We start from the raw sequence: 57,342 nt of genomic DNA on the forward strand, positions 1-57,342 counted from the left end.
TTGGCACAAAACGCCAAACCGAATAAAGCTCGACACACTGTTGAGTTCTCAAAAGACACCCGCACCGCACTCACCCAAACCCCACACAAGGAGCCAGGATCCCGAAGACGGATCATCTCGACCCACCAAGAAAAGCACACCGACAAAATCGGCGAACCACCCGGGGGTCACTACCAACGGGGCCTGTTGACCGGGCCTCTCAGGGCCCGTTCTGTCCGGCTCTCTCGCTGACAGGGAGAAAGTTACGGCACGGCGTCAGGGCGCGTCAAACCGGGGTCGGAAACACCCGCTGACCTGCGACGATCCGGATTCGAGCCGCACAGAGCCACGGACGAGCCCGACCCTGTCGCGCGACGAGCGGTCGCACTGACGGGCTCTCCTCGGATACTGGTTGACCAGGGGCGATCGCGCAAGAGGAAGCGGACGACGGGCTCCGGAACACGGGCTCCACCTGTCGTTCGTCCCGCCACCGCCTGCGCGCCAACTTTTTTCAAGATTTTTTCCGACCGTCCGTCGTGGCTCTCCCCCACGACGAGCGGTCGGTGCCCGCCGCGCGGGACGCCGGTCGGCACGACGTCGTCCGGTGATCACGATCGTCGTCCGTCAGGAGCCGCTCGTCGTGCCTCGCCGAGACCGGTCCTGCGACGCCGCACCGTGGTTGCGGGATCAGCTGCGCGAGACTCCCGGCGTGCCCTTCGACGGAGACGTCCTCCCCGCCGTGCTGCACCGCCTGCGCGCGGGGCCGGAGCTCACCGCGGCCGCCTGGTGCCGTGCCCCCGGGGCGACGGGGCGGGTGCGCGCCACGGTGGTCGCCGGGCGGGCCGTCGTCGAGGCGGGGGACAGCGGGCCGCTGCCGCTCGCGGCCTCGCCCGGCGCGTTGCCGTTGCGGGCGCGCTCGGTGGACCGTGTCGCCGTACCGCTGCTTCTCCCCCACCTGCACGACATGGACGGCCTGTTCGCCGAGCTGCGCCGCGTGCTGGCGTCGCACGGGCTGGTCTCGGTACTCGTGCCGGCGCCCGGCTCGTTCGGCTGGCGGGGTGGGGCACTGCGGCGGCAGGTGCGCGAGGCGTGGCGGCACCGGTCGGCCGTGGAGCATCCGGAATGGCTGGCGGCCGCGGCCGACTTCGCCGTCCTCGCCGACGACCGGCTCGACTTCGCCCTCGAGCAGGGGGGCACCGCGGCCGAGCGCGTCGCGGAGCTGTGCGCGGCCGGCGTCTACCCACCGGACCTGCCGGCGGAGGCCCGGGCCGGGCTCGCGGAGCACCGGACGGCGACGTCCACGGTGCGGCTGCGCCGCGTCGTCGCGCGGCGGTGAGACTCAGTCGGCGGTGGCGATCTCGGCGACCGCGCCGGCGATGCGCAGGTCCTCGGCGGGAGGCTGCGGGGCGTCGAGCTCGACGACGTCCGCGACGATCGCGGTGATGTTGTCCGGTCCGCCGCCCTCGTTCGCCAGCGCGATGAGGCGGGCGACGACCTCGTCCGGCCCGGTGCCGGAGGCGAGCTCGCGGTGCAGCGCGTCGTCGTCGAGCACGGCCGTGACGCCGTCGGAGCACAGCAGATAGCGGTCCCCCTGCGCGATGTCGACGCGGTCCAGGTCGGGATCCGGGGCGTGGTCGGTGCTCAGTGCCCGCATCAGGACGGAGCGGCGCGGGTGGTGCGCGGCCTCCTCCGCAGTGATCTGGCCCTGGTCCACGAGCTGCTGGACCATCGTGTGGTCGTGGGTCAGCCGGCTCAGGCCGCCGTCGCGCAGCAGGTAGATGCGCGAGTCGCCGATGTGGGCCAGCGCGAGCTGCTCGCCGGTCAGGAGCAGCGACACCACCGTCGTCCCCATCCCGCGCATCTCCGGCTCCTCGCCGGCGCGGCGGGCGAGGCGGTCCGTGGCGTCGTTGAGCGCCTCGGTCATCTCGGCGGCGAGGTCGATGTCGGAGAGGTCCGCCGGCAGGCGTGCCTCCATCTCGGTGAAGACCGACACGGTCGTTGCGCTCGCGATCTCGCCGTGGGCGTGACCGCCCATCCCGTCGGCGACGATCAGCAGTCGGCCGGTCGTCGCCCCGGAGTCCTGGTTCGACGTCCGGCGACGGCCCACATCCGACCCGATCGCGGATCGCAGTCCCAGCACCATGGGGACAGTATGGACGTCACCGTCCGTCAGCGTCGCAGGCGAGGCCCGTTCGGCGCGTGCTTCAACCGGTCGGATGGCACTCCGCCCAGCGCACGGGCCGGATCGGGTGGTGCGCGACGGCGGTGCCGCGGCGCAGATCGCTTGCCCGGGTCGCTACGGTGGGAGCGCATCGGCCTCCGTAGCTCAGACGGATAGAGCAAGAGCCTTCTAATCTCTAGGTCGCAGGTTCGAGTCCTGCCGGGGGCGCACCACCACCGACCGCGGCGCCGCGGACCCCATCGTCCGACGCATCCGCGGACGCACACCCCGCTCCGAGCCGGGTCCGATCCGGTACCCATCCCGCACCGCGAGGATGACGCGCGGCCGTTCTGCGACGATCACGCCGCGACACGTCCGTCCCCGCACACGCGCCCGAGGAGCAGGATGGGACAGCCCACCACCGCCACGTCCGTCGTACCGCCGGGGACGGGGCTGTCCGCCGCGGAGGTCGCCGAGCGGCGCCGGGCCGGCGCGGTCAACGCACCGGTGTCGGGGACCTCGCGCACCTACGCGACGATCCTGCGCACCAACGTCTTCTCCTTCTACAACACGATCCTGTTCGCCATCGGGGTCGTCCTGCTCGCGCTCGGCCGCTACAACGACGCCCTGACCAGCGTCGGGCTCGGGCTGATCAACGCCGTCGTCGGCGCGGTGCAGGAGATCCGGGCCAAGCGCAAGCTCGACCGGCTGCAGCTGCTCGACCGGGCCGACGTCACCGTCGTGCGCGACGGCGGACCGGTCCGGCTCCCGGCCGTCGACGTCGTGCGGGGCGACCTGGTGCACGTCCGGCCGGGCGGGCAGATCGTCGTCGACGGGCCGGTCGTGGCCGGGCGGGTGGAGGCCGACGAGTCCCTGCTGACCGGGGAGTCCGACCCGGTCGTCAAGGAGACCGGCGCGACGCTGCGCTCGGGCAGCCACTGCGTCGCCGGGGAGTGCTGGCAGCGCGCCGACGCCGTCGGGGCCGACGCCTACGCCGGACGGCTCACCCTCGAGGCGCGTCGCGTCACCACCGACACCACCCCGCTGCAGCGCCAGATCGACTTCGTGGTCCGGCTGACGATGGCGCTGGTCGTGCTGATGAGCGGGGCGATCCTGGCGCAGGCGCTGCTGGAGGGCTTCTCGCTGCTGCGGGTCGTCCAGATCACCGCCGTGCTGTCCGGGCTCGTGCCCTACGGCCTGTTCTTCCTCATCGCCGTCGCCTACACCCGCGGCGCGGCGCGCATCGCCCGCCGGGGCGCGCTCGTGCAGCAGGTCAACGCGGTGGAGTCGGTGACCCACGTCGACGTCGTCTGCACCGACAAGACCGGCACGCTCACCACCGGGCGGCTGACGCTGAAGGAGACGGAGACGCTGGCCGGTGGCGCGGGCGTCGACGTCGCGCAGGTCCTCGCCGGGTACGCGGCCTCAGTCACCGACCCCAACCTCACCTCCGCCGCACTCGCCGACGCCCTGCCCGGCGACGCCTGGGACGTGCGCGACGAGGTGCCCTTCACCTCCTCCCTGCGCTGGTCGGGGCTGGTCACCGGCCACGGCGCCTGGGTGCTCGGCGCGCCCGACGCGCTGGCGGGGGCGCTGCGGACCCCGCTGCCCGCCGACGCCGTCGCGGCCCGGGCCGCATCGGGCCTGCGGGTCCTGCTGCTCGCCCGCCCCGTGGACCCCGCCGACGGCCTGCGCGACACGGGCGGGCGTCCGTCGCTGCCTGCGCTCGAGCCGGTCGCGCTCGTCGTCCTGGCCGACGAGCTGCGCCCCGAGGTCACCGACGCCGTCGCCCGCTTCCGCGCCGCCGGCGTCACGATCAAGGTCCTGTCCGGGGACGACCCGCGCACCGTGGCCGCGCTCGCCACGCAGGCCGGGCTCGACGCCGGCGAACCGGTCGCGGGCCCCGACCTCGACGACCTCGACGACGACGCCCTGGACCGCCTGGTCGCGCGCACCACCGTCTTCGGGCGGGTCGCCCCCGAGCAGAAGGAACGGATCGTGGCCGCGCTGCGCCGCGCCGGCCGCCACGTCGCGATGCTGGGCGACGGCGTCAACGACGCCCGCGCGCTCAAAGGGGCGCACGTCGGCATCGCCATGCGCAGCGGCAGCGCGGTGACCCGCGACGTCGCCGACATCGTGCTCGTCGACGACTCCTTCGCCGCCCTGCTGCCCGCCCGCGACGAGGGCCGCCGCATCATCGACGGCCTCGCGACCTCGATGTACGTCTTCCTCGCCCGGGTCGCGACGCAGGGTCTGGTCATCCTGGCCGTCACCCTGCTCGGGCTCGGCTTCCCCTACTCCCCCACGCAGGTCGGGCTGACCCTGCTGACCGTCGGGATCCCGACCTTCTTCCTGACGATGTGGGCGCGCCCGCTGCCGCCGAACGCGAACCTGCTCGGCGACCTGGGGCGGTTCGTGGTGCCCGCCGCGGTCGTGACGGCCGGGGTCGGCACGGCCGTCTACACCCTGCTCTACGAGAACATCCTGCGCGGCTTCAGCAGCGGCCGGACGCCCGCCGAGATCGTCGACGAGTTCCAGTCCTACACCGGGCTCGTCTACGGCCGCGACGCCGACTTCGCCGACGCCGCCGCCACCATCGGGGCGCAGACCGGGCTGTCGACGTTCGTGTCGCTGTCCTCGTTCGTGCTGATCCTGCTGCTCATGCCGCCGCACCGGGTGTTCGCGTCGTGGACCCCGGTGATCGCCGACCGGCGCCCCGCGTGGCTGGTCCTCGCGCTGACCGCCGCGTTCGCCGCGGTCGTGTCCACCCCGGCGCTGTCGACCTACTTCGGGCTCACCGGCGCCGCGTGGCCGGTGTACGCGGTCGTGCTGCCCGCGGTCCTCGGCTGGTTCGCGCTGCTGTCGCTGGCGTACCGGTCGCGGGTGCTCGACCGGATCCTGCGGGTCGGGGACCTGCCGGTGCCGCGGGGCTGATCGCCGTCCGGGCCGCGGTCCCCACCGGGCGACGGCCGCGTGCGGGTCGTCGCACACCTCCGTCCCGGCCGGGCGGGTCGCCGCAGCGCCTGCGACGCTCGGTACGACCGTCCGTCCGCACGTCCGAAGGGGTTCCTCAGCGTCATGGCCGTCGACACCCCCGCCGGCACCGGCACCGCGGCGGCCCTGCTCGACGCGGGGACCGCCCCCGGCTCGGCGCTGCTGCTGCGGGCGCTGCTGGAGGCGGCGCGGCTGCGCTACGTGGGCCGGCCGACGACCCTGCGCTCGCGCGGGTCGCAGGTCAGCCTGGTGCCGACGGCGGTCACGTCGTCGGGGCTGGGCGCCCGGGCGCTGGTCACCGGGCGGTTCGACACCGTCACCGTGGCCGCGCGCGACGTCGAGCGGCCCGGGCTGCGGCTGCGCACCCTCACGGTGACCGCCACCGACGTGCGGCTGCGCCCCGCGCCGTTCCCGGAGCTGGTGTCCGGGCCCGTCCTGGTGGCGGCCGAGCTCGACCCGGCCTGGGTCGCCGACCGGCTGCACGAGCACCTCGCCCAGCTCGTCGTCGGCATCGACGACGACGGCGTCGCACGCGCCCGGCTGCGGCGCCGTCCGGGGCTGGGTGCCGCCGACCTCGCCGTGTCGGTCGACGGGCACACCCTGTCCTGGAAGGTCACCGGCCTGACCGTCGCGGGTCGCCGGATGGGCCCGCCGCGCTCGCCGGACGCCCGGCGCTCCGTGCGGTCGATGGTGGACCGCAGCCCGCTGGCCGCGGTCCGCTCCGGGCGGGTCGAGCTGCCCGGCCTGCCGCGGGCGTTCCGGCTCGAGGCGCTCGACCTCCACCCCGGCCGCGTCGTGGTGCGCGGACGGCTCGACAGCTGGCGCCGCGCGGTCCCGCCCGCCCGGATCGACGACGTGCTGCGCGGCGCGCTGTCGCTGCTGGACCTGGGCCGCTGAGGGGCCGACCGGTCAGGAGCGGCGGAGGCGTCGCGCGACCGACCGCAGCCGGGAGCCGGCCGGGCGTGCCGGGAGCCGCCCGGCGACGGCGTCGTCGAGCAGCGAGCCGACCGTCTCCGCGGCGCAGGTGCGGTTGGTGCCGATGCCGCCGGAGGGACCGCGCTTGATCCAGCCGACGACGTAGTGCCCCGGCCGGTCCTCGACACGGCCCGCGTCGTGCGGGACGACGCCGCGCTCGTCGTCGAAGGGCAGGCCCGGGACCGGGCGCCCGCGGTGCCCGACGGCCCGCACGACCAGCCCGGCGGCGATGTCGGTCCCCTCCGCGGTGCGCACGCCCTGCGCGCGGACCGAGCCCTCCACGCGCTCGGGCGTGGAGTGGAAGCGGAACACCACGCGCGGGCGCGGCGCCGGCACCGACCAGTCGACCTTCTCGCGGCGGGCGCCGGACAGCAGCGCGTGCGAGTCGGAGACGGGAGGGCCGTCGAGGGACTCGCCGATGCGCGGGTCGTGCTCGTCGACGACCACCTCGACGCCGTCGCGGCCCAGCAGCTCGCGCAGCTCGGGGGCGGTCGCGGCGACCGCCTCGGGACCGCGCCGGGCCAGCAGCACGACCTCGGTGACCGCGCCGTCGCGCAGGGCGGCGCGGGCGGCCGGGTCGATCGGGGTGCCGGCGAGGTCGGCGGCGGGCGCGGTGAGCACCCGGGCGACGTCGATCGCCACGTTCCCGGTGCCGATCACGACGACCCGGCCGACGGATGTGTCGACGGCGTCGCGCGCGACGTCGGGGTGGCCGTTGTACCAGCCCACGACGGTGTCGGCGGCGATGCTGCCGGGCAGCCCCTCCCCCGGCAGGCCGAGGTCGCGGGGCGCGGGCGCGCCGACCGCCCAGATCACGGCGTCGTGGCGGCGGGCGAGCTCCTCGGTGGAGACGTCGCGACCGATCTCGGTCCCGAGCCGCATCCGCACCCGCGGGTGGGTGTGGAAGCGCGCGAAGGACTCCCCGATCCGCTTCGTGGACGGGTGGTCCGGCGCGACGCCGAACCGCACGAGGCCGCCCGCGACGTCGAGCCGGTCGTAGAGCGTCACCGTCGAGGACGTGTGCAGCAGCAGGTCCTGGGCCGCGTACATGCCGGCCGGGCCGGTGCCGACGACGGCGACGTCGAGGCCCGCCATGTCCGCGGGCAGCGACCGCGTGAACTGCAGCGGGTACCACTCGTGGAACAGCGGCGAGTCGCCCTGCAGCGTGCCCGCGACGGGCTTGCCGTCGTAGTAGCGGGAGTTGACCTCGGCGTACCCGGCCAGCGACGCGCTCAGCTTCTCCACCGGGAAGATCGCGTCCACCGGGCACGCGTCCGCGCAGGCCCCGCAGTCGATGCACGCCCGCGGGTCGATGTAGAGCATGTCGGTCGTGGCGAAGTCCGCCTCGTCCGGCGTGGGGTGGATGCAGTTGACCGGGCAGGCCGCGACGCACGACGCGTCGGTGCAGCAGGTCTGGGTGATCGCGAAGGGCACGGCCGGCTCCGGGTCAGCTCAGGGGTCAGATCAGGTTCGCGCGACGGTAGAAGTACAGCGCGGGCTTCGTCAGCAGGCCGCACGAGGACAGGAACTCCATCAGCCCGGCGCACGAGCTGCGCAGCAGCGCCTTGTGGTGCTCGTTGCCCTTCGCCTCGCGCAGGGCGCGCTCGCGGTCGAGGCCGGCGTTGGCGTACAGGTCCTCGTTCCACATGGCGGTGACGATCTCGTACGCGGCCATGGCGACGAACAACGCCTGGACCTGGCGGCGGACCTTGCCGGCGCCCTGCAGCCGCTCGCGGGTCTCCTCGCGGGCGAACTTCATGTGCCGCGACTCCTCGACCACGTGGATGTTGTTGATCGTCCGCACGAACGGGACGACGCGCTCGTCGCGCATCCAGTCCCGCTGCATGACGTCGAGGACCTCCTCGGCGACCAGGATCGAGGCGTAGGCGGCCTCACCGGAGTAGACGGCCGCGCAGACCCGGCCGAGCGCGACGACGCGCTTCTTCGGGATGTAGGCCGGCGCGCCCAGCTTGGCCGAACCACGGGCGAACATGATCGAGTGCCGGCACTCGTCGGCGATCTCGGTCAGCGCCCACTGGAACGCCGGGTCGGTCGGGTCCTTGGCGTAGAAGTCACGCAGGACCAGCTGCTGCAGGATCATCTCGAACCAGATGCCGGTCGAGGCGACCGACGCCGACTCGTGGCGGGTCAGCTCCTTGCGCTGCTCCTCGGTCATCTCCTCCCAGTAGCGGGTGCCGTAGAGGCTGCTCCACTCCGGGCTCATGCCGTGGTAGTCGCGGTCCAGCGGCGTCTCCCAGTCGACCTGGGTGGTCGGGTCGAACGAGAGCTCCGCGGACGAGCGCAGCAGGCGCTCGGCGGTGTCGTGCCGGTCGTTTCCGGTCTCGGGAACGGTGGCGGTCATGTCGACTCCTCGAAGACAACGACGTCAGGTGCTGTAACCGCCGGTAACGTTACCACCGGTTACACGTGGCGCAAGTCCTGCCCGGCAGCCCGCCACCCGACCGGGTTATCGTTGCGATGCGCAACTACCTGGGAGGTCGGCACGTGACACCGGAACGGGACGGGCCCGCCGTCGTCGGCACCGTGCGGGGGCGCTCCGGCACCCCGCTCGCGGGCGCGACGGTCACGGTCACCGACCTCGACGGACGCCAGCACGGCCGCACGGTCAGCGGCGGGGACGGCACCTACGCCGTCGGCCTGCCCACCGGCGGCACGTACCTGGTGGTGACCCGCACCGAGGGCGCGGGCCCGGACGCGGGCCTGGTCGCGGTGGGCTCGGCGCCCGCCCGGCACGACGTGGCCGTCGCCGCCGGTGGCGTGGTCCGCGGGACCCTCGCCGACGCCGGCGGGCGCCCGGTCGCGGGCGCGGTCACGCTGATCGACACCGCGGGCGAGGTCGTCGCGCACGCGCCGACCGACGCGGCGGGCCGCTTCCTGGCCGAGACCCCCGGCACCGGCCCGCACACCCTGACCGCGACCGCCCCGGGCCACGGCCCGCTGGCCCGCACCGTCACCGCCGACCCCGCCGCCCCGCCGGTGGAGCTGCGCTTCCCCGCGCTGGCCGGGGTCACCGGTGTCGCCCGCAGCGGCGACGGCCTGCCGGTCGCCGGGGCGCGGATCGTGCTGGGCGACGGCGACGGCCGGACCGTCGCCGAGACCGTGACCGGCCCGGACGGGCGCTACGAGCTGCACGGGCTGCCGCCCGGGCGGCACGAGCTGACCGCGAGCGGGCACGCGCCGGTCGTCGTCGCGGTGCAGGTCGCCCGCGGCACCACCACCCCGGTCGAGGTGCGCTTCGGCGCCCCGGACCCGGCCGGCGCCCCGAGCAGGACGGAGCAGGGACGTGGCTGAGCTCCACGGGCGGTTGAGCACCCCCGACGGATGGCCGGTGATCGGTGCGACGGTCACCGTGATGGACGCCGCGGGCGTCCAGCGGGGCCGGGCGACCAGCCGGGCCGACGGCGGGTTCGCGGTGCCGGAGCTGGCGGCCGGGCCGCACACGGTCGTCGTCGCGGCGGCCGGCCACGAGCCCTCGGCGCGGGCGGTGGCCCTGGGCGCCGACGCCACCGACCTCGGCCGGGTCGAGCTCGCGCGGGCCGGCGGCGCGGTGCTGCCGACCCCGGGCGTGTGGCGGATCGACCCGCAGCACTCCAGCATCCGGGCGACCGCGCTGCACCTGGGCATGAGCCGCATCCACGGGCGGCTGCGCCGCTTCTCCGGCGAGCTGCACGTGGCGGACCCGTTCGAGGCGAGCTCGGTGAGCGTGTCGATCGATGCCGGGTCGGTGGACTCCGACGACACCGACCGCGACGCGCACCTGCGCACCGCGGACTTCCTCGATATCGACACCCACCCGGCGATCGGCTACGAGGGCCACGGCCTGACCCGGGTCGACGCCACCCGGTGGACCGTGCACGGGATGCTGTCGCTCAAGGGCGTCAAGGCCCCGGTCGACCTGCACGCCACCTACGGCGGCACCGGGCCCGACCTGTGGGGCGGCACCCGCGCCGCGTTCACCGCCACCACCGACGTCTCGCGCGACGAGTTCGCGATCGACTGGAACCAGTCGGTGCTGGCCGGGGTCCTCGCCGTGGGCCGGACGCTGCGGATCGACCTCGACGTCCAGGCCGTGCTGCAGGAGAGCTGAGCGGGCACGGCCGCCCCGCCCGGACACGGTCCGGACGGGGCGGCCGGCCCGTCCTGGGCCGCCCTGTGCGCAGCCACCCGGGACGGGACTCAGGTCAGACCGTCGAGCACCCCGAACGCGGGGGCGGTCAGGTCGACCGGCTTCAGCAGGTCCTCGGGCAGCGGCGCGGCCGGGGCGCCCGCCAGCAGCCACACCGGGGTGGCCCCGTCGCGGCCCGCGGCGACGGACCCGTCGGGGTCGGCCGAGTCGCTCCGCGTCGCCTCGCCGTCGTAGTGCCAGACGGTGCCGTCGTAGCGGGCGTCGCGGTGACTCTCGCGGTGGTGGTCCTCGTCGGCGTGCGCGAGCCCGCCGGTCAGCCCGGCCAGCGCGCCGGCGCCGGCCACGGCCACCGCCGTGCGCACGAAGGTGCGTGCGGTCATGTCGTACCTCTCTGTGGGGTGGGGAGCGTCCGGCCGGCTCAGCAGAGCGAGTCGGCAGGCTTGGGGTTGGTCAGGCCGAACAGCGGCCGCAGCCGCAGGCCCGCCCAGGTGCCGCCGAGCGCGACGACGGCCCAGATCCAGCCGTGCAGGCTGAACGAGGCGATGCCGGAGAAGTAGGCGCCGATGTTGCAGCCGCCCGCGAGGCGCGCGCCGTAGCCCATCGCGATCCCGCCCAGTACCGCGCCGAGCGCCAGCCGCCAGGGGATCCGCCGGTGCAGCACGAACGCGCCACCGACCGCGGAGGCGACGAGCGCGCCGATCATGATGCCGACGTCGAGGTTGGAGATCCGGTCCGCCAGCACGGGGGCGGCGAGCGCCTTCGCGTTCGCCGGGACCTGCCAGTACGCCAGGCCCGCCATGTCGAACCCGGCCGACTGCAGCACCTTCGAGCCCCACAGCGCGAACGCGCTCGTCACGCCCCACGGCGCGGCCGAGACGAACAGGACCGCGGCGTTCAGCACGGCGAGCACGATCGCCCCGACCCACATCGGCCACGAGCCGCGCAGGACCCGGGCGGCGCCGCGGGCCGACGGCGGCCGCTCCACCGGCGGCGGGGTACGGCGGCGGGCGACCACCCAGGTCAGCACGGTGATGCCCGCGGTCACCAGCAGCGTCACGGCGACCGCACCCGGGTAGCCGAGCACCTGCGCCAGGTTCACGCTCGGGCCCTGCGGGACGGTCTGCGTCCAGAAGGTGTGGGTGAACACCGCGAACATCGACCCGGCGACGAAGCCGAACAGCGTCAGCACGATCGCCGACTGCCCGCTGCCGACGGCGAACAGCGTCCCCGACGCGCACGAGCCGCCGACCTGCATGCCCAGCCCGAACAGGAACGCGCCGACGACGAGGCCGATGCCGATCGGGTTCGTGAAGCCCTTCGGCTCTCCCGCGAGCGCGAACCCGGAGGACAGGATCACCGCGAACAGCACCGACGCGGTCGCCAACATGACCATGTGGGCCCGGATCGCCGCGCCCTGCCCGACGGCGACGAGCTGGCGCCAGCCCGAGGTGAAGCCGAACCGGGAGTGGAACAGGGTGAAGCCGAGCGCGAGGCCCAGCGCCGCGGTGCCCACCATCGTCGCGGGCGCGACCGCACCCACCCCGGCCAGGAACAGCACCGCCAGCACCAGGCCGACGGCGACGACCCGCCACTGCGGCGGGGCCGCGGCCCGGTCCTGGGGCCCGAAGGCGGTGCGCCCGGAACCGGGCAGCTCGCGCAGCGCGCGGGCCAGGGTTCCCGGCGTCCGGCCGGGCGGGTCCGTCGTGATCGACACGGGGGTCTCCTCGTGGGTCAGGGGGTCGGGCCGGCGGGGTCGCCGGTGTCCAGTGCGGAGCCGATGCGCACGACCGCGCCGCCCGGGAACCAGGCGGCCCGGTTCGGCGCGCCGTGGTGGTCCCCGGGGTCCGCGGTCATGGGAACACTCACCGGTGCCGCCCCGTACAGCGACGGGGCCGGGTCGGCGTAGGTCTCTCCGGACGTCGCGGCCCAGGCGCGCAGCCCCGACAGCGACGGGGCGGAGCCCGGTGCGACGGCGGCGAGTGTCCGGACGTAGCGCTGCGGGACCTGTTCCTGCGGGCCGAAGTCCAGCGGGAGCAGGGTGCCCGGGCTCTGATCGAGCACGCCACCGGTCAGCAGCCACGGCGCGAGGTAGGTGCCGCCGAGCGCGGTCGGCGTGGTCTGCGCCGCGCGGGCGGTGTCACGGACCGTCGTCGCGGCGTGCTGCCAGCCGGACACGACGACCAGGGCGTCGTCCGGGCCGGCGGCCGGGCGCACCGGCAGGCCGGCGGCCCCGGCCGCGGCGCGGACCACGTCGGCGGCCGCGCGGGAGCGGGGCGACACGTCACCGGCGATCGCCAGCCCCGGTGCGCCCCGGGAGGCGAGCGCGCGGACGGTGCCGCGCAGCCCCCGGACGTCGGCCGGGTCGAGCGACTCCGACGGGCACGGTCCGAGCGCGGGGTCGCCCCCGGCCAGGATCCGCCCGACGGCGGCGGACAGGCACTCCGGCCCGTCGGCGCCGGTCGCACCGGCGGGGGCGCCCCGGTCGGTGCCGACGTCGACCGGCACCGCGCGGGCCAGTCCCCCGGCGGTGACGGTGATCGAGGTGGTGCCCTCGGGCAGGTCGACCAGCGCCCAGCCGCCGGGGGCGCCGGAGCGGGCCGTGAACGGCACGTCGCGGTCGGCGGTGCGCACGGCGTAGCCGGCGGGGGCACCGGGGTCACCGTGCCCGGCGGGCATCGTGGCGTCCGGCCCGGTGACGGTGACACCCGCGCCGGTGAGCTGCACGAGGTTGAGGCCGGGCCGCATCGGGGCGACGGCCAGGGTGAGCGGTCCGGTGCCGAGATCGACCGCGCGCAGCAGCGCCTGGCCGGGGACGGCCGCCGGGGCCGGGGCCGGGAGCGCGGCGAGCAGTGTGGCGGCGCCGACGGCGGTGATCGCGGCGAGCACGGCCGGGGTGCGGACCCGGTCGCGCACCTCGTCCGCACGGACCCGGTTGCCGGCGCGGCGACCCAGAACGCTCTCGGCGAGCAGCAGGGCCGCGACCGCGGCCGGGGCCACGACCGTCACCAGCGCGGCGCGGCCGAAGCCGGTGCCGTGCACGTCGGTGAGTGTGAAGGGCCCGGCCGCGGCGAGCCGCACCGCGGCGAGCACGGCCCCGACCGTGCCCGCCGCGATGCCGAGCACGCGCACCCGGGCGGGCCGCGTGTCGTCGTCGGTGCGGGTGGTGACCAGGTGCACCGCCGCACCGGCGGCCAGGGAACCGGCGACGGCGTAGCCCGCGTCGAGCGCGAACCACGGTGCGACGCCGGGGGTACCGGCGAGCTGGAGGACCAGCAGCGCCGTCACGGCGAGCGCGGGGAGCACGGCGAGGACCGGGCGGGGCCCGGGGAGCAACGCCGGTACCGCGACCGTGACCGCGAGGAGGAACAGCGTCCAGGCGTTCGGCCCGGCGCCGGACCGGGTGACCGCGGCAACCGCGGCGGAGACGGCGACGAGCGCCGCGACTCCCGCGACGACCCGCTCGGCGCGTCCGGGCGCACCGGCCAGGACACGGACCAGACCGGTCCCGGCCACCACGGCGAGCGCGGTCAGCAGGACGAGCCGCAGAGCCGTGTCCGCGAACGGCACGCCGTCCTGGGGGCCTCGGGCGAGGACCGCCGGGGCGGCCCCCGCCACTGCACGCAGCAGGGCGGGGGCGTCCCCGGCCGGGCCGGCGGGCAGGAGCCCGCCGGCCGGCACGAGTGTCGTGAACGACATGGACGTCATCAGTCCCTGATGTCCTCGTCGGCCGCGACGAACAGCATCGAGTGCGGCTTGGCGTTGCCGAAGTCGCCGTGCGGCCAGTGCTGGCGGTTGAAGCTCACGCACGTGTCGCCGGTGTCCTCGTCCTTGAACGACTCGTCCAGGCTCAGCGAGCCGTCCGGGGCGATGTCGGTCATGCACAGGCGGTGGTCGCCGTCGAGCCCGGTGCGGGCCACGAAGTAGTTCGCGGTCGCGAGGCGCTGGGGCTGGTCGGTGTGACGGTAGTAGCCGTCGTCACCGCGCTCCAGGTTGTCCAGCGCACCCCAGTGCGGGCCGGCGCCGGTCTGGTCCGGGTTGATGCCGACCGTGCCCTTGATCGTCGGGCAGTCGCTCTCGGCGCCACCGGCGGTGGTCTCCTCGATCGTGTCGATCGAGCAGCTCGGGGTCTCGCCCGAGGCCAGCAGCTTCTCGATGTCGAGCGCGATGACCCCGCCCGCGGTGCCCTTGTCGTCCGGGCCCAGCGTGCCGGCCTTGCGGCCGATCGTGGCGTGGTATAGCGTCGTGTCGTCGGCGCTGGTCTGGATCCAGCCGCCGTTGGCGCTCGGGCCGCCGTTCTCGCCACCGACGCCCAGCTCCGGCGCGGCGGTCCCCAGGTCGAAGACCTCCTTCCACTCCGGGTTGTCGGCGGTGATGTCCGGCGTGTAGAAGATCGCCCCGCCCTGCATGGTCTGGGCGAACGCGCCCTTGTGCTCCGGCCGGTTGGTGACCGTCGTCTCCATGACGGCGCGGTTCTCGTTGCGCAGCGGGTCGACCCCGCCCGAGCGCGGGCCGGTCGGCAGGTACTGCACCGACTTCACCTTCGGCGTGTTCAGGTCGGAGATGTCCCAGGTGCGCACGGTGGGCCGGCGCAGGTACGGCGACGGGTTCTTCACCGGGTCGAGGATGATCGACCGCGGCTCCGCGTAGTCACTGGTGACCATGGTGTTCAGGTCCTCGCGGACCTGGATGCCGTGCGGGTTCGCGCAGGTGGGGTTGCCCAGGGCCGGCATGTTGAGGCACTGGGTGGGGTCCTCGGGCGTCTCGGTCGCGGCCGGGGCCTCGACGAGGTTCTTCCCCTCCTGGTCGAACCGGATCACCGAGCCGGGAGAGCCCGCGAAGCCGTTGCCGGTGCGGACCTCGCCATGGGTGTAGCGGCACGGGCCCGGGGCGACGGGGCCGCCCATGTAGGTGCCGTAGGCGGTGCCGTCCTTCAGGACCCAGTAGGCGTCGGGCACCGAACCGCACAGCGTCTGCGACGGCAGCGAGATGCCGGACAGCCTGACCTCCGGCAGTGCCGCGACGTCGAAGACGTAGGTCGCCGCGGAGAACAGGCCGCCCGCGTAGATCTTGTCGCCCTTGCGCCACGAGTACTGCATGTGGTGCGGCTCGTTCTCCACCAGCGGGCCGACGGTCGCGGTGTTGACGACCTTGCCGTAGTCCGGGGTGCCCTTGGTGACGTCGACGACGGCCAGGAAGTCCGGGCCCGGCGCGGCGTCGCGGACCTTGTCGACCGGGTCGAGCAGCGACCCGGGCAGGTTGCGCACGTCGGCGACCGCGGTGTCGGCGACGTTCTCGTCACCGGCCCAGACCAGCGCGTACTCCTTCCTGGGCCCGTCGGCGGACTGCCGGCGGGCCTCCGGCGTGAGGTTGTTCTCGACCCAGTAGTCCTTGCCGTCGGCGCCGGTGACCTCGGACCTGACCTTGTCGATCGTTCCCTGGGCCGACGCGGGGATCGCGACGACCCCGGCGACGACGGCGGCGCTCGCGAGGGCGACGAGCCCCCGCCGCGCCCAGCGGGACTGCGGGAGCAGGCTCATTCGCCCGCCCCGCCGGACAGGACGGTCGGGGTGATCTGCTTCGGCGCCTTCGACACGACGTCGACCAGGCCGGCGGCGGGGACGCCCGCGGGGGCGAGGTCGCGCAGCTGCTGGATCGGCTGGTCGGAGTCGAACGCCTCGTAGGACGACTCGACCGGCGGCGCGGTGGGCGCCGGGTCGGGCTGGTCGGGGTCCGGCGCGCTCAGGATCGGGCCGAGGTCCGGGACCAGGTCCGGGGTGGCCGCCTGGGCGGCACCGGCCAGGCCGACCAGCGCGGTGCCGGCGAGTGCGACGCCGGCGGCGACCGACCGGACCCGGGACGCGGGACGTGCGCGGTGCTGGGACACGGGGTGTCTCCTTCTGGTGACGGGGAGCGTGGATGTCCGATGTGGACGCCCGGCGAGCGGCGGGCCGCGGGTGCGGGGCGCGGGCAGGCGCGGACGTGGGACCGCTCCTCGCCCCGGGCCGCCGTACGGGCGGGGCGGGGGTCGGTCGCCGGCGTCGGTGGCCGGGGCGCGTGGCGGTCGTCGGAGAGGGGGAGCCGGGGGCGGTCCCGGGGCCGCACGGCCGCGGCAGCGGGGCTACGGCGGCGGGTGGAGCGGCGGGCGCGCCCCGGTGGCCGGGCGCGTCAGGCGCCGGGACAGAGCGCGCTCGCCTGCAGGCGCAGGTCGACGTGGCGTCGAACCGCGAACCGGGGGGCGAGGTGCATGGGGACAGTGTGCACACCCGTTCGGAGCAATCCCGGGCCGGCCCGGTCCACATCGTGGGATGAAGGCGATCGGGGGCCGCGGCGGGCCGCAACGAGTGACCGGGGTCATCGCGGGAGCCGCCGGACACCCCGGGAGGAACACCCCGACACGGCGTGACACACGCGGACAGCATCACCCGATCGTGTGGACGACGTCGGGAACCGGGCGGGGTGCACCGCCGTGACCTGCGCCGATGTCGCGGCGATGAGCGCGGACGGGAACCGGTCCGGACAACCGGGGCGCGGGGCATCTACCCCAGGCCGAGCATCCGCACGGCGTTGTCCTTCAGGATCAGCGGCCGGACCTCGGGCTTCATGTCCAGCGTGTCGAAGTCGGCGAGCCAGCGGTCCGGGGTGATCACCGGGTAGTCCGACCCGAAGAGCACCTTGCGGCGCAGCATCGAGTTCGCCGCGCGGACCAGCTGCGGCGGGAAGTACTTCGGGGACCAGCCGGACAGGTCGATGTAGACGTTGGACTTGTGGGTGGCGATGGAGATCGCCTCGTCCTGCCACGGGACCGACGGGTGCGCCAGGACCACGGTGAGGGCGGGGAAGTCGGCGGCGACGTCGTCGAGCAGCATCGGGTTCGAGTAGCGCAGCTTGATCCCGCGCCCGCCGGGCAGCCCGGCCCCGATCCCGGTCTGCCCGGTGTGGAACAGCGCGGGCACCCCGAGCTCGGCGATGGCGTCGTAGAGCGGGTAGAAGCGCACGTCGTTCGGCTCGAACGCCTGCAGGCTGGGGTGGAACTTGAACCCGCGCACCCCGTGCTCGGTGACCAGGCGCCGCGCCCGGGCGACGGCGGCCTTGCCGGTGTGCGGGTCGACCGAGCCGAACGGGATCAGCACGTCGGCGTGCGCGGCGGCGGCGTCGGCGATCTCCTCGCTGGACAGCGGCGGGTGCCCGGTGCCCGACGGCGCGTCGACGGTGAACACCACGGCGGCGATCCGCCGGGCCCGGTAGTGCTCGGCGATCGCGTCGATGGTGGGCGTGCGGTCCTGGTCGGCCCGGAAGTACTTCGCCGAGGCGTCGAGCAGCTCCTGGTCCAGGGCGAGACAGCCGTGACCGTCCTGCTCGACGTGGACGTGGACGTCGATCGCGTCGACGGTGCCGGGGTCGAGGGTCATGCGGGTCCTCCGGGACGTCAGGGGAGCTCGGTGCGGGACTTGGCGGCGAGCAGCTCGGCCAGGACGGCGTCGCGGCGCGCGGCCAGCGCGGGGCCGTCGAGGTCGCCGAGCTCGTCGTGCACCCCGTCGACGAGGGTGTCGACGAGCGCGGGCGTCAGCGTGACCTCGCCGAGGTCGCGCCACCAGCGCTCGGTGGGCGGGCCGAGGTGGGCGAGCACGTGGGCCAGCCCGCCGGGCCCGCCGGACAGGTGCTGGTTGGCGAAGGGCCCGAGCACGGCCCAGCGCAGGCCGGGCCCGTGGGAGATGGCCGCGTCGACGTCGGCGACGGTCGCCACGCCGCGCTCCACCAGCGAGTACGCCTCCTGCCACAGCGCGGCCTGCAGGCGGTTCGCCAGGTGCCCCGGGACCTCGGCGCGCAGCCGGACCGGGCGCTTGCCGAGCGCGGTGTAGAAGGCGAGCGCGGCCTCCACCGCCTCCTCCGAGGTCCGCTCCCCCGGCACGACCTCGACCAGCGGGATGACCTGGGGCGGGTGGAAGGGGTGCCCGACGAGCACCCGCTCGGGGTGCCGCGCGGCGCCGCGGGCGACCGTGGTCGGGAGCAGCCCCGACGAGCTCGAGGCCAGCACGACGCCCGGGGCGGCGGCCTCGTCGAGCTCGGCGAACAGGGCGTGCTTGAGGTCCTCGCGCTCGGGACCGTTCTCCTGGACGAACCCGGCGCCCGCCGCGGCGTCGCCGGCGCTCGCGGCCCAGGTCAGGTTCCCGGTGGGCAGCGGCCCGGTGTGCCCGGGGAACGGGCCGAGGGCGGCGAGGTCGGCGTGCAGGCGCTCCTGCGCGCCGGGCGCGGGGTCGTAGGCGCGCACGTGCAGGCCGCGGGACAGGAACAGCGCCGTCCAGCCGACGCCGATCACCCCGGTGCCCACGACGGCGGCCGTCCCCGGCTCCGCGGCCCGCGGCGGCGTCACGACCGGGCCCCGCTCGCGAGCCGGGCGAACGCGTCGAGCGCGGCCGGGTCGGCGAGCACGTCGCGGGAGGCGACGGCGTCGGGCTCCGCGCCGAGCAGGATCCGCTTCACGGGGACCTCCAGCTTCTTGCCGGTCCGGTTGCGCGGCACCACCGGCACGGCCTCGACCCGGTCCGGGACGTGACGCGGGGTGAGCTCGGTGCGCAGGGCCGTCCGGATCCGGGCGGTGAGGGCGTCGTCGAGCGAGGCGCCCGGGGCGGGCTGGACGAACAGGATCAGCTCGCCGTTGCCGCCGTCGGGGTCCTCCAGGTGCACGACGAGGGAGTCGGCCACCTCGGGCAGCTCCTCCACGACGCGGTAGAACTCCGCGGTGCCGAGCCGGACGCCGCCGCGGTTGAGCGTGGCGTCCGACCGCCCGGCGACGACGGCGCTGCCGCGGGCGGAGAAGCGGACCCAGTCGCCGTGGCGCCAGGTCCCGGGCCAGGTGTCGAAGTAGGTGCCGCGGTAGCGGGAGCCGTCGTCGTCGCCCCAGAAGCCGAGCGGCATGGACGGCATCGGCGTCCGGATGACCAGCTCGCCCAGCTCGTCGACGACCGGGCGGCCCGCCTCGTCGTAGGCGGCGGCGTCGACGCCGAGGCAGGGCCCGGAGATCTCCCCGGCCCACACCGGCTGCAGCGGCGAGCCCTGCACGATGCCCGAGCACACGTCGGTGCCGCCGCTGCCCACGTTGAGCAGCACCCGCCCGCCGAACTGCTCGCCGACCCAGCGGTAGCCCTCGGGCGGCAGCGGGGAGCCGGCGGCGCCGATCTGGCGGACCGCGGACAGGTCGTGCTCGGCGGCCGGGCGCAGGCCCGCGGCACGGGAGGCCATGAGGAAGCCGGGGCTCGCGCCCAGCAGCGTCGCCCGGGTCGCGGCGGCCAGGCGCCACTGCCGGCCGAGGTCGGGGTGGGCGGGGTGGCCGTCGACCAGCACGATCGACGCCTGCCGCAGCAGGCCCGAGACCAGCGCGTTCCACATCATCCAGGCGGTCGTGGAGTACCAGAGGATGCGGTCGCCGGGGTTCAGGTCCCAGCTCAGGGCGTGGTTCTTGAGGTGCTCGAGCAGGATCCCGCCGTGGCCGTGCACGATCGCCTTGGGCAGGCCGGTCGTCCCGGAGGAGAACAGCACGCACAGCGGATGGTCGAAGGGCACCGCGTCGAACGCGGGGTCGGGCTCGTGGTCCAGCAGCGCGTCCCAGGCGGTGGCGCCGGGCACGGCGTGCGGGCCGTAGGGGACGGCGACGGTGTGGCGCAGCCCCGGCAGCCCGGCGCGGATCGCGGCGACCTCGTCGCGGCGGTCGACGTCGCGCCCGGCCCAGCCGTAGCCGCCGACGGTGAGCAGCACGACCGGGTCGACCTGGCCGAACCGGTCGAGCACGCTGCGGGCGCCGAACTCGGGTGCGCAGCTGGTCCAGACCGCGCCGAGCGACGCCGTCGCGAGGAACGCGACGACGGCCTCGGGGATGTTCGGCAGGTAGGCCGCGACCCGGTCGCCGCGGCCGACGCCGAGGGCGCGCAGCCCGGCCCGGGCCCGGGCGACCTGCGCGCGCAGCTGCGCCCAGGTCAGCTCGACCGGGTCGCGGGTCTCGGAGTGGGCGAGGACGGCGACCTCGTCGCCGGGACCGCCGACGGCGTGGCCCGCGTAGTTCAGCGTGGCCCCGGGGAACCACTCGGCGCCGGGCATGTCGCGCCGGCCCAGCACCGCCCGCGGCGGGGTGTCGAACCGGACGCCGAGCTGCGTCGCGACCGCGGACCAGAACGCCGCGGGCTCGGTCACCGACCAGCGGTGCAGCGCCGCGTAGTCCGGCAGGTCCACGCCGTGCTCGCGTTCGACGGCGACGACGAACCGGCCGATCGCGGTGCTCTCCCGGACGTCGGCGGCGACGTCGCGCAGCAGCTCGCTCACCGGCGCACCCTCCCGCCGCGTCCGGCCAGGAACTCCCGCATCCGCTCCTGGGCCTCGGGGCTCGACGACGCCACCGCCGCGACCAGGGACTCCATGAGGAAGCCCTGGTCCGGGGACGCCTCGGCGATGCGGGGCAGCGCCTGCAGCACCGCGACGTTGGTGATCGCGGAGTTCCCGGCGACGGTGTGGGCCAGCTCCAGTGCCCGGTCCAGGCCCGCGCCGGGGCCGGTCCGGTAGTGCGACAGGCCCAGCGCGTGGCCCTCGTCGGCGTCGAGGACGCGGCCGGTCAGCATCATGTCGGTCATCCGGTGCGCGCCGATCAGCCGCGGCACCCGCACCGAGCCCCCGCCACCGACGAACAGGCCGTGCTGGCCCTCGGGCAGCGCGTAGAAGGTGGAGTCCTCCGCGACCCGCAGGTGGGTGGCCGAGGCCAGCTCCAGACCGCCGCCGACGACGGCGCCCTTCAGCACCGAGACCACCGGCACCCGCCCCTCGGCGAGCCGGGCGAACGCGCGGTGCCACATCCGGGAGTGCTCCATCGCCGCGACGACATCGCGGTCGCCCAGCTCGGACAGGTCGAGCCCGGCGCAGAAGTGGTCGCCCTCGGCGTCGAGGACGACCGCGCGCACCCCCTCCGGGGGCCGGGCGAAGAAGTCCTCGATGCCGAGCACGGTGGCGTCGTCGAGGGCGTTGCGCTTGCGGGGCCGGGTCAACCGCAGGACCGCGACCTCCTTCTCGTGGAGCTCGACGGTCAGCGACTCCGGCAGCTCGGCGCTCATCGCGCCACCTCCTCGTCGGCGGCGGCGGCCGCACGCAGGTCGACGCGCCGGACCTTGCCGGACGCGTTGCGGGGCAGCTCGTCGACGAACCGCACGAACTTGGGCACCTTGTAGCGGGCGAGCCGCCCGGCGAGCAGCCCGGTCAGCGCCGCCACGTCCGGCTGCGCCCCCTCGCGCAGCTGGACGTAGGCGGCACCGACCTCGCCCCACCGGGCGTCCGGGACACCGACGACGGCGCAGTCGGCGACGTCGGGGTGGGTGACGGCGACGGCCTCGACCTCGGCCGGGTAGACGTTCTCGCCGCCGGAGATGATCAGGTCCTTGACCCGGTCGACGACGTGCGCCCACCCGTCGGGGCCGGTGCGCAGCACGTCACCGGTCCGGTACCACCCCCCGAGGCGCGACGCGGCGGTCTCCTCGGGGCGGTTCCAGTAGCCGGGGCTCACGTGCGGGCCGCGCACGAGCAGCTCGGCCGGCTCGCCGTCGGGGGCGACGAGCGCGCCGTCGCGCTCGACGGCGACGTCGGTGAAGAAGTGCGGCACCCCGACCGAGGTCGGCGGGTGCGCCGCGGTGCCCTCGCGGGTGGCCATGGTGACGCCCGGCGACGCCTCGGTCATGCCGTAGCCCTGCTGCAGCGCGACACCGCGCTCCAGCCAGGCCCGCGCGACACGCTCCTGCACCGGCGAGCCGCCGTAGACCACGGTGCGCAGCGACGACAGGTCGGTGGCGGCCCAGTCCGGGTGCTCGCACAGCATCTGCAGCATCGTCGGGACGGCGGCGAAGCTCGTGATCCGGGCGGCGGCGACGCGCGCGAGGACCGCGCCGGGGTCGAACCGCCCGGCGAGCTCGACGCTGCCGCCCTTGAACAGCGTGGGCAGCGTGACCTGCGACAGCCCGACGCAGTGGAACAGCGGAGAGATGCACAGGGTGCGCTCGTCGGAGGTGACGTCGACGTGCGCCAGCTGGTTGACGGTGTTCCAGGTGAGGTTGCCGTGGGTCAGCACCGCCGCCTTCGGGCGCCCGGTGGTGCCCGAGGTGTAGAGCAGCACGGCCGGGTCGTCGAGTCCGGCACCGGCGTCGTCTGCGCCCGGGCCCGCCGCGAGGTCCTCGACGCCGCGGACCGTCCGGACCGGGTGCGCGGTGGCCGCGACCAGCGCGTCGGCGTCGGCGCCGTGCACCAGCACGGCGGCGCCGCAGTCGTCGAGCATGTAGCCGACCTCGGCCGGGGCGAGGCGGTGGTTGAGCGGCACGGCGAGGGCCCCGAGCCGCCAGGCGGCGAAGCAGGTCTCCAGCGTCGCGACGGCGTTCACCCCCAGCCAGGCGACCCGGTCGCCGGGCCCGACGCCCAGGCGGGCCAGGCCCCCGGCGATCCGCGCGGTCCGCTCGGCGAGGCCGGCGTGGTCGAGCGCGCGCTCGGCGTCCGACAGCGCCGGGGCGTGCGGGCTGATCCGCGCCCGGCGGGCGGGCCAGGTCCCCAGGCCGAGGCCGGGACCGGTGATCGGGCTCATGGGGCTCCCTCGCTCCTCGCCGATATCAAGAGAGTTGATAGCAAGGGAGTTGATATCAGGTCAAGCGTCCTCGTCGGGATCGCCGGAGGCGTCACCACGGCCGCCGAGCGCGGCCAGGCAGCGCTCCAGTGCGTCGGCGAAGACCTCGGCCTGCTCGGGCTCCAGCGCGTCGAGCATCCGGCGCTCGACGACTCCGGCCGCCCCGTGGCAGTCGGCCAGGACGTCGTCGCCGTGGGCGGTCAGCCACACCCGCAGGATGCGGCGGTTGTCGGCGTCCGGACGCCGCTCGACCAGGCCCTCGCGCTCCATGGCCGCGACGAGCTGCTGCATCGCCTGCGGCGTGACGAAGTGCCGGCGGGCGAGCTGCGCGGAGGACAGTCCGCCGCTGCGCTCCAGCACGCTCAGGGCCGTGTACTGCGACAACGTGACCCCGAGCGGACGCAGCGCCTCCTCCATCCGGGCGCGCTCGGCCATCTGCAGGCGCTTGACCAGGTAGGTCAGCCGCTGCCCGCGCGTCCCCGTCGGTACCGACGCCGCATCCGTCACGCCCCGGAGCGTAGCGACCCTGGCGTGAATGACAAGGTTCTTGCTATAAAGCGCCTTTCCATTCCCACCGAAGGGCACGGAGCTGCGATGACGCACCCCCGGTTCTCCCCCACCCAGCGACGGCGCGCGGTGCTGTCGAGCTACCTGGGCAGCCTGATCGAGTACTACGACTTCCTGCTCTACGCGACGGCGTCGGCCGTGGTGTTCAACCGGGTCTTCTTCTCCGACCTGGATCCGCTGGTCGGCACCGTCGCCGCGTTCGGCACGCTCGCCACCGGCTACCTCGCCCGCCCGCTCGGCGGGATCGTGTTCGGCCACTTCGGCGACCGGGTCGGCCGCAAGAAGATGCTGGTCATCAGCATGGTGCTGATGGGGGTCGCGAGCACCCTGATCGGCGTGCTGCCCACCTACGCCCAGGTCGGGGCGCTGGCCCCGGTGCTGCTGATCGTCCTGCGGGTCGTGCAGGGCGTCGCGGTCGGCGGCGAGTGGGGCGGCGCGGTGCTGATGTCGGCCGAGCACGCGTCGTCGCGGCGCGGGCTGTGGGCGAGCTTCACCAACGCGGGTGCCCCGAGCGGCATGGTGCTCTCGACGCTGGTCCTGGCCCTGTCGGCCGGGCTGACCGGCGACGCGTTCCTCACCTGGGGCTGGCGGATCCCGTTCCTGCTCAGCGTGGTGCTGCTCGGGATCGGGCTGTTCGTGCGCCTGTCGGTGACCGAGACGCCGGTGTTCGCGGCCGCGGCCGCGTCCTCGGCGACGCCGGCCCGCGCGCCGCTGTTCGAGGTCCTGTCCCGGCCGCGCAACCTGCTGCTCGCCGTCGGCGTCGGGTTCGGCGCGTTCGTCGCGCAGGGCACGCTGACCACGTTCCTGATCTCCTACGCCGTCGGCGCCGGGTTCGAGCGGCAGACGGTGCTGAACGCGCTGACCGCGTCCTCGGTCGTCGCGATCCTCGGCATCATCGGCTTCTCCGCCCTCTCGGACCGGGTGGGACGACGGCCGGTCGTCCTGGGCGGGGCGGTCGCGACCGGGCTGTGGTGCATCGCGATCTTCCCGATGATCGACACGGGCTCGGCGGTGCTGCTCACGCTGGCCGTCGTGGTCGGGCAGGGCGTGACCCACGCCGCCTGGTTCGGGCCGTCCGCGGCCCTGTACTCGGAGATGTTCTCCACCGGGTCGCGCTACACGGGGGCCTCGCTGGGCTACCAGATCTCCGGGATGGGCGCGGGCCTGTCGCCGGTGCTGTTCGCGTCGCTGCAGGCGGCCGGGTTCGGCACCGGGGTGCTGTCGGCGGTGATCGTGGTGCTCGCGCTGGTGTCGGTCGCGTCGGTGCTCGCGCTGCGCGAGACCGCCCGCGACGGGCTGACCGGCGACCCCGCCACGGCTCCCGCGCCCGGGGCGCCGGCCTCCGCGCCGCGTCCCTGACCGGGCGGCCGTCGCGGCGTCCCCGACGGCCCGGCCCCACCGGCAGCGGCCGGGCCGTGTCGGCGGCCGGGTCGGCGGCCGGGTCGGCGGCCGGGTCGGCGGCCGGGCCGTGTCGGCGGGCCGGGTCGGCGGGCCGCGCCCGGTCAGGCGCCCGGCTCGCCCGCCCCGGCCGTCGTCGCGGCGGCACCGTCGCGCGGCGCCGCGGGGCCGGAGTCCCGCGCGGCGACGAACGCGACGACCACGACGGCCAGCGACACGCAGGCCGCGACCAGGAACGCCGCGTGCACCCCGTCCGCGTCCACCCCGGCACCCGCCGAGGCCAGCGTCATCACGGTGATGAACAGGGCCGTCCCGGCGGCGCCCGCGACCTGCTGCAGGGTGGTGAGGATGGCGCTGCCGTGCGAGTACAGCTCGCCGGTCAGCGAGCCCAGCGCGTCGGTCATCAGCGGCGTGAACATCAGCGCCAGCGCCGCGGACAGCCCCATGTGCAGCACCACGACCAGCCAGATCGGGCTCGCCGCCCCGAGCGTGGTGAAGCCCCACATCACGACCGCGAGCAGCACCGAGCCCGGCAGCACCAGCGGACGGGCACCGAGCCGGTCGTAGGCGCGCCCGACGAACGGCCCGAGCAGACCCATCGTCAGCCCGCCGGGCAGCACGACCAGCCCCGCCACGAACGCGCTGTCGCCGAGCACCTCCTGGATGTAGAGCGGCAGCAGGATGATCGCGCCGAACAGCGACATGAACCCGGTCGCGACCAGCACCAGCGACAGCGTGTACCGGCGCACCGCGAAGGGCCGCAGGTCCAGCAGCGGGGCCGTGCCGTCGCCGCGCTGGAGCCGGATCTGGCGGTGCACGAACACCGCGAGCGCGAGCGCACCGACCGCGAGCGGGACCCAGGGCGGCACGCCGCCGTGCGGGCCGGCGGCCGCGGACTCCCCGATCGCGGAGAGCCCGTAGACGATGCCGGAGAACGCGACGGCCGAGATCAGGACCGACGTGACGTCCAGCGGCGCCCGGGAGGTCTCGGCGGTGACCCGCAGCCAGGTCGCACCCGCGGCCAGGGCCACCAGCGCGATCGGCAGCACGATCCAGAACATCCACCGCCAGCCCAGCGCCGAGAGGATCACCCCGGACAGCGTCGGCCCGACCGCGGGCGCCACCGCGATGACGATCGAGATCGTGCCCATCGTCTGGCCGCGGCGCGACGCCGGGACCAGGCGCAGGATCGTCGTCATGAGCAGGGGCACCATCACCGCGGTGCCGGTGGCCTGCACGACCCGCCCCGCCAGCAGGAACCCGAAGGCCGGCGCGATCGCGCACAGCACGGTGCCGGTGCTGAACAGGCTCATCGAGGCCAGGTACACCGAGCGCGGCGGGAATCGCGCCAGCAGGTAGCCGGTGACCGGGATGACCACGGCCATCGTCAGCAGGAAGCCGCTGGTCAGCCACTGCGCGGTGGCCGGGGTGACCTGCAGGTCGGCGATCAGGGCCGGCAGCGCGACGCTCATGATCGTCTCGTTGAGGATCATGACGAACGCGGAGCCGACCAGCAGCGAGATGATCAGCGGGGCGCCGGCGGGCAGCCGTTCGGCGGCGGGGCCGGCGGTCGGCTCGGTACTCACGACAGGCTCCTGGACGGGACGGCCCGCGACGGCGACGGGCCCGGGTCGGGGCACGCGGAGCCGGCACGGGGACGGGCGGCGGTCCCCCGAGTGAACACGACGGCGGGCGCGGTGGCGACCGGGTTCCGCCCGCGGCGAACGGGGAGGATGGAGCCATGACCACCTACGACGTCGCCGTGGTCGGTGCCGGCCCCGCCGGCTGCGCCGCGGCGCTGAACGTGCTGCGGCTGCGGCCGACCGCGTCGGTGCTGCTGCTCGATGCGGCGGGCTTCCCGCGGGACAAGACCTGCGGCGACGGCGTCGCGGCCGAGACGTTCGACCTGCTCGACGGGCTCGGCGCGGGCCACCTGCGCGCGCTCGGCACCGAGGCGTCCCGGCTGCGCCTGCGCACCCCGCACGGGCGGGTCGTGCACCGCACCGCGCCGCGGCCGAACCGGGTGGTCCGCCGCTACGAGCTCGACGCGGCGCTGGTCGCCGCGGCCGTCGGCGCCGGGGCCGAGCTGCGCCGCCACCGGGTCCGCACCCTGGCCGTGCGGCCGGGCCGGGTGGAGCTGGACGGCGGGGTCACCGCCCGCGTGGTGGTCGGGGCCGACGGGGCGCACTCGGTGGTGCGCCGGGCGCTCGGCGCGCCCGCGGTGCCGTCGTCGTCGACGGCGGTCGCGATCCGCGGCTACGCCCCGGTCGCCGCCGAGCCCGGCACCCTGTCCATCGAGTACGCCGGTGGCACCGTGCCCGCCTACGCCTGGTCGTTCCCGGTGGCCGGGGGCGGTGCGAACGTCGGCTACGGCGTGTTCGACGCCGCGGGCACCGGCACCCGCGCGCAGCTGCTGGAGCGGCTCGCCGCGCTGCTGCCCGGCCAGGAGCCGGACCCGGCCACGCTGCGCGCGCACCACCTGCCGCTGTCCACCGCGCCCCGCTTCCACCCCGACGGCCGGGTGCTGCTCGCCGGCGACGCCGCGGCCAAGGTCAACCCGCTGACCGGCGAGGGGATCTTCGACGCCGTCGCCTCCGGGATCCTCGCCGGGCGCGCCGCGCTGCGGGGCGACGGCGCGGGGGCCGCGCACCGGGCGGCGATGGAGCACACCTTCGACCGCCACCACCGTCACGTCGGGCGGCTGGCGCGGCTGGCGGCGCGCCCGGCGTTCCTGGACGCCGCGATCGGCGCCGCGGCCCGTCACCAGCGGGTCTTCGACTGCGCGGTCGCGCTCGGGCTGGCCCGCGGAACGGTCACCCCCGGCGCGCTCGCGCTCGTCGCCGCGCACCTGCCCGGCGCGGCGCTCACCGGTGCCCGCGGGCGCCGCCGGGCCGCCGCCGTGTGAGCCCGGTCGGGCCGACGGGCCGGCCGGACCCGCCTCCGGTAGACAGGACCGCATGGAACAGGTCGTGCTGCTGGACGACGACGGCAACCCGGTCGGCGTCGCGGACAAGGCCACCGTGCACGGCGCGAGCACCCCGCGGCACCTGGCGTTCTCCTGCTACGGCGTCGACGACCGCGGCCGGCTGCTGGTCACCCGCCGCGCGCGCAGCAAGACCGCCTTCCCGCTGGTGTGGACCAACACCTGCTGCGGGCACCCCGCGCCGGGCGAGGACATGGCCGACGCCGTGCACCGCCGTCTGGAGCGCGAGCTGGGCATCCGGGCCACCGAGCTGCGGATGGTGCTGCCCGACTTCAGCTACCGCGCCTCCCAGGACGGTGTGGAGGAGAACGAGCTCTGCCCGGTCTTCGTCGCGCGCATCACCGGCGAGCCCGACCCGCGGCCCGACGAGGTGGAGGAACTCGACTGGTGGAGCTGGCCGCGCTTCCGCGACGCCGCGGGCGACCCGGGCTCGGGGCTGTCCCCGTGGGCGCGGCTGCAGGTCCCGCTGCTGGACGCGCTGGACGACCCGCTGCTGGTCGGCGCCCGGGGCTGAGCGCCCGCCTGGTGGAATGAGGGGCGTGGTCCCCGACCTGTCCCCCGACCCGGCCGGCGCCCTCGGCGACGCGCTCGACCGCGCCCTCGACGGCGTCCCGGCCGGGCGGCTCGCCCCCGTGGTGGAGCGGCTGATCCGCGACTACCGCAGCGGCTCGGTGCCCGGCGCCCCGATCCTGCGCACCGCCGACGACGCGGCCGCCTACGCCGCCTACCGGATGCCGGCCACGCACGCCGCGGTGCTCGACGTCCTGGAGCGGGCCGCCGCCCGGCTCGTGGCGCCGTCGTCGCTGCTGGACCTCGGCGGCGGGACCGGCGCGGCAGTGTGGGCCGCGGCCGGCGTGTGGCCGGAGCTGACGGCCGCCACCGTGCTGGAGGCCGCCGCACCCGCCCGCGCCCTGGGGCAGCGGCTCGCCGGCGGTGCGCCCTCGCCGCTGCTGCGCGCGGCCCGCTGGGAGCCCGCCGTGCTCGGCACGTCGACCACGCTGCCCGCGGCCGACCTCGTCACCGCCTGCTACCTGCTGGGCGAGCTGCCCGGCCCGGTGCGCGACGCCGTCGTCGACGCCGCGGCCCGGGCCGCCCGGGTCGTCGTGCTCGTCGAGCCGGGGACCCCGGCCGGGCACGCCCGGATCCTGGCCGCGCGCGACCGCCTGCTCGCGGCGGGCCTGACGGTCGCCGCGCCCTGCCCGCACGCGGACGCCTGCCCGGTGACCGGCGACGACTGGTGCCACTTCGCGGTCCGGGTCGGACGCAGCTCGCGGCACCGCGTGCTCAAGGCGGGCTCGCTCGGGCACGAGGACGAGAAGTTCTCCTACGTCGTGGCGGCCCGCGGCGACGCCGTCACCCGCGCGCCGGGACGGATCGTGCGGCACCCGCGGACCCGCAAGGGGCTGGTGACGCTGCGTGTCTGCCAGGCGGACGGGACACTGCGCGACACCCCCGTTCCGCGCAGCCGCGCCGAGCTGTTCCGCGACGCCCGTGACGCCGCGTGGGGCGATGCCTGGCCACCTGAGTGAGCGCCGCGGGTTGCGCGCAACCGCGGGAGGCGAACATCACAGGCGGGACGCGCCGAACACCGTTGTGAACCTGTAACACGGACCGGCATCGTGGGCGACTGACCGGGCGAGACGGCCATGCGGTGGGCCGCGAGCAGCACCTATCTCACAGATCGAGCACGACCATGAACGACTTCGTCACCGGCGCCCCCGCCGACCGCCTGCCCACCCTCGTCCGCACCCGGACCGGCTACCGCGTCTTCGATCCGGCGCTGGTCGCCGGGACCCCCTACGTCGTCGACGACGCGGGCGACCTCGTCTACACCAGGCTCCCCGCGGGCGCGATGACCGCGTCGGCCGTCGTCGTCTCGGCCGTCGTGGCGATCACCGTGGGTGACAACAGCTGGACGTGGTCGGCGCTGACGTTCCTCGTCTGCCTGCCCGTCTCGGTGGCGGTGGCGATCCTGGTCCTGTCGGTCATCCACGCCGTCACCGACCCGGTCCGCGCCTACCGCGCACGGTTCGGGCACACCCGCTTCGCGCGCGACGTCTCCGAGTCGCACCCCGCGTCGTTCCAGCTCTGCGCCCGCGCCGAGCGGCTCGCGGCGACGCCGTCCTGGCAGGCCGGTCGGATCGACCCGACCCGCACCCTCGGGGGCCTGCTGTGGACGGCGGTCGCGGGCGGGGAGGCCTGGGCGGCCGAGGCGCTGACGTCGCTGGCCGAGCCCGCGACGGGCCCGGACCTCACCTCCGTCTGACCGCCCCGGCCGCGGCACCCGTCGCCGCGCTCCCGTCGCCGCTCCCGTCGCCCTCCGGGCGTGCTCCCAGGGGCACCCTCGTAGCGCTCTAAGCCCCGAGAGTGCCCCTGGGAGCACCCGGGGAGGGGGTCAGACGGCGTAGCGGGCGACGGGGAGCAGGGCGTCGGGGTCGCGGCGGTCGTCGTCCGCGGCGACGCAGGCGCGCAGCGAGCGTTCCAGCGCGTCCTCGTCCAGGCCCGTCCCGATCAGCACCAGGGTCGTGCGGCGGGGCTCGCCGCTGTCCCACCGGGTCCGGCGGAAGCGCACGTAGCGGCCGACGGTGTGCAGGTCCCACCGCTCCCGCGCGGGCGCGGCGGCGAAGCGCACCGAGCCCTTGATGCGGTACAGCCCGGACGGGCGGGCGTCGAGCAGGTCCTGCAGCCGGGCGGCGTCGAGCGGCTCGTCGCACAGGAACGTCACGCTCTGGTAGCCGGCGTGCAGGTGCTGCTCGTGCGGCTCGTCGACGCGCTCGCCGAGCATCAGCTGGCGGCCCGGCACGATCTCGATGTCGAACAGCAGCGCCGGGTCCACGGCGCCGTCGCGGACCGGCACGATCGGCGCCCGCGGGTTCGCCTCGCGGCACAGCCGCCGGACCCGCCACAGCGGCCCCGGACCGACCCGGTCGATCTTGTTGAGGACGACGAGGTCGGCCATCCCCACGTGCTTGTCCAGCTGCGGGTGCCGGCGCCGGGAGGTCTCGAACTCCGCCGCGTCGACGACCTCGACGAGCCCGCCGAAGCTCAGGTGCTGCCCCAGCGCGTCCAGGACGAGCTGCACCAGCGTGCCGGGCTCGGCGATGCCGCTGGCCTCGATCACGACGACGTCGATCTCGTCGCGGCGGCGCGTCAGCCCGTCGAGGACGGCGGCGACGCCGCCCTCGCCCACCTCGCAGCACAGACAGCCGTTGCCCAGCCCGACGACGCCGTCGGCCTGGCCGGCCAGGCGCATCGCGTCGATGCCGACCGATCCGAAGTCGTTGACGACCACGCCGATCCGCGCGTCCCCGCCGGTGGCGAGCAGGTGGTTCAGCAGGGTCGTCTTGCCGGCTCCGAGGAATCCGGCCAGCACCACGACCGGGATCTTCCGGGGCACCCGACATGCCTACCACGTGGGTGTCGACGCACCGTGACGTGGTCGTGACCCGCTCCGCGTGGCCGCTGCCGCCCCGATCGGAGCACTAGAGTGCCCCTCATGCCCGACACAGCTGCCGGACGCCCACCACACGGCGTGATCGCCGTCGCCGGCGAGGCCCTCGTCGACATCGTCCCCGCGCCCGCGCAGGGGTACTGGGAGTTCGCTCCGGGGGGCAGCCCCGCGAACGTCGCCGTCGGCCTGTCGAGGCTCGACGTCGCGGCCCGGATGCTCGCGCGCCTGGCCGACGACCTGCTCGGTCGCAAGCTGCGGAACCACCTGGCGGACAACGGGGTCGACCTGTCCCACGCCGTCGAGGCCGACGAGGCGTCGTCGCTGGCCATCGTGGAGCTGGCGGCGGACGGGCAGGCGTCCTACGACTTCCGGATCGCGGGCACCGCGGACTGGCAGTGGACCGACGACGAGCTCGCCGGCGCCCTCGACGACGGCCCGGCCGGTCCGGTCGTCGCCGTCCACTCCGGATCGCTGGCGCTGACCACGCCGCCCGGGCACGAGGCGCTGCGCGAGCTGCTGGCGTCCGCCGTGGACACCGCCACGGTGAGCTACGACCCGAACTTCCGGCCGCTGCTGATGGGCTCGCCGCAGGAGGTCCTGCCCGGGGTGCACGAGCTGCTCGGCGTGGCCGACGTGGTGAAGGTCAGCGAGGAGGACCTCGCGTGGCTGCACCCGGGCCGCGAGCCGGGCGACGTGGTCGGCGAGTGGCTCGAGCTCGGTCCGGCCGTGGTCGTCGTGACGCTGGGGGCGAACGGGGTGCTGGCCGGGTCGTCGTCGGGCCAGCACCTGGTGCTGCCGGGCCGCCGGGTGGAGGTGGTCGACACCGTCGGCGCCGGGGACAGCTTCACCGCGGCGCTGCTGGCCGGGCTGCACCGCCGCGGGCTGCTCGGCGCGGCGGCCCGCGAGGACCTGTACCGGATCGACCGGGCGACGCTGGAGGCGGTGCTGACCGAGGCGGTCACCGCCTCGGCGATCACCTGCTCGCGGCACGGCGCGAACCCGCCGACCCGCGCGGAGCTCGACGCGGCGGTGTGACGGGTCAGCCCCCGCGGGCGACCAGGGCGTCCTGGGCCTGCTGCTCGGTGGCGGACAGCTCGCGCGGCTTCCGGTCGGGGAAGTCGCGCGGCTGGCCGGTCGCGGCCGTCCCGAGCGGCAGGCTCAGCCGCGCCGCCTCGCTGGCGGGCAGCGCCCACTGCCGCGCCCAGTCCATGTGCATGGCCGTCGGGCCGCCGGCGTCGCCGAAGTAGTCGAGCTGCATGGTCATGTTCATCGGGCGCGGCGGGAACTGCGACGTGTCGGTGGTGGAGTACCATTTCTCGCCGTTCACGTACGCGGTGATCGCCGTGGGGGTCCATTCGAGGGCGTAGGCCGACCACTGCGTGGAGTCGTGCCGGACGGAGCCGTGGTCCTGGTCGTTGTTCCGGCCGTAGTGCAGGAAGAAGCTGGTCTCCTGGCGGGAGTCGTCCATGATCTCCATCCAGTCGATCTCCCCGCCGACCGGGAAGTCCTCGGCGACCGGCCAGAGCAGCAGCAGCGCGTTCAGCCCGCCCTCGCCCTCCTCCGAGCGCACGCACGCCTCCCAGCGGCCGTAGCGCTGGCCGGGATGCCAGCTGACGGCGCCGGTGGTCCCGTCGGCGTCGGCGGAGATGGTCATGGCGCCGTCGGCGACGGTGACCGCCTCCGGGGTGCGGGTGCCCTTCTTGTCGTGCCCGGGCTCCGGGCCGTACGGGTGCCAGTCCGGCGGGACGGTGGTGCCGTCGAAGCCGGACTCGCGGGTGGGGGCGCCCCAGCCCAGCTTCTGCGCCGCCGTCGCGGTGCAGTGCGACGCCGCCGGCGGCGCGGCCGGGTCCGCCTGCGGTACCGGAGCCACCGGGGCGACCGACGACACCGAGGTCCCGGCCGTCGTGACCGCCGAGAGGGCGAGGGTCGCGGCGAGCACGGCCACCGTCGTCCTGATCCTGGCCCGTGTCGTCGCCGCCGTCGTCGTCGCCCTCGTCACCGTCGTCACTCCCGCCACTCGGTCACCTGCGGCCCCATCACACGTGCGCTGGGTGAACGGCGCCAGTGCGACCACCCGATCGGCACCGCACCGTCGGGTGACGTCACGCCCACCGGGTGTGGTCGCGGGGCCGCGCCGGGTGCGACGGTGGGCGCGTGACCCGTCCCGCAGCGGCCGACGCGCTCGACCTCGCCCCGCACCCGGAGGGCGGGTGGTACCGGCGGACCTGGACGTCACCGGTCGTCGTGGACACGCCGTACGGCCCGCGGCCGTCGGCGACCGCGATCCTCTACCTGTTCGACGCGCCCGGCCGCTGGCACCGCGTCCGCTCCACCGAGCTGTGGTGCCGGCACTCCGGCCCGGCGGCGGACCTCGTCCTCGGCGGCGACGGCGACGGGCCGGTCCCCGGCCCGGTGCTGCGCCTGGCGCCGGGGTCGCCGCAGTGCGAGGTCCCGGCGGGGGTCTGGCAGCGGGCGGTCCCCGACGCCGGTGGTCCGGTGCTGGTCAGCTGCCTGGTCTCCCCCGGCTTCGACGTCGCCGACTTCGAGCTGCGCTGAGTCAGCGTCGCAGCAGCCCGGCCGCGTCGCGGGTGTTGCGGATCCGCGCCGGGTCCACCCCGCAGGCGACGGCGCGGGAGCAGCCGTGGTCGAGCCAGTCGAGCTGGCCCGGCGCGTGCGCGTCGGTGTCGATCGTGAACTCGCAGCCCGCCTCGACGGCCAGGCGGAGCAGCCGTTTCGGCGGGTCGAGCCGCTCGGGCCGCGAGTTGATCTCCACCGCGACGCCGTGCTCCGCGCAGGCGGCGAACACCGCGGGCGCGTCGAACTCCGACTCGGGCCGCGTGCGGCGCCCGGTGACCATCCGCCCGGTGCAGTGGCCCAGCACGTCGACGTGCGGGTCCGCGACGGCCGTCAGCATCCGCTCGGTCATCTCCGCGCGCGGCATCCGGAGCCTGGAGTGCACGCTCGCGACCACGACGTCGAGCTCGGCGAGCAGGTCGGCGTCCTGGTCGAGGGCGCCGTCGTCGAGGATGTCGACCTCGATGCCGGTGAGCACCCGGAACCCCGACCCGGACGCGGCGATCCGCTCGTTGAGCGCCGCGACCTGCTCGATCTGGCGGCGCAGCCGGTCGGCGGACAGCCCGTTGGCGACGGTGAGCCGCGGCGAGTGGTCGGTGACGACCAGGTAGTCGTGGCCGAGCCCGATCGCCGTCTCGGCCATCTCGGCGAGCGGGGAGCCGCCGTCGGAGGCGTCGGTGTGGCTGTGGCAGTCCCCGCGCAGCGACTCCCGCAGGGCCAGCGCCGCCTCGGCGAGCGGGACGCCGGTGGCGTCGGCGCGGGCGACGGCGTCCTCCAGCCGTCGCAGGTACACCGGCTCCTCCCCGGACACGGACTCGCCGACGCAGCGGGCGGTGACCTCGCCGACGCCCCTGAGGTCGGTGAGGCCGCCGGCGGCGTGCAGCCGGGCGAGCTCCTCGCCGGAGCGGCCGCGCAGGGCGGCGGCCGCGGCCCGGAACGCGCGGACCCGGTAGGTCGACTCGCGGGCGCGTTCGAGCAGGAACGCGATCCGGCGCAGGTCGGCGACGGCGTCTCTCACGCGCCCGAGGCTAGCCCCGCATCCAGCGCCGGGCCCGCGGCTTCCACGCGGTCTCCCACGCGGCGGGCAGCCGGCGCTCCAGCTCCAGCATCGCGGCGGTGTCGCGGCCGTGCAGCACGCCGAAGGTGAAGCCGTTCGCGCCCTCGGCGCCGGCGCGGGCGCCGAGGGTGCGCAGCGTCTGCCGCGAGACGACGGCGTCCTGGTGCTCACCCAGCACGTCCGACAGCGCCTTGAGGCGCGTGGCGAAGGCGCGCGCGTCCTTGCCGGCGGCGGGGCGGGCCACCTCGGTGGCGTAGCGCAGCTGCTTGCCGGTCTTGCGGGCGGCGTGCAGCGAGTCCGGGGCCACCTGCCCGGCATCGAGGTCGGCCAGTGCGCGTTCCATCCGCCGGTCGAGCTTCCGGGCCGTCCGCCCCACCAGCGCGGGGACGACGCGCGCCGCGGGCCTGCGCGCCCGGCGCGACAGCGGCGGGTCGGCCAGCAGCCGGCGCAGCGCGCCGTGCAGGGCCGCGTAGCGCTCGCCGTCGACGACGTCCAGGACCGCGGCCCCGGTCTCGGCGCGGGTCCGGGCGAAGTGCCGGGTGACGGCGGCCTGCACCGGGCCGAGCCGCAGCTCGGGCTCGAGCGCGGCCAGCCGGGCGGTGAGCCGCTGCTCCTGGACCTCGGCGTCGCGCTCCGCGGCCAGTGCACGCCCCAGCCAGCGCAGCTCGTGGACCAGGTGTGCCGGGCGCGGGCCCTCCAGCAGCGCGCCGTAGGTGCGCAGTGCGCTGCGCAGGCGCCGGGCGGCGATCCGCATCTGGTGGACGGCGTCGGGGCGGTCGGCGCGCAGGTCCTGCTCGCGGGCGGCGAGGGCGTCGGCCTGGTCGCCGAGGTAGCCCAGCAGCAGCGCACCGGCGCTGCCCGTGCGGCCGCGGCGGCGCGGCGGGTCGGCGGGGGCGGCCGCGGCCAGCAGCGCGGTCAGCCGGGCCCGCCCGTCGCGCGCGCCACGGGCCAGCCCGGTGGCGCGCAGGGCCTCGTCGAGCCCCTGCAGCAGCGCGGTGCCCGCCCCGGCGGGGTCGACGACGGCCTCGGTCCAGCTCTCGACGGTCACCGACCCGCCGAGGGTCTCGGTGCGCACCTGGTCGCGCACCAGCGTCGCGAGGGCGCCGCCGGTGGCGTCGCGCACGGTGTCGACCGCGCGGGTCACGTGCACCCGTCCGACCGGGACCAGCCCGGCGTCGCCGCGCACCCGCCGCACCAGCGCGTCGATCTCCGGGGGCACGGTGGCCGGGTCGACGCCCTCGACGCCGGCCGCGGGCTGCGGCACCCGCAGCTCCTCCCCGGCGGGGGCGTCGGGCAGCACCAGCACCCACCCCGACGACGGCTCCACCACCGACGCCCGGTCCGGGACCACCCGCTCCACCGCCAGCTCGATGCCGGCCGCGAACAGCCGCAGGTCCGCGGTGTCGAACCGCTCGTACTCCCGCACCTCGGCGCTCGTCACCGGGTGCACGTCGTGCACGCCGTCGACCCCGGTCAGGCGCGGCGCACCGGTGTGCGCCGGGCCGCGGTAGGTCAGGGCGAGCGCGGACGGGGCGAGCGGGGGATCGGTGGTGCTCATCCCCCGGGGTTCCCGTTCCCCGGACGATCACTCGCCGCCGTCCGGGGGACGCCCGCTCAGACGGCCTTGCCCGGGTTGAGGATGCCGTCGGGGTCCAGCGCGGCCTTCACCGAGCGCTGCAGCGCGAGGACACCGGGACCCAGCTCGCGCTCCATGCCGTCGCGCTTGAGCAGGCCGACCCCGTGCTCGCCGGTGACGGTCCCGCCCAGCTCGACGGCCGCGGCGATGATCTCGTCGAACGCGGCGCGGGTGCGGTCGCGCGCCCCGGGGTCGTCGTGCGGGGTGAGCATGAGCGGGTGCAGGTTGCCGTCCCCGGCGTGGGCGACGGTGGCGATCCGGACCCCGCGGCGGGCGCCGATGTCCTCGATCCGGGCGAGCATCTCGGCCATCCGCGGCCGGGGGACGCAGACGTCCTCGGTCAGCATGCCCATCCCGAGCTGCTCCAGCGCCGGGTAGGCCATCCGGCGGGCGGCGAACAACGCGTCGGACTCGGTCGCGTCGGTCGAGGCCATCGCCTCGGTCGCGCCGTGCCGCTCGAAGGCCGCGAGGATCGCGTCGGCCTCGGCCTGCGCGGCGGGCTCGGGCAGGTCGGTCTGGGCGAGCAGCAGCGCGGCGGCGCCCTCCGGGAGCCCGGCGTTGCGCCAGGCGTTGACCGCGGCCAGGCACTCGCGGTCGACCAGCTCGAACACCGCGGGCTGCAGGCCCTGCTCGGTGACGGCGGCGACCGCGGCCCCGCAGTCGGCGAGGGAGTCGAAGAACCCGACGACGGTGCGCGGCGCGGCCGGGCGCGCCGGGCGCAGCTTGACGGTGATCTCGGTGATGATCCCGAGGGTGCCCTCGGAGCCGACCATCAGCCCGGCGAGGTCGTAGCCGACGACGCCCTTGGCGGTGCGCCGCCCGACCCGCACGACCTCCCCGCTCGCGGTGACGACCTCCAGCGCGAGGACGTAGTCGCGGGTGACGCCGTACTTGACGCAGCACAGCCCGCCGGCGTTGGTGGCGACGTTGCCGCCGATCGTCGACCAGGGCGCCGACGCCGGGTCCGGCGGGTACCAGAGGTCCTGCTCCGCGCAGGCGGCACGCAGGTCGTCGTTGACCACCCCCGGTTCGACGACGGCGAGCCGCTCCCCCGCCGAGATCTCCCGGATGGCGGTCATCCGCTCCAGGCTGAGCAGCACGCAGCCCTCGACGGCGTTCGCGCCGCCGGACAGGCCGGTGCCCGCGCCGCGCGCGACGACCGGGACCCGGTGCGCGGCGCAGGCCGTGACGGTCGCGGCGACGTCGGCGGTGCTGCGGGCCCGCACCACGCACAGCGGGGTGCCGTACTCGGCCCACTCCGCCTCGTCGTGCACGTAGGGGCGGACGACGTCCGGGTCGGTGAGGACCCGGTCGGGCTCCAGGGCCGCGGCCAGCTCGGCGAGCACCGCGCGCCCGGCCGCCGACGGCCCGGAGGGGTCGAGCTCGGCGGGGGCGGTGGAGCCGCCGAAGGGGCGGCCCTCCGGTGCGACGACGACGGGTGCGGCGGCGGTGACGCGGTCGGCCATGCCCGCGACGGTAGGTCGCGACGCCGCCCACGGCCAGCGCGGCGGCGTGCGGTCAGTGCCCCAGCCACGTCGCGAGCGCGCGCCCGAGCCGCCGGCCGGACACCCAGGCCGTCTGCACCCGGGACCGGCCCCAGCCGTCCCCGGCGAGGCCGATCCCCTCGTCGTCGAGGTGGAAGGCCGCCTCGCGGCGCGCGGCGGGGGCGGCGAAGCGCCACCGGTGCACGTGGGTCCACGCCGGCTCGGCACCGATCCCCAGCAGCGCGCGCACCGCGGCGGTCATCGCCGGCACGGCCGCCGCGGGGTCGGCGTCGTGGGCGCGGGCGAGGGCGCCGGTGGAGTGCGCGACGAGCACCGGTGCGCCGTCCCCGCGGCGGTCGCCGTCGTCGGCGACCAGCGACAGCACCGGGTGGTCGTTGACGAAGGCGGCGGGCAGCCGCGGCCAGTCCCGCGCGCCGAAGCCCAGGGTCAGGGCGAGCACCGGGTCCCACTCCCGCCCGGCGACGGCCGCGCCCGCCGCGGTGCCCGGCTCCAGCAGACGTGCGGCCTGCGGGTCGGGCATCGCGAGCACGACGGCGTCGTGGGGTTCGCCGTCGGCGGTGGGGCCGCCGGGTCCGGGCCGGACGGCCGACACGGTGTGCCCGGTGCGCACGTCGAGGTCGCGGGCCAGGTCGGTGACCAGCGACCTCAGCCCGCCGGGTGCGGCGAAGCGGACCGGGCCGGGGCTGTCGGGGGCGCGGGCGGTGCCGTCGAACACGGCCAGGGTGTCGGTCCACTCCCGCACCAGACCGGCGCGGCGCCAGCGCCCGACCTGCTCGTCGAAGCCCTCGGCGCCACCCTCCCCGGAGACGGTGAAGTAGGCGGCGCCGATGTCGGCGGGCCGTCCGTCGTGGCGGTGCACCGCGAGCCGCCCGCCGGCGCCGCGGGCCCGTTCGAGCACCGTCACGTCCACCCCGCGGGCCCGCAGCTCCACCGCGCAGCTCACCCCGGCGATGCCCGCCCCGACCACGATCACGCCCACGCCGCGACCCTAGGCGGGCCCCGACCGCACGGCACCTACGAGGTCGGGATCACCTCGGACGAGCGGGCGCATCGAGCAGCGCGGCGACCCGGTCGTGGCGCTCGCGCCACCACGCGGCGCGCCCGGGCGGGGCCGCGACGGCGCCGCGCCGGACCGGGTCGGGGGCCGAGCGCGGCACCGGCAGGTACCCGCCGACCGGCCGCAGCGGCGCGTCGGTGACGTCGTCGGCCAGCAGCGACGCCGTCCCGAGCCCGCAGGCGTGGTGCAGCGCGGGCAGCGCACCGGCCAGCGCGAGCCCCGCGGCGAGCCCGACCGAGGACTCCACCGCCGAGGACACGACCACCGGCAGCCCGGTCTCCGCCGCGATGCGCAGCGCCCGGCGCACCCCGCCCAGCGGCGACACCTTCAGCACCACGACGTCGGCCGCCCCGGCCCGCACCACCCGCATCGGGTCCTCGGCGCGGCGGATCGACTCGTCCGCGGCGACCGGCACGTCGACCGCCCGGCGGACGGCAGCGAGGTCCTCCACGGCCCAGCAGGGCTGCTCGACGTACTCCAGCCCGCCTGCCGCGCGGTCGAGCGCGCGGACCGCGGCCACCGCGGTGTCGACGTCCCAGGCCGCGTTGGCGTCCACCCGGACGAGCCCGGCCGGGCCGAGCGCGTCGCGGACGGCGGCGACCCGCTCGAGGTCCTCGGACAGCGGGGCGCCGGGGTCGGCGACCTTGACCTTGGCCGTGCCGCAGCCGGACTCGCGCACGATGCGCTGCGCGTGCTCGGGGCGGACGGCGGGCACGGTGCAGTTGACCGGCACCCGGTCGCGCACCGGTGCGGGCCAGCCGTCGTGCGCGGCCTCGCGCGCCGCGGCCAGCCACGCGACGGCCTCGCGGTCGTCGTACTCGGTGAAGGGGCAGAACTCGCCCCATCCGGCCGGGCCGGACAGCAGCAGGCCCTCGCGTTCGGTGATGCCGCGGAACCGGGTCGTCATCGGCAGCGAGTACACGTCCACCGGGCAAGGCTACCGCCGGTAGGTTACTCCCGGTAAGATGGCGGTGTGACCGCCGAGACCGTACCGGGCCCCCGCCGTCGCGTGCCACGCGCGGAACGGGAGCGCCAGATCGTCGACGCGGCCGTCGCGGTGTTCGGCGAGCGCGGCTACGCCGAGGTGTCGATGGAGGCCGTCGCCGAGCGCGTCGGCGTCACCAAGCCGGTGCTCTACACCCATTTCGGGTCGAAGGAGGGCCTGCTGCTCGCCGCGATCGCACGGGCCCGGTCCGAGCTGCTCGACGTCGTCGCGCGCGCGGCGGCCGCCGCCGACTCGCCCGAGGCGATGCTGCGCGGCGGGACGCTGGAGTTCTTCCGCTACCTCGACCGCCGCGCGCCGGCCTGGCAGCTGTTCTGCTCCGAGGCCGGGGTCACCGACACCGCGCTGGAGGAGATCCGCGCCCAGCAGACCGACTTCACCGCCGCGCTGCTCGCCGCGCAGGTCCCGGGCACCGAGCCGGCCCGGCTGACCGGCTGGGCGCAGGTGATCGTCGGGGCGTGCGAGCGGCTCGCGGTCTGGCGCGGCCAGGACGAGTCGGTCACCGCCGAGCAGGCCACCGAGTACCTGATGGACATGGTCTGGAGCGGGCTGGCGGGCCTCGGTCGCGGGGGCGCCGCACCGGCGTAGGAGACTCGACGGCCATGAGCACGACCGCGCCCCGCCTGCTGCAGGTCGCCCGCACCGCGCGGGTGACGCCCGGGATGGTCCGGGTCACCCTGACCGGTGCGGAGCTGGCCGGGTTCCCCGGGCACGGCCCGGACCGGCGGATCAAGATGTTCTTCCCGGCGCAGGGCCAGGAGCGGCCCGCGGTGCCGCGTGCCTCGACCGGCGGCCCGGTGTGGCCGGCCGGTGCGGCCCGCCCGGCGATCCGGACCTACACGGTGCGCCGCTGGGCCCCCGACGCCGGCGAGCACGGCGAGCTCGACGTCGACTTCGTCGTCCACGCCGGGCACGGCCCGGCCGCGGCGTGGGCGGTGTCCGCACGTCCGGGCGCCTGGGTCGGGGTGTCCGAGCCCGGCGGGCGCTGGGAGCCCGACCCGGCCGCGGAGCACCACCTGGTGATCGGCGACGAGTCCGCGCTGCCCGCCATCGCGACCGTCTGCGAGACCCTCGCGGCGGCCGCGCCCGGGGTGCCGGTGCGGGTGGTGGCCGAGGTCGCCGACGCCGGCGAGGAGCAGGAGCTGCCCGGCGCCGCCGCCGTCACCTGGGTGCACCGCGGCGGCGCCCCCGCGGGCGAGCCGCTGGTCGCGGCCGTCCGGGCCGCCGGACTCCCCGCCGGACGCGGCCAGGCGTGGCTGTCCGGCGAGTCGGCCGCGGTGAAGGAGCTGCGCGGGCACCTGCTCGCCGACCGCGGGTTCGACCGCCGCGCGGTCTACGCCACCGGGTACTGGCGCGCGAGATAGAGCCCGCGGACAGGCGGTGCACAGCCGTCGCACAGCTTCGCGGTGTGTGCTCCTAGCATGACCGAGGTGATCGACCGGGGAGCGGACCAGCTGCGACGCGCCGACGGCGGCCCGATCCGCGTGCTCGTCGTCGACGACGAGTCCACGCTGTCGGACCTGCTGTCGATGGCCCTGCGCTACGAGGGCTGGGAGGTCCGCACCGCCGCGGACGGCGTGACCGCCGTGCGCCACGCCCGCGAGTTCCGCCCGGACGCGATCGTGCTCGACGTGATGCTGCCCGACTTCGACGGCTTCGAGGTGCTGCGCCGGGTCCGCGCGGACACCCCCGAGGTGCCCGTGCTGTTCCTGACCGCGCGCGACGCCGTCGAGGACCGCGTCGCCGGGCTGACCGCGGGCGGCGACGACTACGTCACCAAGCCGTTCTCGCTGGAGGAGCTGGTCGCGCGGCTGCGCGGGCTGCTGCGCCGGGCCGGGATGGCCGCCGCCGCGCGCAGCTCGGAGCTCGTGGTCGGCGACCTGGTGCTCGACGAGGACGCGCACGAGGTCGCCCGCGGCGGCGAGGCCGTCGAGCTCACCGCCACCGAGTTCGAGCTGCTGCGCTACCTCATGCGCAACCCGCGCCGGGTGCTGTCCAAGGCCCAGATCCTCGACCGGGTCTGGAACTACGACTTCGGCGGCCAGTCCAACGTGGTCGAGCTCTACGTCTCCTACCTGCGCAAGAAGATCGACGCGGGCCGCGCACCGATGATCCACACGGTGCGCGGCGCCGGCTACGTCCTGCGCCCCGCGGCGGACTGAGGCGTGGTCGTCACGCGCGTCTCCGGCCGGGTCCGCTCGCTGCGGGCCCGGCTCGTGGTGACCGTGCTGCTGCTGTTCACGGTGGCGTGCGTGGCGATCGGCGTGGCCACCACGCTGTCGCTGGACCGCTACCTGTCGGTGCGCCAGGACCAGGAGATGACCTTCGCCCTCGACGGGTTCGTCGCCCAGCAGACGGGCCGCGCGCCGGGTCGCCTCACCCACTCCGGCGGCGGGAACGGCGGGGACGGCGGCGGGGGGGCCACCGGCGGGGACACCGGCGGCGGGCAGGACCCGGGCGCGGGCGGGCAGCGGTCCGGTCCGCCCGGTGGGATGCTGCTCGGCCCCGGCCAGGGCCCGAACTCGATCGGCGCGGTCTTCGACGGCGGGCGCGTGGTCCAGGCCGAGCTGGCCCAGCGCGGCGGCACCAGCGCGGCCGTCGCGGACGCCGACCTGGACCTGCTGCGCGCGGTGCCCGCCGACCTGGTGACCCACCCGGTGACGCTGTCGGTGGGCGACTACCGGGCCGTCGCCTGGACCGAGGGCACCACGACGTACCTGGTCGCCCGGCCGGACACCGCCGCGGCCACGGTCACCCGGCTGGTCGTGACCGAGCTGGTCGTGCTCGGCGGCGCCGTCGTGCTCGCGGGCATCGCCGCGGCCGTGCTCGTGCGCCGCGAGCTGCGCCCGCTCGAACGCGTGGCCGGGGTCGCCGCGCAGGTCGGTGCGCTGCCGCTGGACCGCGGCGAGGTGCACCTGGCCGCGCGGGTGCCCGATCCGGACCCGCGCACCGAGGTCGGGCAGGTCGGCACCGCGCTCAACCACATGCTGGACAACGTGGAGGGCGCGCTCGCCGCCCGCCAGGAGTCCGAGACGCGGCTGCGGCGCTTCGTCGCCGACGCCAGCCACGAGCTGCGCACCCCGCTGGCCGCCATCCGCGGCTACGCCGAGCTGTCCCGCCGCGAGCCCGCGCCCGTGCCGGAGCGGACGGCGCACGCGCTGGTCCGCATCACCTCGCAGGCCGAGCGGATGTCGACGCTGGTGGAGGACCTGCTGCTGCTGGCCCGGCTGGACTCCGGGCGCCCGCTGGAGCGCACCGAGGTGGACCTGACCCGGCTCGTGCTCGACGCCGTCGGGGACGCCCACGTCGCCGGGCCGGGGCACCGCTGGTTCCCCCGGCTGCCCGACGAGCCGGTCACCGTCACCGGCGACGCCCACCGGCTCGCCCAGGTGGTCACCAACCTGCTCGCCAACGCCCGCACCCACACCCCGCCCGGCACCTCGGTGACGGTCGCGCTGGACCACCCGGCGCCCGGCCGGGCCCGGCTGCGGGTGACCGACGACGGCCCGGGCATCGGCCCGGACGTGCTGCCCCGGGTGTTCGAGCGGTTCGCCCGCGGCTCCGAGGGCCGGACCCGGGCCGGCAACGACACCCCGAGCACCGGGCTCGGGCTGGCGATCGTGTCCGCGGTCGTCGGGGCGCACCACGGCACCGTCGGCGTCGAGAGCGAGCCGGGCCGGACCCGGTTCACCGTCGAGCTACCGGTGTGAGCCGTCCGGGCGCCCGGTGTCCGTGGCGGCGGGGTCGGCGGGGTCGGCCGGGGCCAGGTCGGTGGACAGCTGGCGGATGAAGTCGTCCATCGCCTCCTGCATGGTCTGGCGGAACGCGCCCAGCAGCGACTGGGTCGCGACCGGCTGCAGCGCCTCGACCGCCGTCCGCAGGTCCGCGACGCCGCTGCGGGGCAGGCCGGCCGCCACGTGCGCCGCCCAGACCTGGTCGCGGAACAGCCCGACGAACACCTCGGCGATCTCGCGGGTCCGCCGCCGCAGGTCGTCGCCGACGTCCGCGACGGCGTCGGGCGCCAGGCCGAGCGCGATCGCGTGCGCGCCGGACCGGACCATCGACGGGTTGAGCACGCGCAGCCGCCCGGGGGCGGGGCGCTCGACGAGCCCGCTGCCGATCATGCGCTCGACCACCGCGGGGTCAAGGCGGGTGCCGACCCACTCCGACAGCGCGTCCTCCGCGAGCTCGACGGGCTCCTCCGGCTGCCACGGCGCGAGCATCCCGCGGTAGAGGCGCAGCGCCTCCTCGGCGCTGCCCGAGGGGGTCTGGTTGATCAGCACACCGATCGCGGCCAGGGAGAACCCGCGACGCTGCAGCCCCGAGATCAGCTCGAGCCGGGCGAGGTGGTCCGGGCCGTACCAGGCGGTGCGGCCCCGCATCTCGCCCGGGTGCAGCAGCCCGCGCGACAGGTGGGCCCGCACGTTGCGCACGGTCATCCCGGCGCGCACCGCGAGCTGGTCGATGGGGAAGCCGTCCCCGGTCGTCGACGATCCGGACATCGCGCCGGAGCCTACCCGGGGCGGGCGTCCGTGCCGACGATCAACGGTGACACCGGGTCGTCCGTGCCGAACGCGACATCGCCGACGCACCGCTCCGGACCCGGTTCCCGCTGGTCACGACGACACCTCACGCGGACGTTGACATGTCTACGCAGGAGGATAGTACTGTGACGCGGTGTCGACGTCGGTGCGGAGGATCGACCGGGTCCGTCCCGGTCGTGCCGCCGCGGGGGCCGCGGTCCGCCCCCGCCGCGCGCCGGCACACCGGACGCCGGTCGCATGCCCGCGACCGGAGCACGCCGGACCGGCCGACGGGTCCCCCTCCCCGCCGGCCGGTCCGGTGCGGTCACCCGCCGGAGCGGCCGAGGTGGTCGCGCTGCAGCACCGCCATCCGGTAGGCGTCGCGGTAGCGGCCGCTCGCGAAGTACTCCTCGCGCAGCTCGCCCTCGACGACGAAGCCGGTGCGCTCGTAGGCACGCACGGCGCGGTCGTTCTCGACGTCGACGACCAGGTACACCTTGTGCAGGTTGAGCACGCCGAAGGCGTAGTCGAGCGCCGCGGCGGTGGCGCGGGCGGCGAGGCCGCGGCCCTGGAAGGCGGGGGCCACGATCATCTGGAACTCGGCGTTGCGGTGGATGTAGTCGATCTCCACCAGCTCGACCAGCCCCGCGCGGTCACCGGAGCAGTCGACGATGAAGCGCCGCTCACGGTTGTCGTGCACGTGGCGGGCGTAGATCTCCTGGAGCTCGACGAGCGCCTCGTACGGCTCCTCGAACCAGTACGACATGATCCCCGAGTCGTTCGACAGGCCGTGCACGAACGGCAGGTCCTCGCGCTCCAGGGCGCGCAGGCGCATCGCGGGGTCGGTGGTGCTCACGTGGGCCTCCGGGCCGGGGAACCGATGTCCGTCGGCCCGGAAACCTACGAGGGTGCGGCGCTCAGCGCACGGCGTGGGCCCGCTGCGGCGTGCAGGTCGGGCAGTCGCGCCACGGCAGTGCGCGGGAGTCGGCCGGGCGCGCGGCGCCGCAGCGGCACAGGCCGGCGAGGCCACCGAAGTCCGGCATGGTCTTGGCCGGACGTCCCGCGCGGACCAGGGTGCGGCCGGTGGCGGACGTGCGTGTGGGCAGGTACAGGCGCATCAGGATCCCCGACGGTGTGTGGTGGAGTTCGGCGACCTGTGGGTCACCGAAGGACACATCGTCTTCACCCTACGAAACATGACGGACATTCTCAGTGAGCCCTGACACAGATGACCGCACCGGGCACCCCGACGCGGGCCGTGGTCCTGCAAGACTGCGCCGCATGGCTGGCCCCCCGCTGCTCCAGAACCTCACCGGCACCGCACGCACCGCCTACGAGCTGGGCACCGGCACCGCACGCGCGGCCGTCGCGCTGACCCGCTCCGGGGTGGTGCGCCCGCTCGGGCCGGCCAAGCTCTACGGGATGGGCCGGGCGCTGGTGCGCTACGGCAACAGCATCACCGCGGCGTTCGCGGTGGGGGCCGCGCGGCACCCGTACCGCCTCGCCGTCGTCGACGACGACGGGGTCACCACCTACGCCGAGCTGGAGGCCCGCACCGACAGCCTCGCGCTGGCGCTGCTCGACTCGGGCGCCGGCCCGCACGCCCCGGTCGGCGTGCTGTGCCGCAACTCCCGCGCGCCGATCGAGGCGATGATCGCGGCGGGCAAGGCGGGCGCCGACGTCGTCCTGATCAACACCGGGCTCTCCGCGGAGCAGATGCGCGGGGTGCAGGAGCAGCAGGGGCTGCACACGGTCGTCACCGACCCGGACTTCCTCGACATCGTCCCGGCCGGGCCGCGGGTCGTGCTGACCGCGACCCCGGACGGCCCGCGGCCCGCCGGCGACCGGGTGCTCGACGACCTGGGCGCGATGGTGGAGCGCGGCGGTCCGGGCGAGCTGCCGTTCAAGCCCGAGCCGTCCAAGCAGATCGTGCTCACCTCGGGCACCACGGGCACGCCCAAGGGCGCGAAGCGGCCGCACCCGTCCACGCTGGCCCCGGCCGCGTCGATCCTGTCGGCCATCCCGCTGCGCGCCGCCGAGCCGGTGCACATCGCCGCGCCGCTGTTCCACACCTGGGGCAACGCCGGGCTGCTGCTCGCGTCGCTGCACGGCGCGACCGTGGTGCTGCGGCGCAGGTTCACCCCCGAGGGCTTCCTCGACGCGGTGCGCGAGCGCCGCGCCACCACGGTCTTCGCGGTGCCGGTGATGCTGCAGCGGGTGCTCGAGTCCGGTGCGCAGGGCTGGGGCGAGGGGACCGACGGGCCCCGCATCGTCGCCGTCTCCGGCTCGGCGCTGCCGGGCGGGCAGGCCCTGGAGTTCATGGACCGCTTCGGCGACTGCCTCTACAACCTCTACGGCTCGACCGAGGTCTCCTGGGTCTCGATCGCCGGTCCGCAGGACCTGCGCGACGCCCCCGGCACCGCGGGGCGCGCCCCCGCCGGGACGACCCTGCTGATCCTCGGCGAGGACGACGAACCGGCCGGGCCCGGCGTCGAGGGCCGCGTGTTCGTGGGCAACGACCTGCCGTTCGAGGGCTACACCGGCGGTGAGGCCGGCCTGGAGGAGCGCGACGGGCTGCTGGGCACCGGCGACGTCGGGCACCTCGACGAGCAGGGGCGGCTGTTCCTGACCGGCCGGGCCGACGACATGATCGTCTCGGGCGGGGAGAACGTGCACCCCGGGCCGGTGGAGGACCTGGTCTCCGGCATGGACGGCGTGCGCGAGGTGTGCGTCCTCGGCGTGGACGACGACGACTACGGCCAGCGGCTCGCCGCCTGGGTCGTGCTCGAGCCCGGCGCGGACGTCTCGGCGGACGCGGTCCGCGAGCGCGTGAAGTCCGACCTGGCGAGGTTCGCCGTCCCGCGCGACGTGCACTTCCTCGACGAGCTGCCGCGCAACCAGACCGGCAAGGTCCTGCGCTCGGAGCTCCCCGGCCGCGACTGACCCGTCCGGGTGCCCCGACTTGAACTCAGGGCACCCTTGCCTAAGATGGCGCGATGACCCCTCCCGCGGCGACCGGTGCGCTCGCCGCCGCCGCGCCCGTCGTGGCGCCGGCCGCGGCCGGTGGCTGCGCGGGGCGCAGCGAGGAGGCGGGCGAGCCGCTGGCCGGCACCGCACCGCACGCGCGGCGCCTGGTCGCCGTCGAGCACGTCGGGGCCTGGCCCCGGCGGGTCGCCGACCATCCCGACCCCGAGGTCGCCGCGCTGTCGGCCCGGCTGCGCGGCGACGACGTCACGCTCCTGCTGATCCGCCGCACCGGGCGCGGGGGCCGCGTCGACGCCGACGGCGTGCGCACCGTCTACGTCGCCGACCTCGCCCCCGGCGGGTCGCGGGCGTGGACCCGCACCGTCCGTGGCACCGACGACCTGGCCGGGCTCGACCTCGACCCGGGTGCGGGGCGGCCGGTGCGCGACCCGGTCCTGCTGGTGTGCGCGCACGGCCGGCGCGACGTGTGCTGCGCGGTGCGCGGCCGGGCGCTGGCCGGCGAGCTGGCCGCCGAGGGCGCCGACGTCTGGGAGTGCAGCCACCTCGGCGGGCACCGCTTCGCCCCCACCGCGCTGGTCCTGCCCACCGGCTACACCTACGGCCGGCTCGACACCGGCTCCGGCCTGGCCGCGCTCAAGGCCGCGGCCGACGGCACGGTCGACCCGTGGAACTGCCGCGGCCACGCCGGGCTGGAGCCCGCGCAGCAGGTCGCCGAGCTCGCGGTGCGCGAGCACACCGGCATCGGGGACGCCGGGGCGCTGCTGGTCGACGCCGTCGACGGCCCGGGCCGGGTGACGGTGCGCTCCCGCGACGGCCGCACGTGGGCGGTGCCGGTGCGGATCGACACGTCGCTGCCGCCGCGCCCGCCGTCCTGCGGGGCGGCGCTGGAGGCGGCGACGCCACTGGTCGCGGGCCCGCCCGTCGAGGTGCGGAGCTAGCCGAGGGCGCGGTGCAGGGCGTGCGCCAGGCCGTCCTGCTCGACCGTCGCGGTGGACTCGTCGGCGTCGGCGTGCACCTCGGGCGGCGCCTGGCCCATCGCGATCCCGCGCCCCGCCCAGCGCAGCATGGCGCGGTCGTTGTCGCCGTCGCCGACGGCGAGGACCTCCTCGCGCGCGATCCCCCGCCGGGCCGCGACCCGCGCGAGCCCCGACGCCTTCGACACCCCGGCCGGGACCATCGTCACCCAGGGCAGCTCGTGGTCGAGGGTCAGCTCGGTGCCGGGCACGTGCAGCCCAGCGGCGCGCACCGCCGTCTCGGCCGGGTCGTGGCCCGGCCAGTACATGACGAGCTTGGGCGTCGGCTCGTCGAGCAGCGCGCCCCGGCCGACCTCGGTGACGGTGCCGGCGAGGACGCCCTCGGGGAACGGGGCACTGGTGCGCTGCCCGACCCCGACGTGCTCGCAGGCGAACACCGCGCCGGGGAAGCGCTCGGACAGCGCGTCGAGCGCCGCAGTGACGGCGCCGGGCGCGAGCCGTTCCATCGCCAGCACGCGGCGGGTCGCGGTGTCCATCTCCACCGCGCCGTTGGAGGTGAGCGTGACCCCGCCGCGCAGCCCGATCGCCTCCAGCGCCGGGACGACGCCGACGACGGTGCGCCCGGTGCACAGCATGACCTCGGCCCGCTCGGCGGCCCGGGCGATCGCGTCGCGGACCGCCGGGGTCGGCGGGCGGCGCCCGTGGACGATGGTGCCGTCGATGTCGAGCGCGACGAGCCTGATCACACCGGCGACCCTACGTCGAGCCGGAAGCGCTCGGCGCCGCCGCGGGTACCGCAGCGGCGCATGCCGAGCCGTTCCAGCACCCGGACCGAGGCGGGGTTGCCGGGGTCGACGCCGGCGACCAGCGGTGCCGCCCCGGCCGCGAGCGCGAGGTCGAGCAGGGCCCGGGCGGCCTCGGCGGCGTAGCCGCGCCCGCGCCGGGACGCGACGACGCCGTAGCCGAGCTCGAGGGCGGCCGGGCCGTCGTCGGGGGCGGGGAAGAGCCCGGCCCCGCCGACGACGGCGCCGCCGTCGCGCTCGACGAGCAGCCGGTGCCCGAGCGGGCCCCAGCCCGGGCCGGACGGGTCGCGGGCCAGCAGCCGGGCGACGACGCGGTCGCCGTCGGCCGGGAAGTCCGCCGCCCAGTCCGCGCGCCGGGTGCCCGCGACGACGGCGGCCGCGACGGCCGGGGACCAGCCGGGCAGCACCAGCCGCGCGGTGTGCAGGAGGGGGACGGGCACGACCACGATCCTGCCGTGCCCGTCCCCCGGCCCGCTCAGCCGCCGGTGCCCGACTCCTGCGCGACCGAGGCGCACGCCTGCTGGGCCGCGGCCCAGACGTCGCTGTCGACGCCGGGCGGTGCCTGCGGGGCACCGTCGCCGCCGGCTGCGCCCGCGGCCGGGGCCCCGGTGGGCGGCGTGCCCTGGCCGCCGGACCCGCCTGCGGAGCCGGCCTGGCCGTCCTGACCGCCCTGACCGCCCTGCCCGGCCTGTCCGGCCTGGCCGCCGGGGCCGCCGTCGGGCGGTGCGGGCACGCCGTTCTGCTCCAGGCAGGCCATCAGCGCGTCCGAGCCGGCCGGGGCCGCCGCGGTGCCCGTGCTCTGCCCGGACGTGCCGGTGCCGGTGGCCTGACCGGCCGACGCACCGGAGGTCCCGCAGGCGGCGGCGCCGAGCAGCGCCACCGCGACGGCGGTCCCCGCGGCGACCCGGCGGCCGCGGGAGAGCCGGGGCCGGGCCGGTCCCCCGGCGGTCACGGGTGCGGGGCTCGTGTCGGTCGACATGGGTACTGGGGCTCCTGTTCCGGTCGCGCCCGGGCCGGGCGGGGTGCCCGTCGCGGCGGCGACCGGGACCGAGGCTGGCCGGGCCGGCTGTGCCCCGGCTGTGCGCCGGTTCGGAGATCGTCCTGAGCGGCGTGCGACGGTGGGCCCGTGCGCACGCCGACCGCCGTCCCCGACCCGTTCCCCGCACCGCCGGAGGTGGCGGCGCACCCGGCGGTGGCCGCCGCGTCCCGGATCGCGGCCGCGGTCCTCGCCCCGGGCGCGGCCGGCGCCGACGACCCGGCCCGCGGGGTGCGCACCGCGGCCCTGACCGCCGTCGCGGGGGCGGGCCTGCTCTCCGTCGGCGTGCCCCGCGAGGAGGGCGGGCACGGCGGCGGCGAGCGGGTCGCCGCGGAGGTCGCCGAGCTGCTCGCCGGGGCGTGCGCGGCGACCTGGTTCGTCGGCACCCAGCACCGCACCCCGCAGCTGCTGGCGCGCGGCGGGCCGGGCGCGCTGCCGGCGGGCGCCGTGCGCACGGGACCGGCCGCCGGGCCGTACCGGGCGGGGCTGAGCGACGGGGGCACCCGCGCCGGGATCGCCGTCGCGCACCTGCGGCGGCCGGGCCCGCCCGCGGTGACCGCGCACCGCGAGGGCACCGGCTGGCGGCTGCGCGGGCGGTCGGACTGGTGCACCGGGTGGGGCCTGACCGACGTCGTGATGATCGGCGCAGCGGCGCCGGGCGACCGCTACCTGTTCGTCCTGGTCCCGGCCGGGGAGGCGCCCGGGCTGCGGGCCGGTCCCCCGCTGCCGCTCACCGTGATGGGCGGGACCCGCACCGTCGCCGTCGAGCTCGACGACCTGCTGGTGCCCGGCGGCGCCGTGCTCGCCGAGGTCGACGGCCCGCCCTGGCGCGAGCTCGACGCGGCCCGCACCGCGAACGTCGTCCCCGCCTCGCTCGGGGTGCTGCGCGCCGCGCTGGCCGGGCTGGACCGGCTCGCCCGCGAGCGGGACCGCCCCGAGGCCGGCGAGGCCGCCGCGCGCCTGACCGCCGAGGCCGTGGCGCTGCGCGGCGAGGCGTACGCGCTGCTGCACGAGGTCCCGCCGGGCGAGCGGCTCGCCGAGCGGGTGGCGCTGCGCGGCGAGCTCGCGGCGCTCACCGTGCGCACGACGCAGGCGCTGGTCGCGGCCCGGTCCGGCTCGGCCCTGCTCGCCGGCGGGACGGAACAGCGGTGGGCCCGGGAGGCGATGTTCTTCCTCGTCCAGGCCCAGACCCCTCCGGTGCGGGCCGCGCAGCTCGCCGCGCTGGCGCGCTGAGGCACGCACAGCCGGTCCACAGGTCGATCACCGGCTCCGCACAGCCCCCCGGAGCAGCCTCGCGACGGTGACGAGCACCCTGTCCCGGCCGCGGCCGGCGCCCGCCCCCGATCCCCGTCCACCGGCGTCGCGGCTGCGGCGGCACCTGCCGACGGCGGTGCTGCTCGCGGCGACGGCGGCGCTCTACCTGTGGGGCCTGTCGGCGTCCGGCTGGGCCAACGCGTTCTACGCGGCGGCCGCCCAGGCCGGCGGGACGAGCTGGTCGGCCTGGTTCTTCGGCGCGTCCGACGCGGCGGGGGGCATCACCGTCGACAAGGCGCCCGGCGCGCTGTGGCCGATCGGGCTGGCGGTGCGGCTGTTCGGGCTGTCGAGCTGGAGCGTGCTGGTCCCGCAGGCGCTGATGGGCGTCGGCTCGGTCGCGCTGCTGCACGCCGCGGTGCGCCGGGTCGCCGGGGACGGGGCGGGGCTGCTCGCCGGGGCGGCGCTGGCGCTGACCCCGGTCGCGGTGCTCATGTTCCGCTTCGACAACCCCGACGCGATGCTCGTGCTCGTCCTGACCGGCGCGGCGTACGCGCTGACCCGGGCGGTGGAGCGGGGCCGCACCGGCTGGCTGGTGCTCGCCGGCGCGCTCGTCGGCTACGGCTTCCTCACCAAGATGCTGCAGGCGTTCCTGGTGCTGCCGGCGTTCACGCTGGTGTGGCTGCTCGCCGCGCCGGTGGCGTGGTGGCCCCGGATCCGGGGGCTGCTCTCCGCGGCGGCCGCGCTGGTCGTGTCGGCCGGGTGGTGGGTGCTCGCCGTCGAGCTGTGGCCGGCGGCGGACCGGCCCTGGATCGGCGGCTCGCAGACGAACAGCGTGCTGGAGCTGGTGTTCGGCTACAACGGCGTCGGCCGGCTGACCGGCGACGAGGTCGGCTCCGTCGGGGGCGGCGCCGGCGGGCGCACCGGTGGCTGGGGCGAGACCGGGCTGCTGCGGCTGTTCGGCTCCGAGATGGGCCGGGAGGCGTCCTGGCTGCTGCCCGCGGCGCTGCTGCTGTGCGCGGCGCTGCTGTGGTGGACCCGGCGCACCCCGCGCACCGACCCGCTGCGCGCGGCGACGCTGCTGTGGGGTGGCTGGCTGCTGGTGACCGGGCTGACGTTCAGCCTGATGGCCGGGATCATCCACAGCTACTACACCGTCGCGCTGGCCCCGGCGATCGCCGCACTGGTCGGGCTGGGCGGCGCGACGCTGTGGCGGGACCGGGCGACGGCGGCGGCCCGCTGCGGTCTGGCCGTGGTCGTCGCGGTGACGGCGGTGTGGGCGTTCACGCTGCTGCCCGCGGCCTGGTCGGAGTGGCTGCGCTGGGGCGTGCTCGGGCTCGGGACGGCGGCCGCGGCGGCGCTGACCGGGGTGCACCGGATGCCGCGGGTGCTCGCGGCGGGGGTGCTGTCCGCGGCGCTGCTGGCCGGGGCCGGCGGGACCGCGGCGTGGGGCCTGGCGACGGCGGCGACCCCGCACAGCGGGGCGATCCCGAGCTCGGGCCCGCAGGGATACGGCACGGGGCCGGGCGGGATGCGCGGCGGGCCCGGCGGCACACCGCCCTCCGGCGCCCCGGGCCCGGGTGCCGGCGCGGCCGGTCCCGGCATCGCGGGCGCGGCGCGGGGCGGGGGCACGGCGCCCGGCACGGCGGGCACCGGTGGCCCCGGGACGGGACGCGGCGGTGGCGGCGGCCCGGGCGGCATCCTCAGCGCGCCCACGCCGTCGTCGCAGGTCACCGCCCTCATCTCGGACGGATCCGGGGACTGGACCTGGGCCGCGGCGGCGGTCAGCTCGATGCAGGCCGCCGGCTACCAGCTGGCGACGGGGGCGCCCGTGCTCGCCGTCGGCGGGTTCAACGGGACCGACCCGTACCCGACGCCGGAGCAGTTCCGGCAGATGGTCGCCGAGAAGCGGATCCACTGGTTCGTCGGGTCCTCGGGCACCGGGTCGATCAGCACGGACTCGGGCGGCAGCGACGCCGCGCTGCGCATCGCGGAGTGGGTCGAGGCGACGTTCCCGGCGACGACCGTCGACGGCGTCACCCTCTACGACCTGAGCGCCTCGTGACCGGGCGCACGGACCCCCGGCGGGGCCTCACAGCCGTCGCACAGGTCGATCACACGGGTGCGACAGCGGGGTCCCCGAGTGTGGTCCCCATGACCACAGTCGTCGCCGGCCCCGCGACCGGCACCCACCCGGACCGGGCCGGACGCTCCCGGACCGTGCTCGACATCGTCGTCCCCGTGTACAACGAGGAGGGCGACCTCGAGTCCTCCGTCCGGCGGCTGCACGCCTTCCTGACCGGCGGCTTCCCCTACAGCTTCCGGATCACGATCGCCGACAACGCCAGCACCGACGCCACCCCGGTCATCGCGCAGCGCCTCGCCGCCGCGATCCCCGAGGTCCGCACGGTCCGCCTCGAGCAGAAGGGCCGCGGCCGCGCGCTGCGCCACGTCTGGGCCGGGTCGGACGCCGACGTCCTGGCCTACTGCGACGTCGACCTGTCCACCGACCTCGGCGCGCTGCTGCCGCTGGTCGCGCCGCTGGTGTCCGGCCACTCCGACCTCGCGATCGGGACCCGGCTGGCCCGGGCGTCGCGGGTGGTCCGCGGGCCGAAGCGGGAGTTCATCTCCCGCAGCTACAACCTGATCCTGCGCGGCGCGCTGTCCGCGCGCTTCTCCGACGCCCAGTGCGGTTTCAAGGCGATCCGCTCCGACGTGGCGCGCCGGCTCCTGCCGCTGGTCGAGGACACCGGCTGGTTCTTCGACACCGAGCTGCTGGTGCTCGCCGAGCGCGCCGGGCTGCGCATCCACGAGGTCCCGGTGGACTGGGTCGACGACCCGGACTCCAGCGTGGACATCGTCGCCACCGCCGTCGCGGACCTGAAGGGGGTCTGGCGGGTCGGGCGGGCGCTCGCGACGGGCGCGCTGCCGCTCGCCGACATCCGCGCGCAGCTCGGCCGCGCCCCGCTGGCGCCGGCACCGGTGCCGGGGGTGCCGCGGGCCATGCCGTTCCAGCTGGCGCGCTTCGCCGCGATCGGCGTGGCGTCCACGGTGGCGAACCTGCTGCTGTTCCTGGCCTTCCGCGGGCTGCTCGGCCCGATCGCGGCCAACGTCGTCGCGCTGCTGATCTGCGCGGTCGCCAACACCGCGCTGAACCGGCGGTTCACCTTCGGCGTCCGCGGGCGCGAGGGCGCGGTCACCCACCAGTTCCAGGGCCTGATCGTGTTCGGGCTCGGGCTGGCCCTGACCACCGGCGCGCTCGGCCTGCTCGGCCTGCTCGCCCCCGGGGCCCACCTGGCCGTGGAGGTGGCGGTGATCGTCGCCGCGAACCTCGTCGCGACGGTGCTGCGCTTCGTGCTGTTCCGCTCCTGGGTGTTCCGTCCGCGCGCCGCGGCCGCGTCGCCGGCGACGGCGGGGAAGGCGGTCGCCCCGTGACCTCGACCCTCGACCGGACCCCGTCGCGGTCCGACGCTCCCCCGCCCGACGGCGGACCCCGGCGCGCGTCCCGGCCGCTGTCGGTCGCCGCCCTGCTCGCCGGGACCGGGGTGCTCTACCTGTGGAACCTGGGTGCCTCGGGCTGGGCCAACTCGTTCTACGCGGCCGCTGTGCAGGCCGGCGCGCAGGACTGGACCGCGTTCTTCTTCGGCTCGCTCGACCCGCAGAACGCGATCACCGTCGACAAGCCGCCGGCGTCGCTGTGGCCGATGGAGATCGCGGCGCGGCTGTTCGGGTTCTCCTCCTGGACCCTGCTGGTGCCGCAGGCCCTGATGGGCGTCGCCGCGGTCGGGCTGACCTACGCCGCGGTGCGCCGGGTCTGCGGGCACGGCGCCGGGCTGCTGGCGGGGGCGCTGCTGGCGCTCACCCCGGTGGCGGCGCTGATGTTCCGCTTCGACAACCCCGACGCGCTGCTCACGCTGCTCATGGTCGCCGCGGCGTACCTGGTGGTGCGCGGGGTGGAGGACGGCCGGACCCGCTGGGTGCTCGGCGCCGGGCTGGTGATCGGCTTCGCGTTCCTCACCAAGTCGCTGCAGGCGTTCCTCGTGCTGCCGGGCATGGCCCTGGCCTGGGCGTGGGCGGCGCCGGGACGTCCGTGGCGGCGGGTCGGGCAGCTGCTCGCGGGCGGTGCGGGCGTCGTCGTGGGGGCGGGCTGGTGGCTGCTCGCGGTGGCGCTGTGGCCCGCCGGGTCCCGGCCCTACATCGGCGGGTCCGGTGACGACACCCCATTGGGGCTGGCGTTCGGCTACAACGGCCTGGGCCGGATCACCGGCGGCGAGGGCGGCGGCCCGGGCGGCGGCCGGATGCCGGGTACCGGGGGCACCGGGGCTCCGGGCGCCCCGGCCGGCGCGGACGCGACCGCGCTGCCCGGGGTTCCGGGCGGCACGGGCGGTGGCATGAGCGGCGCCATGGGCGGTCCCGGCGGCGGCATGGGCGGGGGCTTCGGCGGGCGGTCGGGCCTGCTCCGGATGTTCGAGACGTCGTTCGGTACCCAGATCTCCTGGCTGCTTCCGGCGGCGCTGGTGCTGCTCGTCGCGGCGCTGGTGCTGCGCGGGCGGCTCGCGCGCACCGACCGGGTCCGCGCGTCGCTGCTGCTCTGGGGCGGCTGGACGGTGGTGACGGTGCTCGTCCTGTCGTTCATGGAGGGGATCGTGCACCCGTACTACTCGGTGGCCCTGGCGCCGGGGATCGCGGCGCTGGTCGCGGTCGGCGGGCGCGAGCTGCTCGCCCACCGCGAGCGGTGGTGGGTGCGTGGTGTGCTGGGCGCGACGGTGGCCGGGACCGCGGTGTGGGCGTTCGTGATGCTCGGCTGGTCGCCGTCGTTCCTGCCGTGGCTGCGCTGGGCGGTGCTCGTGGCGGGCGTCGTGGCCGGCGCGGCCCTGCTGGTGCCGTCCGGGCGGCGACGCTGGCTCGCCGTCGTGCTCGGTGCCGCGGTGCTGAGCGGGGTGGCCGCCCCGGCCGCGTACGCGGTGCAGACCGCGGCGACGACGCACGAGGGCTCGATCCCGACGGCCGGGCCGTCGGTCGCCGGGTCGGACGGCGGGCCGACCGGCGGGCGCGAGCGCCGCGAACGCGCTGACGGAGCCGACCGGGCCAATGCGGCGTCCGCGCCCACCGGCACCGCCGGCACGGCCACCACCGGCGGTGACGCGGGCGCCGGGCCGGTCGGCGGCGGGACCACCGGTGCCGGACCGGGCGCTCCCACCGGCGGCGGAGGGGGCTTCGGCGGGCCCGGCGGCGCGGGCACCGGCGCACAGGTCGTGGCGCTGCTGCGCGACGCCGGCCCGGCACGCTGGGCCGCGGCGACCATCGGCTCGCAGAGCGCCGCGTCGATGATGCTGGCCGCCGGCGGCGACACCGCCGTCATGGCGATCGGCGGCTGGTCGGGCAGCGACGAGTCGCCCACCCTGGAGCAGTTCCAGCGCTACGTCGCCGACGGCGACGTGCGCTATCTCGTCGCCGGTGGCGAGCGCGGCGGGCCCGGCGGGGACCGCGGTGTCGGTGCCGCGATCACCTCCTGGGTCGCGGCGCGCTGGACCGCGACCACGGTGGACGGCGTCACCGTCTACGACCTGTCCGCGACGCCTCACTGATCCGGCCCCCGCCGGGGAACGCTCCCCCGGCGGGTGTCGTCGCGGGCGACGGCGG

The 57,342-nt window shown here is 76.4% G+C and carries 50 protein-coding genes and 1 tRNA gene; 23 read left to right on the forward strand and 28 right to left on the reverse strand.

What is annotated here, in order from left to right; all coding sequences use genetic code 11:
* Positions 1–688: 688 nt before the first annotated feature.
* Positions 689–1,315, forward strand: coding sequence for a methyltransferase domain-containing protein (locus tag WJX68_RS19935; RefSeq protein WP_340293236.1), 627 nt, complete (start codon positions 689–691; stop codon positions 1,313–1,315).
* A gap of 3 nt (positions 1,316–1,318) precedes the next feature.
* Here WJX68_RS19935 and WJX68_RS19940 read toward each other — a convergent pair whose 3' ends face one another.
* Positions 1,319–2,122 carry a PP2C family protein-serine/threonine phosphatase gene (locus WJX68_RS19940; protein WP_340293238.1) on the reverse strand — a complete coding sequence of 268 codons (804 nt, stop codon included), beginning with the start codon at positions 2,120–2,122 and terminating at the stop codon, positions 1,319–1,321.
* 172 nt (positions 2,123–2,294) lie between these two features.
* Between WJX68_RS19940 and WJX68_RS19945 the strand changes: the two genes are divergently transcribed.
* The 3 genes from WJX68_RS19945 (at position 2,295) to WJX68_RS19955 (ending at position 6,031) form a co-directional block, all read left to right on the forward strand.
* Positions 2,295–2,368: transfer RNA gene (locus tag WJX68_RS19945), tRNA-Arg, on the forward strand.
* A gap of 177 nt (positions 2,369–2,545) precedes the next feature.
* Complete coding sequence (locus tag WJX68_RS19950) at positions 2,546–5,074, forward strand: HAD-IC family P-type ATPase (RefSeq protein ID WP_340293240.1); 2,529 nt, start codon at positions 2,546–2,548, stop codon at positions 5,072–5,074.
* Between the two features lie 144 nt (positions 5,075–5,218).
* Positions 5,219–6,031 carry an LmeA family phospholipid-binding protein gene (locus WJX68_RS19955; RefSeq protein ID WP_340293242.1) on the forward strand — a complete coding sequence of 271 codons (813 nt, stop codon included), beginning with the start codon at positions 5,219–5,221 and terminating at the stop codon, positions 6,029–6,031.
* A 12-nt stretch (positions 6,032–6,043) separates the two neighbouring features.
* Here WJX68_RS19955 and WJX68_RS19960 read toward each other — a convergent pair whose 3' ends face one another.
* Both WJX68_RS19960 and WJX68_RS19965 read right to left on the reverse strand, forming a co-directional pair.
* Entirely contained in the window at positions 6,044–7,543 is a 1,500-nt protein-coding gene (locus tag WJX68_RS19960; protein WP_340293244.1) for an FAD-dependent oxidoreductase, read from the reverse strand.
* A 25-nt stretch (positions 7,544–7,568) separates the two neighbouring features.
* A complete protein-coding gene (locus tag WJX68_RS19965) occupies positions 7,569–8,471 on the reverse strand; it encodes an AurF N-oxygenase family protein (RefSeq protein WP_340293246.1) in 903 nt (300 codons plus the stop codon).
* A 143-nt stretch (positions 8,472–8,614) separates the two neighbouring features.
* On the opposite strand from WJX68_RS19965, the gene WJX68_RS19970 reads away from it, so the two are divergent.
* Complete coding sequence (locus tag WJX68_RS19970) at positions 8,615–9,421, forward strand: MSCRAMM family protein (RefSeq protein WP_340293248.1); 807 nt, start codon at positions 8,615–8,617, stop codon at positions 9,419–9,421.
* Positions 9,414–10,217, forward strand: coding sequence for a YceI family protein (locus tag WJX68_RS19975; RefSeq protein WP_340293250.1), 804 nt, complete (start codon positions 9,414–9,416; stop codon positions 10,215–10,217). The genes WJX68_RS19970 and WJX68_RS19975 overlap by 8 nt, the downstream gene beginning before the upstream one ends.
* An 89-nt stretch (positions 10,218–10,306) precedes the next feature.
* Here WJX68_RS19975 and WJX68_RS19980 read toward each other — a convergent pair whose 3' ends face one another.
* The 11 genes from WJX68_RS19980 to WJX68_RS20030 form a co-directional block, all read right to left on the reverse strand.
* Positions 10,307–10,636 carry a hypothetical protein gene (locus WJX68_RS19980; RefSeq protein ID WP_340293252.1) on the reverse strand — a complete coding sequence of 110 codons (330 nt, stop codon included), beginning with the start codon at positions 10,634–10,636 and terminating at the stop codon, positions 10,307–10,309.
* A 38-nt stretch (positions 10,637–10,674) separates the two neighbouring features.
* On the reverse strand, positions 10,675–11,970 hold the full coding sequence (locus WJX68_RS19985; RefSeq protein ID WP_340293254.1) for a YeeE/YedE family protein: 1,296 nt from the start codon (positions 11,968–11,970) through the stop codon (positions 10,675–10,677).
* Between the two features lie 17 nt (positions 11,971–11,987).
* Positions 11,988–13,952: a hypothetical protein gene (locus tag WJX68_RS19990; RefSeq protein ID WP_340293256.1), complete on the reverse strand. Its 1,965-nt coding sequence runs from the start codon at positions 13,950–13,952 to the stop codon at positions 11,988–11,990.
* An 8-nt stretch (positions 13,953–13,960) separates the two neighbouring features.
* Positions 13,961–15,793 carry a hypothetical protein gene (locus WJX68_RS19995; protein WP_340293258.1) on the reverse strand — a complete coding sequence of 611 codons (1,833 nt, stop codon included), beginning with the start codon at positions 15,791–15,793 and terminating at the stop codon, positions 13,961–13,963.
* A complete protein-coding gene (locus WJX68_RS20000) occupies positions 15,790–16,140 on the reverse strand; it encodes a hypothetical protein (RefSeq protein ID WP_340293260.1) in 351 nt (116 codons plus the stop codon). Before WJX68_RS20000 ends, WJX68_RS19995 begins: the two co-directional genes overlap by 4 nt.
* A gap of 652 nt (positions 16,141–16,792) precedes the next feature.
* Positions 16,793–17,665 carry a 4-hydroxyphenyl-beta-ketoacyl-CoA hydrolase gene (gene couO / locus WJX68_RS20005; protein WP_340293262.1) on the reverse strand — a complete coding sequence of 291 codons (873 nt, stop codon included), beginning with the start codon at positions 17,663–17,665 and terminating at the stop codon, positions 16,793–16,795.
* 17 nt (positions 17,666–17,682) lie between these two features.
* Positions 17,683–18,627: a 3-hydroxyacyl-CoA dehydrogenase NAD-binding domain-containing protein gene (locus WJX68_RS20010; protein ID WP_340293264.1), complete on the reverse strand. Its 945-nt coding sequence runs from the start codon at positions 18,625–18,627 to the stop codon at positions 17,683–17,685.
* Positions 18,624–20,570 (reverse strand): acetoacetate--CoA ligase, encoded by a 1,947-nt coding sequence (locus WJX68_RS20015; RefSeq protein WP_340293266.1) that lies wholly within the window; start codon positions 20,568–20,570, stop codon positions 18,624–18,626. Before WJX68_RS20015 ends, WJX68_RS20010 begins: the two co-directional genes overlap by 4 nt.
* A complete protein-coding gene (locus WJX68_RS20020) occupies positions 20,567–21,349 on the reverse strand; it encodes a crotonase/enoyl-CoA hydratase family protein (RefSeq protein ID WP_340293268.1) in 783 nt (260 codons plus the stop codon). Before WJX68_RS20020 ends, WJX68_RS20015 begins: the two co-directional genes overlap by 4 nt.
* Positions 21,346–22,857, reverse strand: coding sequence for an acyl-CoA synthetase (locus tag WJX68_RS20025; protein ID WP_340293270.1), 1,512 nt, complete (start codon positions 22,855–22,857; stop codon positions 21,346–21,348). The genes WJX68_RS20020 and WJX68_RS20025 overlap by 4 nt, the downstream gene beginning before the upstream one ends.
* Positions 22,858–22,917: 60 nt before the next feature.
* On the reverse strand, positions 22,918–23,403 hold the full coding sequence (locus WJX68_RS20030) for a MarR family winged helix-turn-helix transcriptional regulator (protein WP_340293272.1): 486 nt from the start codon (positions 23,401–23,403) through the stop codon (positions 22,918–22,920).
* Positions 23,404–23,490: 87 nt separating this feature from the next.
* Between WJX68_RS20030 and WJX68_RS20035 the strand changes: the two genes are divergently transcribed.
* Entirely contained in the window at positions 23,491–24,822 is a 1,332-nt protein-coding gene (locus tag WJX68_RS20035) for an MFS transporter (protein ID WP_340293274.1), read from the forward strand.
* Between the two features lie 143 nt (positions 24,823–24,965).
* Here WJX68_RS20035 and WJX68_RS20040 read toward each other — a convergent pair whose 3' ends face one another.
* Positions 24,966–26,447, reverse strand: a complete 1,482-nt coding sequence (locus WJX68_RS20040; RefSeq protein ID WP_340293276.1) for a DHA2 family efflux MFS transporter permease subunit — start codon at positions 26,445–26,447, stop codon at positions 24,966–24,968.
* A 155-nt stretch (positions 26,448–26,602) separates the two neighbouring features.
* On the opposite strand from WJX68_RS20040, the gene WJX68_RS20045 reads away from it, so the two are divergent.
* The 4 genes from WJX68_RS20045 to WJX68_RS20060 all read left to right on the forward strand — a co-directional run bounded on the left by WJX68_RS20045 (position 26,603) and on the right by WJX68_RS20060 (position 30,110).
* Positions 26,603–27,766 carry a geranylgeranyl reductase family protein gene (locus tag WJX68_RS20045; RefSeq protein WP_340293278.1) on the forward strand — a complete coding sequence of 388 codons (1,164 nt, stop codon included), beginning with the start codon at positions 26,603–26,605 and terminating at the stop codon, positions 27,764–27,766.
* A gap of 52 nt (positions 27,767–27,818) precedes the next feature.
* Entirely contained in the window at positions 27,819–28,358 is a 540-nt protein-coding gene (gene idi / locus WJX68_RS20050; RefSeq protein ID WP_340293280.1) for an isopentenyl-diphosphate Delta-isomerase, read from the forward strand.
* A 25-nt stretch (positions 28,359–28,383) separates the two neighbouring features.
* On the forward strand, positions 28,384–29,373 hold the full coding sequence (locus WJX68_RS20055) for a small ribosomal subunit Rsm22 family protein (protein ID WP_422785742.1): 990 nt from the start codon (positions 28,384–28,386) through the stop codon (positions 29,371–29,373).
* Between the two features lie 164 nt (positions 29,374–29,537).
* Positions 29,538–30,110, forward strand: a complete 573-nt coding sequence (locus tag WJX68_RS20060; RefSeq protein ID WP_340293284.1) for a hypothetical protein — start codon at positions 29,538–29,540, stop codon at positions 30,108–30,110.
* Between the two features lie 129 nt (positions 30,111–30,239).
* Here WJX68_RS20060 and WJX68_RS20065 read toward each other — a convergent pair whose 3' ends face one another.
* Complete coding sequence (locus WJX68_RS20065) at positions 30,240–31,241, reverse strand: CobW family GTP-binding protein (RefSeq protein WP_340293286.1); 1,002 nt, start codon at positions 31,239–31,241, stop codon at positions 30,240–30,242.
* A 99-nt stretch (positions 31,242–31,340) separates the two neighbouring features.
* Here WJX68_RS20065 and WJX68_RS20070 point away from each other — a divergent pair, with 99 nt between their 5' ends.
* Positions 31,341–32,330, forward strand: a complete 990-nt coding sequence (locus tag WJX68_RS20070; RefSeq protein ID WP_340293288.1) for a carbohydrate kinase family protein — start codon at positions 31,341–31,343, stop codon at positions 32,328–32,330.
* A gap of 4 nt (positions 32,331–32,334) precedes the next feature.
* Here the strand turns inward: WJX68_RS20070 and WJX68_RS20075 are convergent, their stop codons facing one another.
* Entirely contained in the window at positions 32,335–33,240 is a 906-nt protein-coding gene (locus WJX68_RS20075; protein WP_340293290.1) for a glycoside hydrolase family 16 protein, read from the reverse strand.
* Between the two features lie 209 nt (positions 33,241–33,449).
* Here WJX68_RS20075 and WJX68_RS20080 point away from each other — a divergent pair, with 209 nt between their 5' ends.
* A complete protein-coding gene (locus WJX68_RS20080; RefSeq protein WP_340293292.1) occupies positions 33,450–33,851 on the forward strand; it encodes a cupin domain-containing protein in 402 nt (133 codons plus the stop codon).
* Between the two features lies 1 nt (position 33,852).
* Here WJX68_RS20080 and WJX68_RS20085 read toward each other — a convergent pair whose 3' ends face one another.
* Genes WJX68_RS20085 through WJX68_RS20105 form a run of 5 tightly spaced genes read right to left on the reverse strand, consistent with a single transcriptional unit; the run spans position 33,853 to position 40,052 of the window.
* Entirely contained in the window at positions 33,853–34,887 is a 1,035-nt protein-coding gene (locus WJX68_RS20085; protein WP_340293294.1) for a PHP domain-containing protein, read from the reverse strand.
* 10 nt (positions 34,888–34,897) lie between these two features.
* Positions 34,898–36,484, reverse strand: a complete 1,587-nt coding sequence (locus tag WJX68_RS20090) for a CYTH and CHAD domain-containing protein (protein WP_340293296.1) — start codon at positions 36,482–36,484, stop codon at positions 34,898–34,900.
* Positions 36,485–36,540: 56 nt separating this feature from the next.
* Positions 36,541–38,028, reverse strand: coding sequence for an FAD-binding oxidoreductase (locus WJX68_RS20095; protein ID WP_340293298.1), 1,488 nt, complete (start codon positions 38,026–38,028; stop codon positions 36,541–36,543).
* Positions 38,029–38,080: 52 nt separating this feature from the next.
* Complete coding sequence (locus WJX68_RS20100) at positions 38,081–39,046, reverse strand: NAD(P)/FAD-dependent oxidoreductase (RefSeq protein ID WP_340293300.1); 966 nt, start codon at positions 39,044–39,046, stop codon at positions 38,081–38,083.
* A 49-nt stretch (positions 39,047–39,095) separates the two neighbouring features.
* A complete protein-coding gene (locus WJX68_RS20105; protein WP_340293302.1) occupies positions 39,096–40,052 on the reverse strand; it encodes an o-succinylbenzoate synthase in 957 nt (318 codons plus the stop codon).
* Between the two features lie 45 nt (positions 40,053–40,097).
* Here WJX68_RS20105 and WJX68_RS20110 point away from each other — a divergent pair, with 45 nt between their 5' ends.
* The 4 genes from WJX68_RS20110 to WJX68_RS20125 are packed head-to-tail and all read left to right on the forward strand — an operon-like array spanning position 40,098 to position 43,837.
* Positions 40,098–40,715: a TetR/AcrR family transcriptional regulator gene (locus tag WJX68_RS20110; RefSeq protein WP_340293304.1), complete on the forward strand. Its 618-nt coding sequence runs from the start codon at positions 40,098–40,100 to the stop codon at positions 40,713–40,715.
* Positions 40,716–40,729: 14 nt separating this feature from the next.
* On the forward strand, positions 40,730–41,491 hold the full coding sequence (locus WJX68_RS20115) for a siderophore-interacting protein (protein WP_340293306.1): 762 nt from the start codon (positions 40,730–40,732) through the stop codon (positions 41,489–41,491).
* Between the two features lie 57 nt (positions 41,492–41,548).
* Positions 41,549–42,289, forward strand: coding sequence for a response regulator transcription factor (locus WJX68_RS20120; RefSeq protein WP_340293308.1), 741 nt, complete (start codon positions 41,549–41,551; stop codon positions 42,287–42,289).
* Between the two features lie 3 nt (positions 42,290–42,292).
* Complete coding sequence (locus WJX68_RS20125) at positions 42,293–43,837, forward strand: sensor histidine kinase (protein ID WP_340293310.1); 1,545 nt, start codon at positions 42,293–42,295, stop codon at positions 43,835–43,837.
* On the opposite strand, the gene WJX68_RS20130 is transcribed toward WJX68_RS20125, so the two are convergent.
* The 3 genes from WJX68_RS20130 to WJX68_RS20140 all read right to left on the reverse strand — a co-directional run bounded on the left by WJX68_RS20130 (position 43,826) and on the right by WJX68_RS20140 (position 45,768).
* Entirely contained in the window at positions 43,826–44,629 is an 804-nt protein-coding gene (locus WJX68_RS20130) for a MerR family transcriptional regulator (RefSeq protein WP_340293312.1), read from the reverse strand. The genes WJX68_RS20125 and WJX68_RS20130 overlap by 12 nt on opposite strands.
* Positions 44,630–44,975: 346 nt before the next feature.
* Positions 44,976–45,506: a spermidine N1-acetyltransferase gene (gene speG, locus WJX68_RS20135; RefSeq protein ID WP_340293314.1), complete on the reverse strand. Its 531-nt coding sequence runs from the start codon at positions 45,504–45,506 to the stop codon at positions 44,976–44,978.
* 61 nt (positions 45,507–45,567) lie between these two features.
* Positions 45,568–45,768, reverse strand: coding sequence for a hypothetical protein (locus tag WJX68_RS20140; RefSeq protein WP_340293316.1), 201 nt, complete (start codon positions 45,766–45,768; stop codon positions 45,568–45,570).
* Positions 45,769–45,931: 163 nt separating this feature from the next.
* Between WJX68_RS20140 and WJX68_RS20145 the strand changes: the two genes are divergently transcribed.
* The gene (locus WJX68_RS20145; protein ID WP_340293318.1) at positions 45,932–47,593 is read left to right on the forward strand and encodes an AMP-binding protein; all 1,662 of its coding nucleotides are present in this window, start codon (positions 45,932–45,934) and stop codon (positions 47,591–47,593) included.
* 53 nt (positions 47,594–47,646) lie between these two features.
* Positions 47,647–48,573 carry a sucrase ferredoxin gene (locus WJX68_RS20150; RefSeq protein ID WP_340293320.1) on the forward strand — a complete coding sequence of 309 codons (927 nt, stop codon included), beginning with the start codon at positions 47,647–47,649 and terminating at the stop codon, positions 48,571–48,573.
* Here the strand turns inward: WJX68_RS20150 and WJX68_RS20155 are convergent.
* From WJX68_RS20155 to WJX68_RS20165, 3 genes are read right to left on the reverse strand one after another with little or no spacing between them, the layout of a single operon-like run.
* Positions 48,570–49,355, reverse strand: coding sequence for an HAD family hydrolase (locus tag WJX68_RS20155; RefSeq protein ID WP_340293322.1), 786 nt, complete (start codon positions 49,353–49,355; stop codon positions 48,570–48,572). The genes WJX68_RS20150 and WJX68_RS20155 overlap by 4 nt on opposite strands.
* Complete coding sequence (locus WJX68_RS20160) at positions 49,352–49,852, reverse strand: GNAT family N-acetyltransferase (RefSeq protein WP_340293324.1); 501 nt, start codon at positions 49,850–49,852, stop codon at positions 49,352–49,354. The genes WJX68_RS20155 and WJX68_RS20160 overlap by 4 nt, the downstream gene beginning before the upstream one ends.
* A 35-nt stretch (positions 49,853–49,887) precedes the next feature.
* Positions 49,888–50,391 carry a hypothetical protein gene (locus WJX68_RS20165; RefSeq protein WP_340293326.1) on the reverse strand — a complete coding sequence of 168 codons (504 nt, stop codon included), beginning with the start codon at positions 50,389–50,391 and terminating at the stop codon, positions 49,888–49,890.
* Positions 50,392–50,538: 147 nt separating this feature from the next.
* On the opposite strand from WJX68_RS20165, the gene WJX68_RS20170 reads away from it, so the two are divergent.
* From WJX68_RS20170 to WJX68_RS20185, 4 genes are all read left to right on the forward strand, one after another.
* Positions 50,539–51,681 carry an acyl-CoA dehydrogenase family protein gene (locus WJX68_RS20170; protein ID WP_340293328.1) on the forward strand — a complete coding sequence of 381 codons (1,143 nt, stop codon included), beginning with the start codon at positions 50,539–50,541 and terminating at the stop codon, positions 51,679–51,681.
* Positions 51,682–51,748: 67 nt separating this feature from the next.
* Positions 51,749–53,764, forward strand: a complete 2,016-nt coding sequence (locus WJX68_RS20175) for a glycosyltransferase family 39 protein (protein WP_340293330.1) — start codon at positions 51,749–51,751, stop codon at positions 53,762–53,764.
* Between the two features lie 89 nt (positions 53,765–53,853).
* Positions 53,854–55,134: a bifunctional glycosyltransferase family 2/GtrA family protein gene (locus tag WJX68_RS20180; protein WP_340293332.1), complete on the forward strand. Its 1,281-nt coding sequence runs from the start codon at positions 53,854–53,856 to the stop codon at positions 55,132–55,134.
* Positions 55,131–57,287 carry a glycosyltransferase family 39 protein gene (locus WJX68_RS20185; protein WP_340293334.1) on the forward strand — a complete coding sequence of 719 codons (2,157 nt, stop codon included), beginning with the start codon at positions 55,131–55,133 and terminating at the stop codon, positions 57,285–57,287. The genes WJX68_RS20180 and WJX68_RS20185 overlap by 4 nt, the downstream gene beginning before the upstream one ends.
* Positions 57,288–57,342 lie beyond the last annotated feature (55 nt).

The sequence above is a fragment of the Pseudonocardia spirodelae genome, from assembly GCF_037727765.1.
GTDB lineage: Bacteria > Actinomycetota > Actinomycetes > Mycobacteriales > Pseudonocardiaceae > Pseudonocardia > Pseudonocardia spirodelae.

Bases quoted from the DNA above. Each gene is read 5' to 3' on its own strand.
- WJX68_RS19940 (WP_340293238.1), bottom strand. From the start codon at position 2,122: ATGGTGCTGGGACTGCGATCCGCGATCGGGTCGGATGTGGGCCGTCGC.
- WJX68_RS19950 (WP_340293240.1), top strand. From the start codon at position 2,546: ATGGGACAGCCCACCACCGCCACGTCCGTCGTACCGCCGGGGACGGGG.
- WJX68_RS19955 (WP_340293242.1), top strand. From the start codon at position 5,219: ATGGCCGTCGACACCCCCGCCGGCACCGGCACCGCGGCGGCCCTGCTC.
- WJX68_RS19965 (WP_340293246.1), bottom strand. From the start codon at position 8,471: ATGACCGCCACCGTTCCCGAGACCGGAAACGACCGGCACGACACCGCC.
- WJX68_RS19980 (WP_340293252.1), bottom strand. From the start codon at position 10,636: ATGACCGCACGCACCTTCGTGCGCACGGCGGTGGCCGTGGCCGGCGCC.
- WJX68_RS19990 (WP_340293256.1), bottom strand. From the start codon at position 13,952: ATGTCGTTCACGACACTCGTGCCGGCCGGCGGGCTCCTGCCCGCCGGC.
- WJX68_RS19995 (WP_340293258.1), bottom strand. From the start codon at position 15,793: ATGAGCCTGCTCCCGCAGTCCCGCTGGGCGCGGCGGGGGCTCGTCGCC.
- couO (WP_340293262.1), bottom strand. From the start codon at position 17,665: ATGACCCTCGACCCCGGCACCGTCGACGCGATCGACGTCCACGTCCAC.
- WJX68_RS20020 (WP_340293268.1), bottom strand. From the start codon at position 21,349: ATGAGCGCCGAGCTGCCGGAGTCGCTGACCGTCGAGCTCCACGAGAAG.
- WJX68_RS20025 (WP_340293270.1), bottom strand. From the start codon at position 22,857: ATGAGCCCGATCACCGGTCCCGGCCTCGGCCTGGGGACCTGGCCCGCC.
- WJX68_RS20035 (WP_340293274.1), top strand. From the start codon at position 23,491: ATGACGCACCCCCGGTTCTCCCCCACCCAGCGACGGCGCGCGGTGCTG.
- WJX68_RS20045 (WP_340293278.1), top strand. From the start codon at position 26,603: ATGACCACCTACGACGTCGCCGTGGTCGGTGCCGGCCCCGCCGGCTGC.
- idi (WP_340293280.1), top strand. From the start codon at position 27,819: ATGGAACAGGTCGTGCTGCTGGACGACGACGGCAACCCGGTCGGCGTC.
- WJX68_RS20060 (WP_340293284.1), top strand. From the start codon at position 29,538: ATGAACGACTTCGTCACCGGCGCCCCCGCCGACCGCCTGCCCACCCTC.
- WJX68_RS20070 (WP_340293288.1), top strand. From the start codon at position 31,341: ATGCCCGACACAGCTGCCGGACGCCCACCACACGGCGTGATCGCCGTC.
- WJX68_RS20090 (WP_340293296.1), bottom strand. From the start codon at position 36,484: ATGAGCACCACCGATCCCCCGCTCGCCCCGTCCGCGCTCGCCCTGACC.
- WJX68_RS20095 (WP_340293298.1), bottom strand. From the start codon at position 38,028: ATGGCCGACCGCGTCACCGCCGCCGCACCCGTCGTCGTCGCACCGGAG.
- WJX68_RS20115 (WP_340293306.1), top strand. From the start codon at position 40,730: ATGAGCACGACCGCGCCCCGCCTGCTGCAGGTCGCCCGCACCGCGCGG.
- WJX68_RS20120 (WP_340293308.1), top strand. From the start codon at position 41,549: ATGACCGAGGTGATCGACCGGGGAGCGGACCAGCTGCGACGCGCCGAC.
- WJX68_RS20130 (WP_340293312.1), bottom strand. From the start codon at position 44,629: ATGTCCGGATCGTCGACGACCGGGGACGGCTTCCCCATCGACCAGCTC.
- WJX68_RS20140 (WP_340293316.1), bottom strand. From the start codon at position 45,768: ATGCGCCTGTACCTGCCCACACGCACGTCCGCCACCGGCCGCACCCTG.
- WJX68_RS20145 (WP_340293318.1), top strand. From the start codon at position 45,932: ATGGCTGGCCCCCCGCTGCTCCAGAACCTCACCGGCACCGCACGCACC.
- WJX68_RS20150 (WP_340293320.1), top strand. From the start codon at position 47,647: ATGACCCCTCCCGCGGCGACCGGTGCGCTCGCCGCCGCCGCGCCCGTC.
- WJX68_RS20165 (WP_340293326.1), bottom strand. From the start codon at position 50,391: ATGTCGACCGACACGAGCCCCGCACCCGTGACCGCCGGGGGACCGGCC.
- WJX68_RS20180 (WP_340293332.1), top strand. From the start codon at position 53,854: ATGACCACAGTCGTCGCCGGCCCCGCGACCGGCACCCACCCGGACCGG.